Source organism: Nonomuraea turkmeniaca (assembly GCF_005889735.1).
GTDB lineage: Bacteria > Actinomycetota > Actinomycetes > Streptosporangiales > Streptosporangiaceae > Nonomuraea > Nonomuraea turkmeniaca.
In genome coordinates, this window is sequence record NZ_VCKY01000058.1 from 1 (window position 1) to 46,972 (window position 46,972).

Annotated in this window: 49 protein-coding genes and 2 pseudogenes; 19 read left to right on the forward strand and 32 right to left on the reverse strand. The window is 69.4% G+C overall.

Annotation, left to right across the window (positions count from 1 at the left end; translation table 11 throughout):
* Together ETD86_RS18795 and ETD86_RS18800 are read left to right on the forward strand one after the other, a co-directional pair.
* A partial coding sequence (locus ETD86_RS18795) for an aldo/keto reductase (protein ID WP_211370147.1) occupies positions 1-199 on the forward strand: 199 nt, incomplete at its 5' end.
* Positions 200-368: 169 nt separating this feature from the next.
* Positions 369-797, forward strand: coding sequence for a recombinase family protein (locus ETD86_RS18800; protein ID WP_138667460.1), 429 nt, complete (start codon positions 369-371; stop codon positions 795-797).
* Here the strand turns inward: ETD86_RS18800 and ETD86_RS55210 are convergent.
* Together ETD86_RS55210 and ETD86_RS18805 are read right to left on the reverse strand one after the other, a co-directional pair.
* Positions 779-955 (reverse strand): hypothetical protein, encoded by a 177-nt coding sequence (locus ETD86_RS55210; protein WP_170223146.1) that lies wholly within the window; start codon positions 953-955, stop codon positions 779-781. The two genes, ETD86_RS18800 and ETD86_RS55210, sit on opposite strands and share 19 nt — an antisense overlap.
* A 182-nt stretch (positions 956-1,137) precedes the next feature.
* Positions 1,138-1,479 carry a hypothetical protein gene (locus tag ETD86_RS18805; protein ID WP_211370148.1) on the reverse strand — a complete coding sequence of 114 codons (342 nt, stop codon included), beginning with the start codon at positions 1,477-1,479 and terminating at the stop codon, positions 1,138-1,140.
* A 218-nt stretch (positions 1,480-1,697) separates the two neighbouring features.
* On the opposite strand from ETD86_RS18805, the gene ETD86_RS18810 reads away from it, so the two are divergent.
* The gene (locus ETD86_RS18810) at positions 1,698-2,234 is read left to right on the forward strand and encodes an RICIN domain-containing protein (RefSeq protein WP_211370149.1); all 537 of its coding nucleotides are present in this window, start codon (positions 1,698-1,700) and stop codon (positions 2,232-2,234) included.
* 103 nt (positions 2,235-2,337) lie between these two features.
* On the opposite strand, the gene ETD86_RS60105 is transcribed toward ETD86_RS18810, so the two are convergent.
* Positions 2,338-2,481 carry a helix-turn-helix domain-containing protein gene (locus ETD86_RS60105; RefSeq protein ID WP_138667492.1) on the reverse strand — a complete coding sequence of 48 codons (144 nt, stop codon included), beginning with the start codon at positions 2,479-2,481 and terminating at the stop codon, positions 2,338-2,340.
* Between the two features lie 40 nt (positions 2,482-2,521).
* Here ETD86_RS60105 and ETD86_RS18820 point away from each other — a divergent pair, with 40 nt between their 5' ends.
* From ETD86_RS18820 to ETD86_RS18830, 3 genes are all read left to right on the forward strand, one after another.
* Entirely contained in the window at positions 2,522-2,728 is a 207-nt protein-coding gene (locus ETD86_RS18820; protein WP_138667462.1) for a hypothetical protein, read from the forward strand.
* A gap of 63 nt (positions 2,729-2,791) precedes the next feature.
* On the forward strand, positions 2,792-3,709 hold the full coding sequence (locus ETD86_RS18825; RefSeq protein ID WP_138667463.1) for an SAM-dependent methyltransferase: 918 nt from the start codon (positions 2,792-2,794) through the stop codon (positions 3,707-3,709).
* A gap of 29 nt (positions 3,710-3,738) precedes the next feature.
* Positions 3,739-6,333, forward strand: a complete 2,595-nt coding sequence (locus ETD86_RS18830; RefSeq protein WP_138667464.1) for a helix-turn-helix transcriptional regulator — start codon at positions 3,739-3,741, stop codon at positions 6,331-6,333.
* A 109-nt stretch (positions 6,334-6,442) separates the two neighbouring features.
* On the opposite strand, the gene ETD86_RS18835 is transcribed toward ETD86_RS18830, so the two are convergent.
* Positions 6,443-6,700: a hypothetical protein gene (locus ETD86_RS18835; protein WP_138667465.1), complete on the reverse strand. Its 258-nt coding sequence runs from the start codon at positions 6,698-6,700 to the stop codon at positions 6,443-6,445.
* A 265-nt stretch (positions 6,701-6,965) separates the two neighbouring features.
* Between ETD86_RS18835 and ETD86_RS18840 the strand changes: the two genes are divergently transcribed.
* Positions 6,966-7,841, forward strand: coding sequence for a recombinase family protein (locus tag ETD86_RS18840; protein ID WP_246147992.1), 876 nt, complete (start codon positions 6,966-6,968; stop codon positions 7,839-7,841).
* 18 nt (positions 7,842-7,859) lie between these two features.
* Here ETD86_RS18840 and ETD86_RS58225 read toward each other — a convergent pair whose 3' ends face one another.
* The 3 genes and pseudogenes from ETD86_RS58225 to ETD86_RS60110 form a co-directional block, all read right to left on the reverse strand.
* Positions 7,860-8,837 carry a TniQ family protein gene (locus ETD86_RS58225; protein WP_246147993.1) on the reverse strand — a complete coding sequence of 326 codons (978 nt, stop codon included), beginning with the start codon at positions 8,835-8,837 and terminating at the stop codon, positions 7,860-7,862.
* Complete coding sequence (locus ETD86_RS58230; RefSeq protein WP_425465644.1) at positions 8,834-9,463, reverse strand: TniB family NTP-binding protein; 630 nt, start codon at positions 9,461-9,463, stop codon at positions 8,834-8,836. Before ETD86_RS58230 ends, ETD86_RS58225 begins: the two co-directional genes overlap by 4 nt.
* Positions 9,464-9,470: 7 nt before the next feature.
* Positions 9,471-10,010 (reverse strand): annotated as a pseudogene (locus ETD86_RS60110) (phospholipase D-like domain-containing protein); the annotation flags it as partial.
* A gap of 345 nt (positions 10,011-10,355) precedes the next feature.
* Between ETD86_RS60110 and ETD86_RS18850 the strand changes: the two are divergent.
* A complete protein-coding gene (locus ETD86_RS18850; protein ID WP_138667467.1) occupies positions 10,356-11,237 on the forward strand; it encodes a phosphorothioated DNA-binding restriction endonuclease in 882 nt (293 codons plus the stop codon).
* A 284-nt stretch (positions 11,238-11,521) separates the two neighbouring features.
* Here the strand turns inward: ETD86_RS18850 and ETD86_RS18855 are convergent, their stop codons facing one another.
* Positions 11,522-11,956: an ester cyclase gene (locus ETD86_RS18855; protein ID WP_138667468.1), complete on the reverse strand. Its 435-nt coding sequence runs from the start codon at positions 11,954-11,956 to the stop codon at positions 11,522-11,524.
* Positions 11,957-11,987: 31 nt separating this feature from the next.
* Here ETD86_RS18855 and ETD86_RS18860 point away from each other — a divergent pair.
* A pseudogene (locus ETD86_RS18860) lies at positions 11,988-12,371 on the forward strand (SUMF1/EgtB/PvdO family nonheme iron enzyme); the annotation flags it as partial.
* 113 nt (positions 12,372-12,484) lie between these two features.
* Positions 12,485-14,002, forward strand: coding sequence for a peptidoglycan-binding protein (locus ETD86_RS18865; protein WP_138667469.1), 1,518 nt, complete (start codon positions 12,485-12,487; stop codon positions 14,000-14,002).
* 568 nt (positions 14,003-14,570) lie between these two features.
* On the opposite strand, the gene ETD86_RS18870 is transcribed toward ETD86_RS18865, so the two are convergent.
* The 9 genes from ETD86_RS18870 to ETD86_RS18905 form a co-directional block, all read right to left on the reverse strand.
* The gene (locus ETD86_RS18870; protein WP_246147995.1) at positions 14,571-15,845 is read right to left on the reverse strand and encodes a M28 family metallopeptidase; all 1,275 of its coding nucleotides are present in this window, start codon (positions 15,843-15,845) and stop codon (positions 14,571-14,573) included.
* Positions 15,842-16,135, reverse strand: coding sequence for a hypothetical protein (locus tag ETD86_RS55215; RefSeq protein WP_170223147.1), 294 nt, complete (start codon positions 16,133-16,135; stop codon positions 15,842-15,844). Before ETD86_RS55215 ends, ETD86_RS18870 begins: the two co-directional genes overlap by 4 nt.
* A gap of 155 nt (positions 16,136-16,290) precedes the next feature.
* Complete coding sequence (locus ETD86_RS18880; RefSeq protein WP_138667471.1) at positions 16,291-17,349, reverse strand: ArsO family NAD(P)H-dependent flavin-containing monooxygenase; 1,059 nt, start codon at positions 17,347-17,349, stop codon at positions 16,291-16,293.
* Entirely contained in the window at positions 17,346-17,723 is a 378-nt protein-coding gene (locus tag ETD86_RS18885; RefSeq protein WP_138667472.1) for an ArsR/SmtB family transcription factor, read from the reverse strand. Before ETD86_RS18885 ends, ETD86_RS18880 begins: the two co-directional genes overlap by 4 nt.
* A gap of 31 nt (positions 17,724-17,754) precedes the next feature.
* The gene (locus ETD86_RS18890; protein ID WP_138667473.1) at positions 17,755-18,993 is read right to left on the reverse strand and encodes an MFS transporter; all 1,239 of its coding nucleotides are present in this window, start codon (positions 18,991-18,993) and stop codon (positions 17,755-17,757) included.
* Positions 18,990-19,259, reverse strand: coding sequence for a hypothetical protein (locus tag ETD86_RS18895; protein ID WP_138667474.1), 270 nt, complete (start codon positions 19,257-19,259; stop codon positions 18,990-18,992). Before ETD86_RS18895 ends, ETD86_RS18890 begins: the two co-directional genes overlap by 4 nt.
* A gap of 14 nt (positions 19,260-19,273) precedes the next feature.
* Positions 19,274-20,680, reverse strand: coding sequence for an FAD-dependent oxidoreductase (locus tag ETD86_RS18900; RefSeq protein ID WP_211370150.1), 1,407 nt, complete (start codon positions 20,678-20,680; stop codon positions 19,274-19,276).
* A gap of 29 nt (positions 20,681-20,709) precedes the next feature.
* Positions 20,710-20,847, reverse strand: coding sequence for a hypothetical protein (locus tag ETD86_RS55220; RefSeq protein WP_170223148.1), 138 nt, complete (start codon positions 20,845-20,847; stop codon positions 20,710-20,712).
* Positions 20,848-20,988: 141 nt separating this feature from the next.
* Positions 20,989-21,324: an ArsR/SmtB family transcription factor gene (locus tag ETD86_RS18905; RefSeq protein ID WP_138667495.1), complete on the reverse strand. Its 336-nt coding sequence runs from the start codon at positions 21,322-21,324 to the stop codon at positions 20,989-20,991.
* A 61-nt stretch (positions 21,325-21,385) separates the two neighbouring features.
* On the opposite strand from ETD86_RS18905, the gene ETD86_RS57035 reads away from it, so the two are divergent.
* Complete coding sequence (locus tag ETD86_RS57035; protein WP_211370151.1) at positions 21,386-21,535, forward strand: hypothetical protein; 150 nt, start codon at positions 21,386-21,388, stop codon at positions 21,533-21,535.
* Between the two features lie 69 nt (positions 21,536-21,604).
* On the opposite strand, the gene ETD86_RS18915 is transcribed toward ETD86_RS57035, so the two are convergent.
* On the reverse strand, positions 21,605-22,501 hold the full coding sequence (locus tag ETD86_RS18915; protein ID WP_138667475.1) for a LysR family transcriptional regulator: 897 nt from the start codon (positions 22,499-22,501) through the stop codon (positions 21,605-21,607).
* Between the two features lie 70 nt (positions 22,502-22,571).
* On the opposite strand from ETD86_RS18915, the gene ETD86_RS18920 reads away from it, so the two are divergent.
* The gene (locus ETD86_RS18920) at positions 22,572-23,048 is read left to right on the forward strand and encodes a DoxX family protein (RefSeq protein ID WP_138667476.1); all 477 of its coding nucleotides are present in this window, start codon (positions 22,572-22,574) and stop codon (positions 23,046-23,048) included.
* 236 nt (positions 23,049-23,284) lie between these two features.
* Entirely contained in the window at positions 23,285-24,307 is a 1,023-nt protein-coding gene (locus ETD86_RS18925) for a trypsin-like peptidase domain-containing protein (RefSeq protein ID WP_170223149.1), read from the forward strand.
* 481 nt (positions 24,308-24,788) lie between these two features.
* Here ETD86_RS18925 and ETD86_RS18930 read toward each other — a convergent pair whose 3' ends face one another.
* From ETD86_RS18930 to ETD86_RS59155, 6 genes are all read right to left on the reverse strand, one after another.
* The gene (locus ETD86_RS18930) at positions 24,789-25,391 is read right to left on the reverse strand and encodes an MFS transporter (protein WP_138667478.1); all 603 of its coding nucleotides are present in this window, start codon (positions 25,389-25,391) and stop codon (positions 24,789-24,791) included.
* Between the two features lie 93 nt (positions 25,392-25,484).
* Positions 25,485-25,847, reverse strand: coding sequence for a hypothetical protein (locus ETD86_RS18935; RefSeq protein WP_138667479.1), 363 nt, complete (start codon positions 25,845-25,847; stop codon positions 25,485-25,487).
* 768 nt (positions 25,848-26,615) lie between these two features.
* The gene (locus ETD86_RS55225) at positions 26,616-26,762 is read right to left on the reverse strand and encodes a hypothetical protein (protein ID WP_170223150.1); all 147 of its coding nucleotides are present in this window, start codon (positions 26,760-26,762) and stop codon (positions 26,616-26,618) included.
* 56 nt (positions 26,763-26,818) lie between these two features.
* A complete protein-coding gene (locus ETD86_RS18945; RefSeq protein WP_138667480.1) occupies positions 26,819-27,763 on the reverse strand; it encodes a hypothetical protein in 945 nt (314 codons plus the stop codon).
* Positions 27,764-27,860: 97 nt separating this feature from the next.
* On the reverse strand, positions 27,861-28,268 hold the full coding sequence (locus tag ETD86_RS18950; protein WP_170223151.1) for a DUF3592 domain-containing protein: 408 nt from the start codon (positions 28,266-28,268) through the stop codon (positions 27,861-27,863).
* 461 nt (positions 28,269-28,729) lie between these two features.
* Complete coding sequence (locus ETD86_RS59155) at positions 28,730-28,864, reverse strand: hypothetical protein (RefSeq protein ID WP_281286931.1); 135 nt, start codon at positions 28,862-28,864, stop codon at positions 28,730-28,732.
* 164 nt (positions 28,865-29,028) lie between these two features.
* Here ETD86_RS59155 and ETD86_RS18955 point away from each other — a divergent pair, with 164 nt between their 5' ends.
* Positions 29,029-32,577: a serine/threonine-protein kinase gene (locus tag ETD86_RS18955; protein WP_138667482.1), complete on the forward strand. Its 3,549-nt coding sequence runs from the start codon at positions 29,029-29,031 to the stop codon at positions 32,575-32,577.
* Here ETD86_RS18955 and ETD86_RS55230 read toward each other — a convergent pair.
* On the reverse strand, positions 32,572-32,727 hold the full coding sequence (locus tag ETD86_RS55230; protein WP_170223145.1) for a hypothetical protein: 156 nt from the start codon (positions 32,725-32,727) through the stop codon (positions 32,572-32,574). The genes ETD86_RS18955 and ETD86_RS55230 overlap by 6 nt on opposite strands.
* On the opposite strand from ETD86_RS55230, the gene ETD86_RS18960 reads away from it, so the two are divergent.
* Complete coding sequence (locus ETD86_RS18960) at positions 32,650-33,075, forward strand: aldo/keto reductase (protein WP_211370152.1); 426 nt, start codon at positions 32,650-32,652, stop codon at positions 33,073-33,075. The genes ETD86_RS55230 and ETD86_RS18960 overlap by 78 nt on opposite strands.
* A gap of 24 nt (positions 33,076-33,099) precedes the next feature.
* Here the strand turns inward: ETD86_RS18960 and ETD86_RS18965 are convergent, their stop codons facing one another.
* A complete protein-coding gene (locus tag ETD86_RS18965) occupies positions 33,100-34,236 on the reverse strand; it encodes a serine hydrolase domain-containing protein (RefSeq protein WP_246147996.1) in 1,137 nt (378 codons plus the stop codon).
* A gap of 117 nt (positions 34,237-34,353) precedes the next feature.
* On the reverse strand, positions 34,354-34,755 hold the full coding sequence (locus ETD86_RS18970) for a hypothetical protein (RefSeq protein WP_138667483.1): 402 nt from the start codon (positions 34,753-34,755) through the stop codon (positions 34,354-34,356).
* 786 nt (positions 34,756-35,541) lie between these two features.
* On the opposite strand from ETD86_RS18970, the gene ETD86_RS18975 reads away from it, so the two are divergent.
* The gene (locus ETD86_RS18975; protein WP_138667484.1) at positions 35,542-35,871 is read left to right on the forward strand and encodes a hypothetical protein; all 330 of its coding nucleotides are present in this window, start codon (positions 35,542-35,544) and stop codon (positions 35,869-35,871) included.
* A gap of 54 nt (positions 35,872-35,925) precedes the next feature.
* On the opposite strand, the gene ETD86_RS55235 is transcribed toward ETD86_RS18975, so the two are convergent.
* A complete protein-coding gene (locus ETD86_RS55235; protein ID WP_170223152.1) occupies positions 35,926-36,087 on the reverse strand; it encodes a hypothetical protein in 162 nt (53 codons plus the stop codon).
* A 230-nt stretch (positions 36,088-36,317) separates the two neighbouring features.
* The gene (locus tag ETD86_RS18980; RefSeq protein ID WP_246147998.1) at positions 36,318-37,118 is read right to left on the reverse strand and encodes a hypothetical protein; all 801 of its coding nucleotides are present in this window, start codon (positions 37,116-37,118) and stop codon (positions 36,318-36,320) included.
* A gap of 154 nt (positions 37,119-37,272) precedes the next feature.
* On the opposite strand from ETD86_RS18980, the gene ETD86_RS18985 reads away from it, so the two are divergent.
* Positions 37,273-38,061 (forward strand): helix-turn-helix domain-containing protein, encoded by a 789-nt coding sequence (locus tag ETD86_RS18985; protein WP_342779286.1) that lies wholly within the window; start codon positions 37,273-37,275, stop codon positions 38,059-38,061.
* 376 nt (positions 38,062-38,437) lie between these two features.
* On the opposite strand, the gene ETD86_RS18990 is transcribed toward ETD86_RS18985, so the two are convergent.
* The gene (locus ETD86_RS18990) at positions 38,438-40,315 is read right to left on the reverse strand and encodes an alpha/beta fold hydrolase (protein WP_138667487.1); all 1,878 of its coding nucleotides are present in this window, start codon (positions 40,313-40,315) and stop codon (positions 38,438-38,440) included.
* A gap of 2,000 nt (positions 40,316-42,315) precedes the next feature.
* On the opposite strand from ETD86_RS18990, the gene ETD86_RS19000 reads away from it, so the two are divergent.
* On the forward strand, positions 42,316-44,313 hold the full coding sequence (locus ETD86_RS19000) for a hypothetical protein (RefSeq protein ID WP_138667488.1): 1,998 nt from the start codon (positions 42,316-42,318) through the stop codon (positions 44,311-44,313).
* Between the two features lie 639 nt (positions 44,314-44,952).
* Here the strand turns inward: ETD86_RS19000 and ETD86_RS19005 are convergent.
* Positions 44,953-45,204, reverse strand: coding sequence for a hypothetical protein (locus ETD86_RS19005; protein ID WP_138667489.1), 252 nt, complete (start codon positions 45,202-45,204; stop codon positions 44,953-44,955).
* A 13-nt stretch (positions 45,205-45,217) separates the two neighbouring features.
* Here ETD86_RS19005 and ETD86_RS58235 point away from each other — a divergent pair, with 13 nt between their 5' ends.
* Positions 45,218-45,349: a hypothetical protein gene (locus ETD86_RS58235; RefSeq protein ID WP_342779285.1), complete on the forward strand. Its 132-nt coding sequence runs from the start codon at positions 45,218-45,220 to the stop codon at positions 45,347-45,349.
* A 284-nt stretch (positions 45,350-45,633) separates the two neighbouring features.
* On the opposite strand, the gene ETD86_RS19015 is transcribed toward ETD86_RS58235, so the two are convergent.
* On the reverse strand, positions 45,634-46,972 hold a 1,339-nt coding region (locus tag ETD86_RS19015; protein WP_138667490.1), incomplete at its 5' end, for a PepSY-associated TM helix domain-containing protein.

Consider the following 46,972-nt stretch of genomic DNA (forward strand, 5'->3'; position numbering starts at 1 on the left):
CTCGGCGCTCTCGGCGGTCGCCGCTCGATTGGAGGCGACACCGATGTCCGTCGCACTGGCCTGGCTGCTGCGGCGCTCACCGAACATCCTGCTCATCCCCGGCACGTCATCGACGGCACACCTGCGCGAGAACATCGCCGGCGCGGGACTCTCCCTCTCTCATGAGGACTTGACCGAGCTGGACGACATCAGCCGCTGAATCTGTTCCGGGCCGGACTAGCTGAACACGGGCTCGAAGGCCGGTGGACCGTCATCATCAAGTCGGTGTCCGTGGCGAGAGTCCCTGTCGATGTCCGAAGTCGTCTGCACGGATGTCCGAACTCCCGTGCACGAGGCGTCCTGACACAACGGATCTTGAACGGAGCATCATGACCGAGACGGCGGAGCGCCGGGGGCTGGCGAACGCGATCCGCGTCGGCTACGCCCGGATCTCCACCCGGGCCCAGGACCACGGGGCGCAGCTGGAGTTGCTGGGCGGCGCCGACTGCCGCGAGATCGTCGAGGAGACCATCTCCACCCGCCGCGCCGAACGGCCCAAGCTCACCAAGACCTTGGCCAGCATGAAGGCGGGCGACACGCTGGTCATCACCAAGCCCGACCGGGTGGCCCGCAGCGTGAAGGAGCTGCTGGTCTTCCTGGAAGACGAGCTCGCCCCACGCGGCATCAACCTGCACATCCTGACCGGCATCTGCGCCGGCATCCACCGCCCCGCCGGGCGGAGCGTTGCCGACAAGATGCTGTTCCTGGTCGCGGCCATGGTGCTGCACCGGATCGGGGCTCAAGCAGCGCCCGGCTGATGGTCCACGCCGCTGCCGTCCTTGACAGGCCTGGCGTCGTCGGCGGGGTCGGGCGGCCGCAGCAACCACAGCATCATGGCGAACACCACTGGCCTAATGATGATCTCGCCCCAAGAGACGCCGATCTGCCACTGCACGATGGCCGCAACAGCGATCATCGCCCATGCGCGTCATGAGCCAAACGAGCGGCTCTATCCAGGTCACTGGAGATCGGGGTTAAGGAACAGCGGCACAGCCATTTAGCGCTGAGAATGATCTCGGCGTTGAGATGGGCGTTAGCGAGTATGGCGACGGGTGGCAGGGCCGGCCTCAGCGGTGACGCGAGGGAGCGCCGACTGAATCAGGTCCAGAACGATCCGCCGGTAGTGCAGAGGATCTCGACGCTGGCGTAGGGAGTGGGCGGGATCAGGACATCGCTCCAGGTGGCGTTGAGCAGCCCAGATTCATAGTAGAAGGGCGGGCCACCGGAGAAGTACCGGAGCTTGAAGGAGGAGGTGCCCTCGGCATAGACCCGAGGCGCGACCGGCCAGAACGGGTTAACAGTGCTGAGGACAAAGGTCCACTGGCCGGCGGAGCACGGCTTGCCGCCGATCGTGGTGGCCGAAACCTGGGCTGGGGCGAGGGTGAGAGCTGCGGCCGTGGTCAGGGCCGCGATGGCTGTCTTTAATGGGCTGTTTCGCATGGTCACCATTAAGAAACCGGATCAGGGGAAGCCGCATGAGTAGCTCATTACTTATTCCTTTCGCTTGTCGGGACCCGCCCAGCTGAGGTCAGTGTTTTCCGGTTAGAACAAGCTGAGTAACGGCGCCGACGGGAATGAGCAACGTCTTACTCATCCGCGCCGGAGGCTCCCGGCCGATGCTGTGCGGGACGAGACCGACCACGACCTCGGGAGAATCTGTGTTTTTCCGCTTATTGCTGCCGATCCTGGCCACGCTTGCCATGCTCACCGCCACCGCGCCATCCGCCTCCGCGGCTCCGGCGATCCCGGACAGCTTCACCATCCGCCCCAAGGCCGCGACCAGCCTGTGCGTGAAGGCGCCTGCCCATCCTGCTTCCGGCAGTGGCGAGGCCAACGGCAGCGTGGTGCTCCTGGAGTTCTGCGGCAGCAGCTGGATGCCGACCACCAAGACCTGGACCGCCAACCGCGTCTCCGGGACCACCGACCTCTATCGGATCAGACGGCAATGGACAAACCTCTGCCTGGAGATCGGCGGCTGGGCCAACCACGACGCCGCCACCGCGCTCACCTGGACCTGCCATTCCGGCGCCAACCAGACCTGGCGGCTGCGCTGGGACGGTGGCGGCTGGTGGGAGTTCCGCAACGAGGCCAGCCTTCGCTGCCTGGACGTCCGCGTCCACCGGGCCTGGACCAGCCTCAACCAGTGGGGCTGCCACGGGGGCGGCGAGCAGCAGTGGGTTCTGATCGCCGCCTGAAAGGGGGTGACCGGCACCGGCCCCTGCCAGGGCGGTGCCGGTTCCTAATCAGTAGGCCGGCGTTTCCGGCGTGTGCCTCCTGCTAACGCCCTACCCATGATCGTCAGTCGAGGTGGTCAGGCAGTTCGGTTCGGCCGGTTGCGCCGAGCTTGATGTAGGCGCTGCGTAGATGGTTGTCGACGGTGCGGATCGATAGGTAGAGGCGGTCGGCGATCTCGCGGCTGGTCAGGCCCGAGCGAGACCTCAGTGATCGGACATCACATCACGCCACACTCCAAGGAGGAACAATGAGATCGGATTATGTGCCGCAAAGCGATGGAAGCTACTGCCTCGGGTGGGTGGACACGAACCAGCCTCCGCCAGGACTGCTGCACTCCACACCCGGCCGATACGAGCCGCCGTCCCCCATTTTGGGCGCCATCATCGTCGTGATGATCCTCGGCTTCGTGGCATGGTTCGGCTTCATCGCCCTCAAGATCACTGGACTGCTTTGAGCGCTGCCCCTGAGTAACGCTTTACTCAGGCGTGGGGCCGGATCGGCTGACACGCTCGCCGTTATGGACCACTTGACACAAGCCACCGTCACGACCGCCTCCGCCGCGGTTGCCCGCATCCACTACCTGGTCAATGCCGCGTGGTCGCTGGCGGCGGTGGCCGCCGTGGACCCCTCGGCCACGTTGGGAGCTGATCGGGGCCGCGTGCTGGCCGCATGGGGGCTGGCCACGATCAAGGACGGCGGATACGTCCTGGCCCCCGGGCTCGCCGAGCTACTCGCCGATGCCGAGCAGGCCAGGTTCCTCAACCTGGTCGGCCACCTCCGGCAGACCGTCACAGCTGCGACCGGCGTCACCGGCTGGCACCACCATGACGACGACACCCTGCTGGAGCAGGGCCGTGCTTCGGTGGCTGGGATCCGGCTGGGCATGCGCCAGACGCTGAGGCTGCTGGATGGGCTGGGTGAGCGGCTGGCCGAGCCGGGAGCCGAGGTGCTGGATGTGGGGGTCGGCACCGGCGGCATGCTCGCGGCGCTGTGCGCCGACCTGCCGGAGCTCCACGGAACCGGCATCGACGTGCTGCCCCGCGCGCTGGACCTGGCCAAACGGATGGTCGCGGACCACGGCGTCGCCGAACGGGTCGAGCTGCGGCTCCAGGACGTGGCTACCCTGGCGGACCGCGATCGTTACGACATGGTCTGGCTGCCGACGATGTTCATCCCGCAGGCCGCCGTGTACGCGTCCTTGCCGCGGTTGCTGGAGGCGTTGCGGCCAGGCGGCTGGCTGGTCCTGGCGGGTGTGTCCTATCACGGCGACAGGCTGTCCGATGCGGTGACCGCGTGGCGGGCCGGCCGCGACGGAGGCACCGCCGCACCGGTGGACGAAATGGTCGAGCGGCTGGTCGCGACCGGATACGCCGAGGTGCTCCGGCTGCCCGTGCCGCCCGGTGCCCCAGCCGTCGTCGGCGCTCGCCGTAGGTGAGCTTCCCCGGATCTGCCTACAATCCGGCTATGCCGCCGTCGTGGCCGTTCACCGGTCGTACTTCCGAGCTGGACCACATAGGCGCAACACTGGCGGGCCACGGAAGCGTGGTGGTCACCGGCGCCGCAGGCATCGGGAAGAGCCGGCTGGCGGCGGAAGTCGCGGCGGCCTTCGACCAGAGCCGAGCCGTCATGCGCGTGCACGCCACGCAGGCGGCCCGGCAGCTGCCGCTGGGCGCCCTGGCGCCGCTGCTCCCGGCGGACTCGCCCGGGTCCAACCTGCTGGGCTGGGCCGCCGAGCAGCTGCTCGTGCGCGCCGCCGGCCGTGCCGTCCTGCTGGTAGTCGACGACGGGCACCTGCTCGACCCCGCCTCGGCGGCGCTGCTGCATCAGCTCATCCCTGGGGCGCAGGCGCTGGTCACCGTACGCTCGGGCGAGCCCTGTCCCGACGCGGTGACCGCACTGTGGAAGGAGGAACTCGCCGAGCGGATCGTCTTACAGCCCTTCGGCCGCTCCGATACGGAAACGACGCTGCGGGCCGTCCTGGGAGACGCGCTCCACCCCGCGACGGTCGGTCGGCTGTACGAGCTCAGCAACGGCAACCTTCTCTACCTCAAAGAGATCATCACCGACGCCCTTGCGTCCGGGACTCTCACGCGATCGCACGGCCATTGGCGGTGGGACGGTGGCCCGCGCATGACCGAGCGGCTCGCCGAGCTCATCTCCGCGCGTCTCGGCACGCTGAGCCCTGCCGAAACCAAGGCCCTGGAACTTCTCGCCTTAGGCGAGCCGCTCGGGCTAGCCGAGCTTGTAGCGCTCACCTCCGCGGAAACCGTCGAGACGCTGGAGGAGCGTCAACTCCTCCAGGTGAACAGCGACGCCCGCCGCACGACAGTGCGATTCAGCCACCCCCTGTACGGCGAGGCCACCCGAGCCCGATGCCCGACCAGCCGGGCCCGGCGCCGCCACCGTGAACTGGCCGAGTCCCTGGAGGCGACCGGCGCGCGACGCAGGGAAGACCGGCTCAGGCTGGCACTGTGGCGGCTCGAAAGCGGCACCGCCCACGATCCGCGAATCATGCTGGCCGCCTGCAAACTGGCGTGGGCAGCGCACGACTACCCGCTGGCCCAGCGCTTCGGATGGGCCGCGCACGAGTCGGGAGGCGGGATCGAGGCCGCGCTCATCCTGGCAAACGTGCTCAACTACGCCGAACGGGCATCCGAGGCCGAACGCGTCATGGCCTCAGTGTGGGAGCAGGAGTGCGACGAGCGTACCCGTACACTGCTCACCCTCACCCGCGCGCACACCCTGGCCTGGGGCGGGCTTGGCCGCCAAGATGAGGCGGACGACCTGCTGGCCACGGTCGAGCCGACACTGACCACCGCGGAGAACAAACAGGAGATCCTGGTGCTGCGCGCCGTCATGGCGACAGCAGGAGGCGAGTTCGGGCGCGCCGAGCGGCTGATCGAGCCGGTGCTGACCGAGCCGGCCTCCTCACCGCTGTGGGCCCAGGCGATGCTCGTCAAGAGCTGGGCGCAGGTCTATACCGGCCGTTGCCACGACGCGCTGGCCACCGCGGCCGAGGCACTCGTCCGCAGGTCCGAGTGGCAGGAGGCGGTGCCGCCGATCGTCGGATCGTTCAACGCCGGGGTGATCGACGCCTACCGCTTCGCTGGCGAGCTTGACGCCATGGACGCCGCCATCGAGGAGTCGTACGCCGCCACCGCGGAAACGGGCACCTGGGAGCGTGGCGTCTACCACGACCGGATGATCAGAGGCGTCGCGCTCCGCCTGCGTGGGCAACTGCAGCCCGCCGTACAAGCAACGCGAGAAGCAATCGGGTCCAGCGACGTCAGCGGTCACGGCACGGTCTCCCCGGCGGAGTTGGCGATCGCCGCCGCACAGACCGGAGACGCTGCGCTCGCCGCTGACGCGTTCGCCCGGCTGGAGTCCTCCCTCACGGCCAGCTCGCGGATCTTCACCTTCGTCCCCGACATGGCGCGACACTGGGTGACCGCTGCCTCTGGACGGATCAGCCAGGCGATTAACGAGGCCGTGGCCGCTGCGGTCCGGCTCGGCGAGCTGGGCGCGCATGCGGCCGAGCTGGTCGTGCTTCACGATGCGGTACGGCTGGGCGCCGCCTCCCGCATCGCCGACCGGCTGGCCGAGATCGCGTCATGGTTCCAGGGACCGCTGGCCCAGGTATGCGCTGGCCACGCCCGGGCCGCGGCCGACGGCGACGGTCGCGCGCTGTTGTCGACGGGCCAGAGCTTCGAACGGCTCGGCCTGCTGCTGCACGCCGCCGAGGCGTACGCACACGCCGCCCAAGCCTTCGATGCCACTGGCCACAAGCCGTCCGCCAGAGCGGCGGCCGCCAGGGCATGGAACCTCGCTACCCGTTGCCCGGGCGCCCGCACCCCAGCGCTGGCCCGGCTACGGGCGCCTGACCTGACCACACGCGAGCTGGAGATCGCCACCCTGGCCGCCGCAGGACTGTCGAGCAAGCAGATCGCCGACCGCCTGGTCGTGTCGGTCAGAACAGTCGACAATCACCTGAGCGCCGTCTACACCAAGCTCGGCATCACCAGGAGGGCCGAACTCCAGGGCATGATCGGCCATCATTGACGATCCCATGCTCGCATGAAGTCAGCTTTCTACCGCTTACAGCGCCAGCATCGACGGCCTTCACCAGCACGTCGACCTTGCTGAGCCCTCAGCCCATATGGCACGGGGTTCAGCGTTCCTCGGTCCCAGATTGGTCTACCTCCGGGCCAGTGCCGGAGAAGGGAGGAAGCGGTCCCGCCAGATGCTGGCGTTCCCCGCTGAGGTCGATGACGGCGACCCAGTCGTGCACGGCACACGTCTCCAGATCGTCTGCGACGGCGTCGAGGTCGACCGCGGCTATGCGCTGCACCCCGGCATCCGTCAGCAGGCCGTCGTACCGGGTGCCCTGCGGCTCGCCGCGAAAGGCCTTCGCATACCTGCGCAACATTTCGATGTGAAGACCGATCCCGCTGCGGCTCGCTCGTGCTGACTCGTGCCACTGGAACGAGGTTGTCGGTGTGCGCGGCGGCTTCGGCATCGGATTCCAGGGCAGACTGCCAGGATTGGGGACAGACAAGGTGCGGATGTTCGGTGTTTCACAGGTGACCACCTATGAAACACCGCCTGCAGCCAGACCCGTCCAGGGCGAACACTGTTTCATAGGTCGGTGTAACGGATAGCAGCACGAAACACTCCTATGAAACACTTCCGGGGTGAGCGACGACGACTACCTCCGCGTGGAGGCCCGCGCCTGCCCGATGACCTCCTGCGCTGCCCCGGCCGGCTCACCCTGCCGGACCGGCAAGGGCAAGGTGGCCGTCCAGTATCACACCGCCCGCTTCCGGCTCGAGCCCGCGCTCGCCAAGGCGCTCACCGTGGCGACCCCACCGGTCCGCAAGCCGGGCACGCTCTGGATCGAGCTGCCCCGCCCGGCCGCGGCCGGTACCGAACCGGCCGGGCACGTGCGCATCGGCTACGCCCGCGCCTCCACTGTCCGCCAGTCCCTGGACACTCAGCTCGACGCGCTCCAGGCCGCCGGCGTCACCCGCGTCTTCTCCGAGAAGATCTCTACCCGCGCCACCACCCGGCCCGAGCTCGACAAGGCCGTCACTCTCGCCCGCGAGCTCCGCTCCGCGGGTGTCGCGGTCACCTTCGTGGTGCACGAGCACAAGCGGCTCGGCCGCGGTCTCGACCTGGCCGCCCTGGCCGAGCAGCTGCGCGCCGCCGGCATCGGCCTGGAGTTCCTCACCGGCGAGCTGCAGGGCTCCCACGACCCGTCCGGCGTGGTGTTCACCGTGCTGGCCGCCCTGTCGGGGATGGAACGCGAGTACATCCGCGACCGCACCCTGGAAGGCCACGAATCCGCCCGCAGGCGAGGCAAGACCATCGGCGGCGCCGCCGTCACCGACCACGCCATGCTCTCCATGGCCTTGCACCTGCGCGAGCAGAACCTCAGCCTGCGCGACATCGCCGCCCGCCTCGTCATCACCAAAGGCAAGAAGAAGGGCAGGCACCCGTCCCCGGCCACCGTGCTGCGGATGCTGCGCGAACACGACGCGGGCGCGGCAGCGGCGCCTGCCACGAGCTGAACGGCCTCACCCGCTGCCTTACCACCGTTGTGGAGCGGGCTGCAGCGCTGAGCCGAGCGTGCCGCCGGGAATGATCCTCCCGTTCGCGGCCAGTTGCACCGCGGTGGCCGCCGCCTGCAGCATCGCTTCCTGACGGGGCGGGCTCAGCCGCTCGTACGGCCGCCAGAAGGACAGGCCTGCCCGGAACGGCAAGTTCGCGGCGTCCCAGATCTGGTGCAGGAGGGCGGCCAAGCCGGGGCCGGCCCGGGAGTCGACCATGCTGACCTCGTCCAGAAGCGTCCGCAACAGCCGCAGCCAAACCCCGACGTGCACCGTGCGCGAGGGCAGTGTGACGGCCGCGGTGGCGATCCCCTCGAAGGTGAGCCGGTCCAGCGCGGCGACGGCGTCCGGGACCGGGCGAGGGGTCATCGACTCACCGTAGCGGTGGGCTCGGCGAACCTCGTGGATGCTTTCCAGGCGGCATCCGTGTTCCGCGCAGCTGAGCATGAGGGGGAGCGCGGCGAGCAGGACGACGCCGCGGCTGGGGTCGATCGAGCAGGTGGGGCAGACCCGTCGTGCCGTTCGCCATGGCCGGCTCCGCGCCGGCAGCCAGGGCACCCAGCGGTTGACGACGTGATATCCGGCCTGGCCCGGTGGCAACAGCACCGAGTCCTGCCGGACATAGGCAGAGAAGGCCTTCTGGCCGTCGACGGGATTCAGGGTGGCGGCCAGCCACGGCACGCACCCGGTGATCGTCATCGGGCGCAGCCGGTTCACCGTGACGCCGGTCCGTGCGGCGAGCGCGTGCACGATGATCGTGGGCGTCTGGTAGTCCAGGTCTGCGCCGCGGTCGAACTGTGCCGACGCCGCGCCAAGGTTGTGGGTCAGCAGCTGCTCGACCGACAGGCGGTACAGCCCGGCGAGACGGCCGAGCCAGGAGGTGAGTGCCTCGCCGGGGCCGGGCTCGGGGTGGACGGGCCAGCGGCGCAGACCGTCCGGCAGGTCCGTGTGTGTCATACCAGCTCGCGTTCGAACTTGCGGCGCCGCTCGGTCGGGCCGGCGTAGGAGGCCAGGAGCAGGGTGCGCTGGTTGATGGCCTCCTCGCCGGGCTCGATCGCCGCGACGGCGGCCTCGGTGAGCAGCGCGGCCAGCTCCCCGATGGTGCCCTCGCTGCGGGTCAGCAGGTACTCGGTCATCTCCGGGGTGGCCAGGTGGGAGGGGCGGCGAAGCGGGAAGGCGGCGGCGAAGCTGGCCAGCAGCGTGTTCGCCTCTTGGTCGGGCTGCCAGCGCGGCAGGACGAAGGGGGCGAACCGGTTCTCCAGCTGGTCGTCGGAGCGGATCGCCAGGTAGGCGTCCCGGGTGCCGACTCCGACCAGCGGGATCTTCAGATCGTTGCCCAGGAAACGCAGCAGGTTGAGGAACTCGCGGCGCGCCTCCCCGCGCCCGGCCAGCACGTTGTGCAGTTCGTCGATCACCAGCGAGTTCGTCGAGGATTTCGCGCTGGTAGGAGTACGGGCGGACGTCCACGTGGGCGAAGTCGAGCACGACCGCCCGGCTGCCGGTTCGCTCGGCGGACAGGGCGCGGTCGAGCCGCTCGGCGTCCTGCGCCGGGTCGTAGGTCTCGAAGGACGGATCGCTCCAATAGTCGTCGAACGTGGCGGAGAACGTGTCGATCAGGTGCGGCTGTTCGGCCTGGGCGAGGCGAACATTCCACTCCAGCCCATGGCTGAGGGCGGTGCGCGACAGGTTGGAGGAGCCCACGTAGGCAGTGGACAGGCCGTTGTTCCGGTGGAACAGCCACGCCTTCGCGTGCAGCCTGGTCATCCGGGTGTCGTACGAGACGCGGATCTCGGCGCCCATGGTCGCCAGACGATCGAGCGCGAGGCGGTCCGTGGCGCCGATGTAGGTGGTGGTGACCACGCGCAGCCGGCCGCCGCGAGCCAGGAACCCCTCGATCGCCTCCGCCAGGACGCGTACGCCGTTCCATTTCACGAACGCGCACAGCAGATCGACGTGGTGGGCGGAGGCCAGCTCGCGCTTGAGCTCGTGGCCTATCTCCGGCTGCCCGCGGCCGTTGACCAGCAACGCGCTCCCGGTGAGGGGAACGACGGGCCGTGCGGGGAACCGTGCCTGACTGGCCGTGTCACGGCTCCTGGCGATGCCCAGCAGCTCCTCCGCGGCCTCCACCATCTCCTCCGGCGCGGCGGCCTCCGGGACCAGGTCACCGATGAGGTCGGTGACCCGGTTGACGATCTGCACCTGGCGTGCCAGCCGTACCGCGTCGTTCTCACCCCGCACAGAGCGCAGCGCCCTGCGGGTAAGCGCGGCCAGGTGCCGAGCGAGGGTCTCGTGGGAGTCGGCGATGTCCAGGGAACGCCGGTCGATCAGACCCCATCGGACACCGTACGCAGCAGGCCGTCCAGCTCACGGGTGATCAGATGCTGGTAGACGCCCGGCTGAAGGTCGCTCACCCGGCGACTATAGGGCGTGGCCGGCCACCGCGACAGACGGAGAATCGCCTTACACTGGCCGATCGTGGACTGGATCGAACGGGTTGCCGAGGTCCGGCGCTGGACCAGGGGCGGCGAGCGCGCACCGCACAAGCCGCTCCTCCTCCTGTACGTCCTGGGCCGTTTCCAGCGGCACGGCAACCGTCCCATCCCGTTCAGCGCCGCCGAGGCCGAGCTCAGGAAGCTGCTCAAGGAGTACGGCCCGCCCCGCGACACCAGCCCCGGCTACCCGTTCCACCATCTGACGAACGACGGCCTCTGGCTGGTCGACACCCGTCACGGGCCGGGCAGCCCGGGCCCGGAGCTGGGCCGCCTGCGTGACAGCGAGGCCGCCGGGCGCCTCCACCCTGACCTGGCCCGCGCGCTGTCGGAGGAGCCCGGCCTGCTGGGGCGGATCGCCCGCTACCTCCTGGATGCCAACTTCGCCCCGTCCCTGCACACGGACCTGTGCCTGCTGGCCGGCCTGGATCTGGAGACGGTCGAGACGGCCGCCGTGATCAAGAAGGTCGTACGCCGTGACCCGGGCTTCCGTGACCGGGTGCTCATGGCGTACGAGTACTGCTGCGCGTTCTGCTCCTACGACGGCTGGCTGGACGGCACGGCAGTAGGGCTGGACGCGGCGCACGTGCGCTGGTGGGCCTTCGACGGGCCCGACGACGTGGCGAACGGCCTATGCCTGTGCGCGATCCACCACAAACTGTTCGACAAGGGCGTCCTCGGGCTGACCGCGGAGCGCACCATCGCCGTCTCGGCCAGGTTCGTCGGCCGCTCGCAGTCTTCCCGGGACATGGTGCTCTCCCTGGCCGGTCGTCCCGCCCGAAAACCTCAGCCCGGCCTGGACGAAGTCGAACAGGACCACATCGACTGGCACGGCTGCCAGGTGTTTCGTATGCCCGCCCGCGGCTGAGGTCATCGGCCGACCAGCCCGCCGGGACCGAGTGTGACCATGGTGACAGCGGTGGCCCGGCCTTCATGGGAGGCCGTCAGCAGGCTTCACCGCATATGGCATCGACGTTCCAGCTGCAAGGCAACGAGATTGCTCGCGACGAGTCTTATAGTCGTGTTCGTCAAGGGCGTCTCCGCTGTCTGCGTGGGCCTGGCCGCCACCGCAAGCGGCCGGGAAGGCCTCCTGTAGCTGCCTACTTTTCCTAAAGACCGACAATGGTCACCGTGGCGCGGTGCGCCTGAGGCTCAGAATGCATTCTCGGGAATGAGCCGGAGGCCGAGGGAAGCGAACACCTGCAGCTGGTCGAAGTAGATGTGATGGCTGACGATGAGGCCACCGTCCAGATCCGCCGTGCTGCATCCCCGCACTGCTACGCGACGTCCGGTCGGCTCGAGTATCTCACCGCCGGGTATGAGGAAGGGGCCGCGGTGAGTGCCAGTCAGCGTCCATTCGAGCACTGTCACGCTCGCGGTGGTGATCTTTCTCCAGAGCGTGGCACTGACGTCCGGGAAGCCGTCGAACCAGGACGCGTAGAAGGAGGCAATCTGCTCGTGCCCCTCCGCCATGCCTCCCGGAGCCACAAAGACCGCCCCCGGGCCGTAGAGGCGCAACACCCTTTCCAGTGCGTGATCGTTCACGGCATCGGCCAGCGCATCGCTGACCTGGTGGTCCTCTGGCATCTTTCCTCCTTGATGCAACGCCGCCGCCTACGCAACCTGGGTCGGCGCCACGCTACCCACCGAGGCGCAGTGGGAGTACGCCGCCCGCGGGGGTCTCGAGGGTGCGGCGTTCACCTGGGGCGACGAGCCGCGTCCGGAGGGTCGCATCATGGCCAACACCTGGGACGGAGATGACTTTCCCTGGCGTTCGACGGGCGAGTCCGGCTGGTCCCGGACCGCGCCGGTCGGCTCCTTCCCATCGAACCCCTACGGGTTGTTCGACATGGCGGGCAACGTGTGGAAGTGGACCTCCGACTGGTGGAGCGAAAGGCACCCCAAGCAGTCAAGTCTTCGAAGCGGCGGGGTGGCCAACGCCTTCGACATATCGCTGCTATGTATGCCACATACCGACTTTCGTTACTCTCATGCTCATTAATCCCTCTAGCCTGCGGAGATGTCATCGTGCACCAAGCTTTGTCCCGACGCAGCCTGCTGAGATTTGGGGGCAGCGCAGCGATCGCAGGGGCCGCCGCGTCCCTGGCCAACGGTGTGCTGACGCCCGACGCCGCGCACGCGGCCACGTGGCATTCCCAGCTCGTCTACCCGGGTGGCGACGGCCGGCTCGTCTACAAGGCGGATTCGCGCGGCAAGATGATCCCGGATTTCAGCTGGGCCGGCTACCGCAACGGCCAGGCGGCAATCCCCTTTGTTCCCGTCGTCAAGGAGATCGGCCCGGTCAGCGGTGACAACACCGCGCACATCCAGGCCGCGCTCGACGAGGTCGGCGCGATGCCGCTCAACTCCAACGGCTTCCGGGGGGCGCTGCTACTCAAGGCCGGTCATTACAACGTCGGCGGCGTGATCAAGATGAAGCGCGACGGGGTCGTGCTGCGGGGCGTCGGCAGGTGGGCCGACCCGTCGACCAACACGGTCATCACCGGCACCGCCGGTGGGAGCACGAGCACGGTTCTCTGGGTCGGCGGTACCTCCGGAGAATGGGACACGCGGGTGCCCGGCACCACAACCGGCGTGACCTCCAGCCTGATTGAGACGGGTCAGCGCCGGCTCACCTTGGCCTCAACGACCAACCTCAAGGTGGGCAACAACATCATCATCTGCCATCCGCACACCCAGGAGTGGACCGACGCGGTCAACGGCGGGGGCGTCAAGGACGATGCCCGGTGGAGCCCCGGCACGTTGCCCATCATGTACAACAGGTACGTCAAGGAGATCGTCGGCAACGACATCATCATCGATGCGCCCGTCTTCAACGATCTGCGGCGGTCCCTGTCGCAATCCTACGTCTACGTCTGGGACCGGGCAGGGCTGGTCCGCAACGTCGGCGTCGAGAACCTCCGCATCGACATGGGAAACCCGTCGACCTACAGCGAGGATCATCCGCAGAGCTGCATCATCGTCAGCCGGGCCGAGGACGCCTGGGTTAAGGCATGCAAGCTGGTGCAGTTCTCCATATCGGGCGTCTATGTGCAGCGCAGCACCCGGGTAACGGTCCAATCGGTAGAGGCCAGCTACCCGTGCTCGCAGATCATCGGGGGAAAGCGCACCAATTTCTGCGCCGATTACCGGGCCCAGCAGGTCCTCTTCCGCGACCTCGTATCCACCCACGCACGGCACGCCTTCGGCGCCTCGGGAGCAAGCACCTGCTCGGGAAACGTATGGCTCAACGGGACCAACGAGAACGGCTACGCCGAGTCCGGCGGCCACCACAAGTGGAGCCAGGGCCTGCTGTATGACAACGTCAAGGAACTGTCGAGCCAGAGCGACAAGACCTGGGTCATGGGCCTGTTCAACCGCGGCGACCAGGGTGAGTCGCACGGCTGGTCCTCGGTGAATAGCGTGGCCTGGAACTGCACGGTCGACAACGGCAAGGAGGTGTGTGTGCAGACCCCGCCGACCGCCCAGAACTATGCCATCGGCACCACGGGTGCTGTCACCGGGAAGAACTGGTACACCAACCACCAGACCGGCTACGTGGAGGGAACCAACAAGTCAGGCTTGGCGCCGAGCTCCCTTTACCTCGCACAACTCGCCGATCGACTCAGCTGAGGCTTCTGTTGAGTGGTCTCGCCCGGGACTTGATCACCTTAGGGGCGAAGGGCGCCGATGTTCCGTCTCCTGGCCGTACTGGCGGCTGCGGCAGCGGTCTTGTCGGTGCTGATCCCCAGCGAGAGCTGTGGTTTCTTCGGTTACCGGCTGCCGGAGCCTGGCTTGCTGGAGATGGTGGTCTGGGGGAGCGCCTCCTGGGGTGTGACGCTGCTGCCCGTGGCGCTGACGCTGCTGGCCCGCCCTGTGGGTGTCGTGGTGGTTTCCGGTGCTCGGCGCATTCGTCGCGGTCGCGGTGTTCGTGCTCACCGCGTTGACCATCGCTGTTCCGTACACCGCCGGACGTACATGACTTCCAGAACACCGCGTCTTCCCGGCCAGGGGTGTTGACGTTCTTACAGGCCACGAGTGGACCGCCCGCCTGTGACCAGCCGTCAGCATTGAAGATCTGAGCCATGCCCGCGATGAGAGAGGCGCATTGACCGCTCAGCCTTCGATGACAAGAGCTCAAGGTCCGATGTCGCGGGACAGGCGGGGCCAAACCCGACGCGTGGGTGGGGCCCACTCACACTCATAGAGCCAGGTCAGGCCGCGCACGGCCGGACAGCAGCCACACGGTGGCCACCAGCAGACGGGCCGCTGCCACAAGGGTGTCCGGCTGGACGCGATCGGGGGTTTCGGCTGGGGTCTGGTAGCCGGGCATGCCCATGCCGATGCCGATCGCGGCCAGTCCGGCGGCGGCGTAGCGGCGGTTGTCGGAGGCCATGGCGCCTGCCCGCAGCGGCACACCGGTCCGGCGGGCGGCCTGGTCCAGGACGGCCAGCAGGGCGTGGGCGGGCCCGCCCGCCTCGACGGAAGCGGCCTGGTGCAGCTGGGCGGCACCATCGAGGTTGATCAACAGGGTGTCCGGCGGCAGGGCCGGGGCGTGGTGGGCCGACCCCCATGCGCCTGCTTCCTCGGCGTCCAGGAAGCCCACCGTAAGCTCCCGCACCGCAGGTGCCGGTGCGGCCGACAGGACGCGGGCGGCCTCCAGGACCGCGGCCACGCCTGACGCATTGTCGGCGGCCGCGGGCAGCCGCCGGTCGGGGTCGTCGCCGACACCGTCGTAGTGCGCGGTCAGCAACACCCGCGACCCGCCCTCCCGGTCATCGCCGCCCTCGGGGTGGGGGGTGTGCGGGAAGCGGGCGTAGACGTTGTGGCCGCGGGTGGCGATCCGCCGCAGCGGCATCGACCCGGTCACCTGGACCGGGCCGCCTGCCAGGGCTTCGGCCATGCGCGCGTGCACCTCGGTGTGCAGGGCGATGACGGGCACCTGGCGGGCCGGCGGGCCGGCGATCATCTTGGGCATCCAGCCGTCGGCGTCGGCGCCGCGTGCGGTCAGCACTCCGGCCGCACCCTGCGCCTCGGCCCGCTCACACACCCGCGCCCAGTCTCCGGCCTGGGCCAGTACCCACCGGCCGCGCAGGCTGGTCTCGGAGGGCCCGGCCAGCGGGGCGGAGCGCGGGTGGGGCAGCTCGGCGGAGGCCAGGTGCTCGACGAAGTCGCGGCGGTGCTCCAGGCGCCGCGCCCGCCTGTCAGCGCTCCATTCGAGGACGGGGGTCTCGTACAGCTCGCGCACGTCCGCCACGTCGAAGCCCGACAGCCGCACCTCGGCGCCCAACTCGCCGAGCCGCTCGGCGAGCCAGGTGGCGGCGGCGTGGCCGCCAGGCGTGCCCACGCGCCGCCCGGCGTAGCGATCGCCGGCCAGCTCGTACACCGTGGCCCGCATCCGCGCCACTGACACCCGCTCCACGAGGGCCGCCAGGTCCGCCTCAGCCCGGTCCACGTTCGGGGCCGCGGAGGTCATCCGCAGCATCCGGTGGAGGCGGCGCCGGTGGCCGAAGCGGTGGAGGTCGAAGCGCCGGCGGTCGAAGCGGTGGCGGACGCCGGCGCCTGGCCGCAGCAACCGGCCTGGGCGGCTTGCTGCGCCGCGGCCGGGCTGCCGCAGCAGCTCGTGGCAGCCTCATCAGCGTCACTCGCGCCGGAGGCGCCGGCGGTGGCGATGGCGGTGGGGGCCCCGCAGCAGCCTCCGGCCGCAGGCGGGGCGAACGCCTCGCGTACGTCGCCGATGAAGCCGCCGCTGCTCTGGTTCGTCATGGTGATCCCCTTCACGGGGCGGCGGAGGCCGCCACCCCGAAAGACTTAGATGGATGTCTAATCAGAAGCCACAATCTCATGCTGATTAGATGTTCGTCAAGATAGACAGCGGTCGAATTATTTGGATGCTGTCGGGTTCAGCGGGCGCGTGGCGGCTACAGCTGGGCGGCGATCTCGGCGGCGAGTTGCCGGGCGGTGCGGGCGGCGCCGATGAGGGTGGCGGAGGCGGGGCCGGTCCAGTCGCCGTAGCCGAGCAGGTGCAGACGTGGCTCGCCAACGGCTCGGGTGCCTTGAGTCGGGATGAGCCCGTCAGGGCCGCGCAGTCGCAGCGGCGCCAGATGGCCCAGGGCAGGGCGGAAGCCGGTGCACCAGATGATGGCGTCGGCATCCAGCGTGGTGCCGTCGCTCCAGGCGATCCCTGTGGGTGTGAGGCGGGCGAACATCGGTTCGGCCTTGAGCGCTCCCCGGTCGCGAGCCTCCCGGACGGGCGGGACGGCGACGATGTCGCCCAGGTCACCGATGCCGGGTGCGGTTTCACCGGTCTGGGCTGCTCTGTGGCGGCGGGTGGCCAGGTCGAACAAGGCGCGGCCGTCTACCTCGTCAGGGAGTAGGCGGGGCGGGCGCAGAGTGGTCCAGGTGGTGTGCGCGACGGTGAAAAGATCGGTGAGGATCTGGGCGGCGGAGTTGCCGCCGCCCACCACGACCACGCGCTGACCATGGAAGGTCTCCGGGCCTCGGTAGCCGGCGGTGTGGAGCTGTCGGCCGCGGAAGTCGCCGATGCCCGGATAGTGCGGGATATGGGGCCGCCACCAGGTTCCCGTCGCGCTGATGACGATCTTGGCCTGCCAGACGCCCCTGTCGGTCTCCACGACGAGATGCCCGTCGCCGCGCCGTACGGCGCGCACCGTCGTGGGCCGGATGATCGGGAGCTGGTAGCGCTGCTCGTAGTCGGTCAGGTAGGAGACGGTGTCCTCGGCACTCGGGTAGCCGCCGCCGGGAGGCGAGGGCATCATGCGGCCGGGCAGCGAGCTGTACTGGGCGGGCGAGAACAGCCGCAGCGAGGGCCAGGCATGCCGCCACGCTCCGCCCGGTCGGTCTTGGGCGTCGAGGATGACGAAGTCGGCCTTGGCGCGGCGCAGGTAGTAGCCGGCGGCTAAGCCCGCCTGGCCACCGCCGATGACCAGGACATCGACCGTGGGGAGTTCATCGGTCATGCAGGGGTGAGCTCCAGCTCACCGGGCCGGCTGGACGCGGGCTCGGTGAGCGGCGCGAACAGGGCGCCCAGCTTGTTCACCGCTTCGGGGATGATCCGGTAGTAGACCCAGGTGCCGCGGCGTTCGCCGTCGATCAAGCCCGCGGTACGCAAGACCTTGAGGTGGTGCGAGATCGTGGGCGCCGTCAGGTCGAAGGCGTCAGTGAGGTCGCATACGCAGGCCTCGCCTCCGGCGTGGGAGCCGATCATCGACAGCAGGCGCAGCCGTACCGGATCGGCGACGGCCTTGAGCATGACCGCCAGCTCGGCGGCGTCGGTCTCCGACAGCGGCTCGCGCGCGATCGGCGCGCAGCACTGGATCGTGACGGCGGTCATCCGGCACCCCTTACTTCGAAAGCTATCGAAATCATACGCGATGGTAGGCGACCAAGGCCAACGCGGCGACCACACAGGCGGCGGCGACCGCGCCCATCACCCAGACGTAGCCCACCGCTTGCGCGAGCGCGACCGCTCCCAGCGGAGCGAGGGCCTTGTCGGTGACGGAGAAGGCGGCGATACGGCCGGACAACGAGGCGTAGGCGGCGGTGCCGTACCGGCCGACCAGCAGGTGCGGCAGGGTGATGGAGGCGATGCCGAAGCCCAGCCCGAATCCCAGCACGCAGCCGATGGCGCCCGGCACCCTGTGCCCGACCAGCGGCAGTAGCAGGACGGAGACGCCCTGCAGGGCGAAGATCGCGGCGGCGATGAGTGCGGCGGGCAGGCGGCGTTGCAGGCCGGTGGTGAGCAGGCGTCCGGTCACCGACAGCACCCCCAGAAGTCCGGCCAGCGTGGCGGCCAGGACGGGGGAGTGCCCGAGGTGGATGAGGTAGGTGATGAGCAGCACCGCCATCACCGCCGCCGCGCCGCCGTTGGCGGTGAAGGCGAGCACCAGCAGCCAGAACGGCCGCCGGCGGGTGGCGGCCTTGACGAGGCCGGCACGCTCTTCTGCAGTGGCGAGCTCCCGCTTGGCGTGGGTACGGCGGCGCAGGACGAGCGCGTGCAAGGGGATCGCGGCCAGGCCGTAGATCAGCGCCAGGACGACCAGGGCCTGGCGCCACCCGTACCACTGCACCAGCAGCCCGGTGAGCGGCAGGAAGATCGAGGAGGCGAAGCCGGCCACGACAGTGAGCGCGAGCAGGGCGTTGGCCCGGCCGCCTTCCCGGGTCGGGCCGTCGAACCAGCTGACGATGACGGCGAAGGCCGACTCATAGAGCACCATGGCGCAGGCGATGCCCATCGCGGCGAACACCGCGTACAGCTGCCACAGGCTCTCCACCCGCGACCAGGCCAGCACGGCAACCGTGCCGAGAATCGATCCGGCGGTCATGAGGCCACGGCCGCCGCGGGCATCGAGCCGGCGGCCGACCAGCGGGGCGCACAGCGCGGCGATGAGGATCGACAGGGTGAGCGCGGCGGCGATCTGGGCGTTGGTGGCGTGCAGGTCGCGGGCCATCGGCGCGAGGAAGACGGAGAAGGCGTAGTAGAGCACGCCGTACCCGATGGTCTGGGTGACGGCCAGCGCGGCGACGATCCGCCAGCCGTAGCTGGAACGCGGCTGACCGCCGCCCCTGGTCTCGGGGGCGGCGGTCTCGGTGGTGGAGCTCACTCCGGCTCGCTGGAGCACGAGATCAGGCGGCGGCCGTCCGCGGTCGTCGTCCACTCGTCTCCCGTTTCGGCGATGAAGCCCTGGGCCTCCAGCCGCCAGGCCAGGGTGCCGGCCATGCGGGCGATGGCCGGTGCGAAGCCCGGGTTGGTGCTGGATCGCCGGGCGCTGATCAAATGGCGGCCCAGCTCTCCGGTGCGCAACCGGCCGTGGTCGCAGATGAGGCGCAAGGCCTCCTTCTGGGCGGCGGTGGGGTATCCGTCTGACATGTCGATCCCTGTTTTCAGCCGCAGCAGCCGCCGCCGTCGTTGGAGGCGCCGACGGTGGCCAGCGGCAGCGGGGTGGCCAGCAGGCCGCCACTGATACCGGTGGCCAGGCCGACACGCTGCTCCTGCGCCTCGGCGAGGTTGGAGGAGCACACGCCGGTCTCCGGCAGGTCGAGCTGCACGTCACGCGCCGCCTCCCAGTCGCCCGCGACCGCGGCGACGACCGAGCGGACCTGCTCGTATCCGGTGGCCATCAGGAACGTCGGGGCACGGCCGTAGCTCTTGACGCCGACGGCGTAGTAGCCCGGTTCGGGGTGGGACAGCTCATCGACGCCGTGCGCGGGCACGGTGCCGCAGGAGTGCTGGTTGGGGTCGATCAGCGGGGCCAGCTGCCGGGTGGAGCCGAGGATCGGGTCCAGGTCCAGACGCAGCTCGGAGGCGATCGAGTGGTCCGGTCGGTAGCCCGTCGCGGCCACGATGCGGTCCACCGTGACGGACTGCTCGGCGCCGGACGGGTCACGGCTGACCACGCTCACCTGGTCGCCGCTCCGGGTGACGAAGTGGGCGAAGAAGCCGGTCAGCAGCTGGATGCGGCCCGACTCGACGTGGGCGCGCAGGCGGGTGCCGAGCGCGCCGCGGGCGGGCAGCGCGTCGGCCGCGCCGCCGCCATAGGTGCGGCTGGCGCTGCCCGCGCGGATCGCCCAGGTGATCTGAGTGTCGTCGAGCTGCGCGAGGGCGAGCAGGGTGGTGGCCGCCGAGTGACCGGCGCCCACGACCAGCGTGTGCCTGCCCTCGTAGGTTTCACGGTCGGCGCCGAGCACGTCGGGCAGGGCGTGGTCGACCAGCTCGCCCGCCTCCGCCTCGCCGTACGCGGGCAGGCCGCTGGCACCCAGGACGTTCGGCGTGAAGTAGGTGCCGGAGGCGTCGATGATCGCGCGGGCCGGCAACTCCTCGCCGCCGTCGAGACGGATCAGGAACGGGACGTCTTCGCGGCCGTTGGTCCGGACCCGGTCATAGCCGAGGCGGCTGATCGCCGTCACCTTGGTGCTGAGCCGCACCTTGTCGCCGAACAGCTTGGCCAGCGGGGCGAGATAGTCGGCGATCAGCTCGGCGCCGGTGGGCAGCCACTCGGGGTCCGGCTCGCTCCAGCCGGCGGCCTCCAGCAGGCGCTTGGCGGCGGCGTCGACGTTGAACCTCCACGGGCTGAACACCCGGACGTGGCCCCATTGGGCGACGGAGGCGGCCACCTGCTCGCCGGCCTCCAGGACCAGGAAGTCCTGACCGCGCTCGGCCAGGTGCGCGGCGGCGGCCAGACCGACCGGGCCCGCGCCGATGACCACCACCGGCAGCTCGCCGGCCTCGATCCTGCTCATGGGCTGCTCTGCCTCCAGGGGCGCGGTGGTGCCGCAGCATCCGTCACTCATGATGATCCTCTTTCGTGTCGTCAAGATGGCTAACGGAGCATCAGGCTCGTGGTGCGGGCACGATCGATCACCGCGCCGGTCCTGCAGGCGGCGTCGCAGACCTCGCCGCGGATCTCGTCGAACGTGACGGTGGTGTCACGGCGCAACCGGCGCAGTAGAGCACGCATCGCACCTCTCCTGTTTAGACGTTTTTCGAAGTAGTACGCAGCATGGCCGACTGATTAGAGATCTGTCAAATTAGATGCTGGCCTAAGTTGCTGGAACCCTCGATCGGCGCGAGCCCGATCGAGGGATGGCCTGGTCCGGGCCTATCCGCACCCACCGGCGAACGGGCCGTCCCCGGGAGGGCAACACGCCTGCAGGGCAGCCTGCAGATCCGTCAGAGCGCGTCGCACGCCGTCGGGATCGGCGCGGTAGTGGACGGTCTTCCATTCGCGCCGCGCGGTGAGCACCCCGCCGTCGCGGAGCGTCGCCAGATGGGTGGAGGCGGCCGACTGGGCCAGGGAAAGCCGCTCGGCCACCTCGTTGACCGTCAGCTCCACCCCGCCCTCGAACAGGAAGAGGATCTGCTGGCGGGTGTCGCTGGCCAGCGCCTTGAGGAAGCCCCGGGCCGCGTCCGTGAGCTGGATCCCGTTGGTCGCCATCTCCATAGGATGACTCTACATTGTCGTATTGTCATTTCAGAATTTGACGATATGACGGCGCATGGACACGATCGTCATCGGCGCGGGCCAGTCCGGCCTCGCTGCCGCCCTCGCGCTGCGCGAACTCGGTCGCTTCCTTGAACGGCCCATGCAGCGCCTGGGCCGCCGCCTGGCCGATCGGCACTCCGCCACCGCACACATTGACGTGTGATCGAGTTCGCCTGCTCACTCCCCGGCCCTTGAGCCCGTCCAAGACAGCGCGCCCAGCTACTGATCCGGGTCAGCTCACCAGCGTCCGGTCCAGGTATAGGTCTGTCGCCGCGAAGACGAACCGGGCGATCGCGGGTGAGCGCCTGCCTGCGGGCCAGGCGATCGCGATCACGTACGGCGCGGCGTCGGCGACCGGCCGGTAGGTCACGTCCGACCGCGGATTGCGCTCGGCCACCGATCTCGGGACGAGCGCGACGGCCTGACCCAGGCCCACCACTTCGAGGAGCTGTGACGGATCCCCGACCACCGGTCCCGGCGGAAGGTCGTTGCCGGGCTCCCTTCCGCACCAGTAGGCGTGCTCGGCCTCGCTCGCGCCCGCCCACCGTGGGATCGGCTCACCGTACAGGTCTGCGCGGCGAAGCTCGGACCGCCTGGTCAGCGGATGGTCCGCCGGCAGCGCCGCGACTCTCGGCTCGCTCGCGAGCGGTTCGCTGTCCAGGCCGCGCCGCTCGTACGGCAGGCTTAGCAGGGCGACGTCTGCGCGGCCGTCCCGCACCATGTCCGCCTGCTCCCGGTAGCCGCTCACCGCGATCTCCACCCGGCAGGCGCCGGGCAACGCGCGGAAGGTTTCCGCCACGCGCCGGAGCATGCCCGAGGCGATCCCCGGCTTGGCCGTCGCCACCAGAGTGGGCGTGACCTGCGCGGCCCGCCGCGCCCTGCGGTCCACCGCGGTGAGCACCTCCAGCGCGTGCCGCGCCTCCTCCAGGAACGTCGCGCCGAAGTCCGTCAGCACCACCTGCCGGGTGTCCCGGGTGAACAGGTCCGCGCCCAGCCGCCGCTCCAACTGGCGGATGGCCCGCGACAGGGGCGGCTGCGCCATGCCGAGCCGCTCGGCCGCCCGGGAGAAATTGAGCTCCTCTGCCACCGCTACGAAATATCGCAGCTCACGCGCTTCCAGGCCGCTCATACCTGTGGAGTATAAGTCTGGATCGAAGAGGTCTTTCCGGTACGCGGGCCGCCGGTGCTGAAGTGGGGCCATGACCCAGCGACAGCTCGAACATCCTTCTCGTACCGTGCTTCTCGACAACGCATCTGACGCCGGATTGCTGGTCCTGCGCCTGGCGGTTGCGGCCGTTTTCATCGCCCACGGCTGGGGCGACGTCAGCCAGGACGGCGGGGTCGGCGCCAACGTCGTCAATTACCGCGACGCCGGCATTCCCCTGCCGGAGATCAGCGCCCCGTTCACCGCGTACGTCCAGCTCCTCGGCGGCGCCGTGGTCGCCTTCGGCGCATTGACCCGGGTGATCAGCGCCGGCTTCGTCGTCGTCATGGCGGGCGCGCTGATCTTCGTGCATCGAGGCGAATCCCTGGTCATGGGGCAGGAAGGCAGCGGCTCCGGCTTCGCCTTCAGCATGTGCGCCGCCTCGATCACGCTGCTGCTGACGGGCGCCGGCCGCTTCAGCCTCGACCGGCTGTACGCCCAGCGCCGCACCCGCACCGCACCCGTCACCTAAGCCAGAACCTCATGGCCTCCGCCCCGTCCCCTGAGCCCGCCCGGCTCTCCAGAGGAGCCCCGGCTCTCAGACCGGCCGCGCTCATGGCCGCCGTCCTGATCGCCGTAAGCGCCTGCAGCGCCCCGCCGCCGCCCGACACCGCCCGAACTGCCGCCTCCAGCACCGTCGCTCCTGTCCGTTCCGGGACCGCGACCGCTTCCACCTCTCCAGGGCTCGCCCGTCTTCCTGATGACGGCATGACGATCGTGATCCGGCACGCGGCCACTGACCACAGCAAGCCGGATGCCGAGCCCGTGGATCTGGACGACTGTGCGACCCAGCGCAATCTGTCCGCTCAGGGCCGTGCCGACGCCCGAACGATTGGCCATGCCTTTCGCCGGTCGGGCATGCGCGTCGGCGCGGTCTGGACCAGCCCGTACTGCCGCAGCCGGGACACGGCCGAGCTGGCCTTCGGCCGCGCCGAGGTGGTCCATGGCCTGGAACGGCTGTATCCACAGCCCGACCAGCAGGCCCAGCAACGTCTGAACGAGCTGATCCGCCGCCAGGCCCCGCAGACCGGCGAGCCGAACCTGGTGATCGTCAGCCACGGCGTCTACCCGAGCATCTTGTCCCCCGCCGCCCCCATCGCGGAAGGCGAGGCCGCCCTCTACACCCGTCGCGGAGACCGCTTCGCCCTGCTGGCGCGCGTCACTCCCGCCCAATGGGCGGCCTACCGGTCACCGGCCATCCCGGCGGCCCGCAGCGTCGTGACCCTGCCCGCGGGGGCGGCGTTTCGCGTCGCCGTGCCCGGCATCCTGGTCACCAACGCACACCTGGTGGCCGGCGTCGACCAGATCGCCGTCGTGTTGCCCGACGGAACCCGCCGCACCGCCCAAGTACTGGGCCGCCGCCAAGACGTCGACATCGCCGCGCTCAAACTCGACGGGACCGCCCTGCCGCCCCTGCACTCCGGCCTCGGCCTCGGCCGCGCACGCGTCGGCGATCCGGTGCTCGCCATCGGGGCGGCGGGAGCCGTCACCCAGGGCACCATCCAGGACCTCGATCACCCAGTGACCCTGCCGGGCGGCACGCGGATTCCCGCCATCCGCACCGACGCCCTGCTCCCGCCCGGCGGCCCCGGCGGGCCGCTGCTCGACGCGCGCGGCACCGTGCTCGGCGTCCTCACCACCATCCCGGCCGTCCCCGAAGCCGTCGCGATTCCCGTGGACGTGGCCCGGGCAGCCGCCCTGGACATCGTGGACAACCCCGGACCGCAGTGATGCTCGACCAGCACCTCCACGGTAAGCACCAGCCGCTGTTGAACGGCCCGTCCACCGCCAACCCCCGAGACGGCCTTTCAAATCCCTAAGTGGGTATCAGCTCGGGGCGGGCAGGCCCGTGGGCACTCGGGTGCGCGATGGCAGCGTTCAGGGCGTTCCTGCCGGTCTCCCCGGTCACGGAGGTGTATCCAGTGCCGGCTGGGGATCCGTGGCCTCAACGTTGAGTCGAACCCTGACTTCGTGCGCGCGTCGCTTCATCCTCGGCTGATGGACGACCGTGGGGTGTGGGCGCGGCGGGCGATGGGTCGAGAGGCAGGAAGACGCGGGGGAGGTGGTCCGGGCCTGCGGTGATGTCCGGCTGAGCCGGCACGGTTCGATCCTGATTCGGCTCGGCGGGCGCTCGCGGGAGCGCGCACGCCGAGGACACCCCTCGAAGGGGTGTGAAAGGTGGGAAAGGTCCGCCGCGACGCGTGAAGTACGGTCAGGCGGACGTGAAGATGGCGCAGCCGCGGGGAGGGCCGCGCCGGCCCATCTCATGTCCGAGCAGGATCGAGCGCAGGATCACCGGCCGCCGGGCCGGTGGGGCGATGACCGCGTGAGGCGCCGGAACGGCGAAGATCGCGATGAGCAGGCGGACGGCCAGGCGGCGCAGCACCGCCCAGACGGCCGCCTCGCCGCGGGAAAGCCAGACCGCCGTCAGCACGACCGCCCAGGCGTGCATGGTCAGCATGCCGATGTCCGGCACCAACCCGGAGTGGGCGTGCGCATGCCCGGCCGCGGCCTCCACGGCATGCACCGAGGAGAACAACAGGTGCAGCGCGACCTGCGCGACGGTCAACGTCGCGACGATGACCGCAAGTGACCGCTCCCGCCCAGCCAGCAGGTGCGCCGGCACGAACGAGACGCCCCACGCGACCAGGAGGCATGCCACCGAGACCGAACCGCCCGCCAGCAGGTGGGCCACCAGGCCGAGCACGACCGACACCGCCGCGAAGGCGGCGGCCCGCAGCGCGCGCAGCGAGGCGCCGGCGGACCCGGCGACCGGCGCGGCGGCCGGCGCGATGGCTAATGCGGTGGCTGACATGGCGCCGCCATCATCGCATGGCGTGCCGCCGGTTTCCCGAATGGGCCGGAAGGCTGCTGGCCTGGGCATGTACCCCCTTCCTGGCAAGCTGTCCTAAAGCGGTGGACTCGTGCGTAGCCGCGCCAGTGCCGTCTGCCTGAGCCAGAGCATGCGCTCGGCCAGCACGGCCGCCGCCGGCAGCGGCAGGAGCATGAGCACGGCCCCGGCCAGTCGCTGGTCGGCCAGCACGTCGGCGACGCCGGGCGGCGCCGCCAGGGAGAACCACGTGAACGCGACCGGGGACCGAGCAGCAGAAAGGCACCGAGGGCGAGATGGGCCAGGGCCACCGCCGCCAGCAGCCTGGCTCGGGTGGCCCACGCGTGGCACAGGGTCGACGCCCGCCATGCTGGCGATCCACCTCGCCGTGGCGATGTGCTCAAGCTGGTGGCTGGCCCGCGGCGAGGTGGCGTTGGCCATGTTGCTGCACCTCAACCAGGCCTACGTGGAAGAGGTAAGGGGCCTGCTCGCTGCTGCTATCACCCTCCTGGCAGCTCTGCCGGTCCCCAGTTGGTTCGCGTTCACTCCGATCCGGCGGGAGACGCCCCGCCGAGCTGTCGCCCTGCTGGCGCAGGTGGTTGTGGATCGACGGCGGCCGCCACATCATGACTTCGTTCACGTCGGCAACCTCGCTGACGCCGTCGTGCTGGCGCTCACCCGCGGTCGCCACGGCGCGCGCCGTACTACGTCACTGACGACACCCCCATGCCGATCCGCGACTTCTTCACCGCCCTGATGGCAACCCAGGGTGTTGACGTCACCGCCAGCCGGAGCATCCCGCGGGCCATCGCCGCGCCGATCGTAGCCCTGGTGGACGGCAGCGCACGCCTGCTCCGCAGGCGCACCCGCCCCCGGTCACCAACTGGCTGGTCGCCAACATGGGCCGCGACCGCTCCTACGACAGCAGCGCCGCCCGCACCGACCTCGGCTACCGACCGCGCGTCAGCGTCGATGCCGGCCTACGGGAAATGCACCCCAGCCCGCCGGCCGTGATGCCGATTCGGCGTAGTGGGTCAACAGTCGCAAGATCTGTGGCTGTGATGCGGCTGCGGCAGGCTCGCCGCTGGGCTCGATCAACGCAACGCCCATCGCTCATCGGATTAGTCGCTCACGTACGGCCTGCGCTCACTCACCCGGCCATCTCAGCATATCCACGCCCATCAGCCAGGAATAACGCTAAGGGTTCACTCAGTCGCACAGTGACATCAGAGCCATGAAGTCGCGAACCGCTCTCTCGGGCGGCAGTAGCGGCGGCGTGATTCTGCTGAGCTTGTGCGGATCGGCGTCCTCGAAGTGGGACTCCAGCCACAAGAGGGCGTTCAGGTCTTGCGTCATAACATGATCTTGAACAGCCTCTGCTCACGCCTGATCACCGGCCCAGGCCATAGGATCTATTCGTGCAGCCGGATAGGCGTGCCGGCAATGGGCGGCGCGGTCGCCGGTCCTGCGGTTCCGATCTCGACCTCCACGTCGGCCGTCCGGCTGTCCGAATCCGTGGCCGCTGGTTCCGGTCCGTTGCGGAATCGGTAACCGGTCGACCGGAGGTGCCGGTATTCGAATATGGCCAGCACCAGCGCCGTGGCCGCGCCGCAAAGGTTCAGCATGAGCCACAGCCAGTCGGGCACGCCATTGGTGTCGCGTGCGATGATCTCCTGGCCGCTGATCAGCAGCATGAGACTCGTTGTGCCGATCGGTGCGAGCAGCGGATGGATATCGCCCATCCAGAATCCGGTGCGCGCTGCCCAGTAGATCGTGCAATACCAGAAGCACAAGAACCAGGGAACGAGGACGAACGCCAAGCCTATCGCGGCGAGCAGCCAGAGTGCTGCTGCCCCCGAGGCGTTGACGTCGATGTCACGCTGAAATTGGGCGTCACCGTTGGCGAGGGAGTCGATGCTGAGCTCACCGGCTGCGGCGAAGATTAACACGATCGGCAGGTAGAAGAAGGTCAGTGCGAGCGCCGCACGTCCTATCAGAAGCAGTACGCCGGGCAGGAGTTGGATGCGGTGGCCGGAGCGGGTCACGATGAATATCACGAGGATCGGTAGCGGCAGCAAAACCAAGGCAAGCCGCCCGGTTTCCATCGCCTTTCGGATGATGTTGGCCCAAACGTCCTGATAGCGGGAGGTCGCTATCAGGATCACGCCGAGGCCGACCACCGATCGCCAGAACGCGAGCCGGTTCAGCATCCGGTCTTTGCGCAATGGGCCGACCCGGGGTTTGAACAGGAACTTGGCGGTCATCCATGGAAAGAGCACGGTGGCGATGACGCGCCTGGCCGCGTGGCCATCATCGGGGTCGGGCCTGCGGCCGTGCTGCGGTTGTACTGCGGACATCTGGCTCCTTTGCGATATCAACTCGGCACCGCGGACGCTCTGGTTTTGGACGGAGAAGCCAGTGCTCGCAGGAGTTCGGAGCGCGGCCCCATCGGAGTCAGACGATATTGAGAGTGATGAGCACGCTGAGGGTCACCAAAAGCAGGCCGAAGCCCGTCAAGATCCGCCCCATGGCGGAGCCGCGCTGACCGCCGGTGTCGATGCGGGCATGTCGCAGTTTTTGAGGGTCGTAGAGGATGGAGACGCGATCTCCTGGTTGAGGAGGGCTGGCCTCACCGAACTTCGAGGTGACCTCGACCTCGTGGCCTTCGAGGGTCGTGAAACGGAAGATCGGCTTGCATGTAGAGCTATCAGGGTCCCGACTCTGCACCAGACCGGTGATGACGCCGGGTACCCGAACCCCGCGGGCACGGAGCCGTCGTGCGCTGATCAGCAGCCAGGTACCGTACGCCAGGTATACCAACCCAAAGAAACAGATCAGCCCGGGTGAAGATGTCGATTCCAATAAGGGTCGCCTTTCGCTAAAGTGAGAATCAGCCGTGGCAAGGATTGGTTTCCCGCGTGCCATAAGGCTCGGTAAGGTGGTCTGCCCCTACTGCGGTTCTCCTTCATGTACGTGGTGTTCAGATGTGGAATAACTTCTTTAGGCGTTTGACTAAGTTGCCGACGGGTTGGTTCATGCGTGTGATCGGAGTGTGAGCGGAGTCACATTCACGTTTTTTGCGGGCCGATCAATACGGACAACAAGGCATTCATGGCTGCAAACGATCCGATCTGGGAGGTGCTGTCCGGCGCTGATGACCATGTCAATCTCCATGGCCATAGAATGTATGTGCTAATTACAGTCGTGTTCACGAGAGTGAACGAGTGCCGAAATCGTCAGTGCGGGATGAAGGTGGTGGCCCCACACGTGGCGCCGGACCCTGGCCCTGGCCTGAGGGTAAGTCTGGCGCGCAGTAACTCATCTCATGTTGTGAGACCGAGTAGCTGAGGGTCGTCGTCGGGGCGGCGGTAGTCGTTGGTGGCTGCGGGGATGTTGGTCCAGCCGATCAGGCGGGCCAAGCCAACGGCCAGGCAGAGCATCACGATCTTCTGCTCCACCTACGGTTATTGTGTGGCCGTGATGCCCACTGAGCCCTTTCATTCTGGGTAACCGGCGGTCTCCTCGCGCCTCGCAGTCGTCCTGAACCAAAGGCGTGCCAGTGGCGTCGAACTCTCCTGAAGGCGCGGCAATCACGCGCTCGCTCGGCGGGGTGGAGAGTGCGATGGCGGCGGGTGATCCTGATCGGCTGGGTGGATACTGGGTGGCGCGGCAGCTGGGCGAGGGCGGCCAGGGCGTCGTTTACGAGGCCTACGACGACGCGGGAGGCCGAGTAGCGGTCAAGGTGCTCCGGCGCGGATCCCGGGGCAAGGACTTCGCCCGGGAGGTGGCTGCGGCGCAGCGGGTGGCCTCGTTCTGCACCGCGCGGCTGATCGCGGCGGACGGCTCGGGCGACCAGCCGTACCTGGTGAGCGAGTACGTCGAGGGACCGAGCCTGCGCCGGGCCGTGGAGGAGGGCGGGGCGTTCTCCGGTGACCGGCTGCACGCCTTGGCGATCGGCATGATGACCGCGCTGGTGGCGATCCATGAGGCGGGCGTGGTGCACCGGGATCTGAAGCCGGACAACGTGCTGCTGAGCCCCGAGGGCCCGCGGGTGATCGATTTCGGGATCGCCCGTACCCAGGAGATGTCGCATTCGGCGTCCAACCAGGTGCGGGGCACTCCGCCGTACATGTCCCCGGAGGTGCTGAGCGGCGAACGGGCGGGGCCCGCCTCGGATGTGTTCGCGTGGGCGGCGGTGGTGCTGTTCGCGGCCACAGGACGCAGCCCGTTCGAGGCGACGACGATGGGCGCGATCATGCATCGGGTGCTGACGCTGGAGCCGGACTGCGAGATGCTGCCACCGGTACTGCGTTCCGCGGTGAGTCGCGCCCTGGCCAAACCGGCGCGGGACCGCCCTCCGGCTCGGGATCTGCTGCTGGATCTGCTGAGCGGCCGAGGCGGGCGCGGGCCCGGCGGAGCGCTGCTGGATCGCGGGTTCAGCGCCGCGGCGCGGGCGCGGCCGGCGGTGATGGTGGCCTCGCCGCCGTTGGGGGCGGTGGCGGAGAGGATGTACGACGCCCTGCCCTCTGCCGAGCGGGCGGTGGTGCCGGACGTGTTGCTGCGGTTGATCCAGACGGGCGACGGCGGCGAGGACGTGCTGCGGACCGCCGATCCGACGGAGGTGTGCGGGGGCCGGCCCGGCCACGAGACGGTCCTTACGGCCTTGCTGGGGGCCGGCCTGGTCGTCAGGCAGGACGCCGGAGTGCGGCTGGCGAACGCGGCGCTGCCCCGGGCATGGCCGCGATTACGAGAGTGGCTGGAGGCTGAGCGGCCAGGGCTGGCGATCCACCGGCGGCTGAGCGAGGCGGCGCGATTGTGGGACCTCCACGAACGCCGTCCGAGCGACCTGTACCAGGGCAGCGCCTTGGAGGTCGCGCGTACGTGGGCGACCGGCGGGCGGCGCTATCTGACCCTGAGCCCGCTGGAGGACCGGTTTCTGACCGAGGGGCTGACGGCGGCGGCGCGCCGGTCACGGCGGCGCCGCCAGGTGACGGCCGCGCTGGCGGCGCTGACACTGGTCGCGTCGGGCGCGGGCGTGTACGCCGAGGCGCGGCGGCGCGAGGCGGTGACGGAGAGGGCGGCGGTGGCGGCGCACCTGGAACGGGCGGTGGCCCGGTCCCTGGTGATCCGCGCGCAGGGGATGCGGCCGGCCGATCCGCGCACGGCGATGCTGCTGAACGTGGCGGCGTGGCGGATCGGCCCACAGGAACCGGAGACGCTGGCGGGATTGCGCGAGGCGCTGACGCATCCGGCCCGGGACGTGTTCTCCCCTCCGGACGCGGCCCCCGGAACGGTGTACGCGCTGAACACCACGGGCACGATGCTGGTCGGGGTGCGCGAGGGCGTGGCGACGGTGTGGGACGTGGCCGGGCACAAGCGGGCCGGTCGGCTGACGGGCGTGGGCGCGGGTGTACGGCAGGCGGCCCTGAACCACGACGGTTCGCTGCTGGCGGTGCGAGACGAACGGTCGGTGCGGCTGTGGGATGTACGGTCGGGGCGGCCGGTGGGCACCGGGTTCGGCGGCGGATACACGTTCCTGGTGCAGGAGTCCATGCGGTTCAGCTCCGACGGCAGGTTCCTCCGGCTGCCCTCGGGGATGGAGGTGCCGAACACGGTGTGGGTGGATGTGCGCACCCGCCGGGCACTCCGCGCGCCGGGGGGCGCCCTGGTGGACGAGCTCGGCCCGGACGGCAGGTACGCGGTGACGGGCCTGAACTCCGTTGGCACCTCGCGGGTGCGGGTGTGGGATCTGGTGTCGGGCAAGGAGCGCGCGCTGGAGTACCTGGAGGACAGGAGGGACGTCACGGATGCGTTGTTCAGCGCGGATGGCAAGGTCTTCGCCACGGTGCGCGATGGCGCGGTGAGCTTCTGGGATCTCGCCACGGGCACCGCGCTGGACTGGACGTTCGCCGACGGTGCGGGCACGCGCCATGTGGCGCTGTCGCCGGACGGGGCGCTGCTGGTGACCGATGACGACGACGAGATCGCGGTGTACCGGACCGCGGACGGCAGCGAGCTGTCGCGGGTGCCGTTCGCGACGTCGGGGGTGGAGGCGCCCTCGGCGTTCGGCGCCGACGGCAGAACGCTACGGCTGCTGGGCGAGAACGGGACGGTGCTGACGTTGCGGACGGCCGAGCCGGGCGGTGCGCGGGCCGCCGAACCGGTGAGCGGCGCGCTGGGCGGGACCACGGCGGCGGCGGTCATAGAGGGCCGGCTGGAGGTGCGGAACGCGGAGACCGGCGGGTCGCCGCGATCGTTGCGGGTCGCCGCCGAAGGGGCCGGCGCGGACGGCCCCCCCTGTTGCGAGGTGGCGGTCAGCCCTGACGGCTCGCTGGTCGCGGTGGGCGGATTCCTGAGCCTGGCGGGGGCCGACCCCAAGAGAGCGTCGGTGGCGGTGCTGGACGCGGCCGATCTCACGGTCAAGGCGGTGTTCGCGATCAAGCAGCAGATGGAGGGGGTGTCGACGCTGGAGTTCGGCCCGGACGGCTCCTCGCTGGCCGTCTCTCCCACCCAGGTGGGCGATCTGGACGAGGGCAGCGAGGCGCCGACGGAGCTGTGGCGATGGCGTACGAAGAAGGCAACGCTGCTGCGGGAGGCGCACGCGAACCAGCCGGTGGCGTTCGGCCCGGACGGCCGGACCTTGGTCACCGGGACCGGAGCGGTGATGGAGATCCCGTCCGGGCGCGTGGTACGGCGGCTGGACGCGGGCATCCCGGTCTTCGGCCCCGGCGGCAGATCACTGGCGATGGCGGGACCGGCGGGAATCACCGTGTGGGACACCCGCACTTGGCGGCCGTCGGCGGTGCGGCTGGCGGCGAAGTCCGCGTCGGCGCCCGCCTTCTCCCACGACGGCCGCACGCTGGCGGCGTCCACACCGGCCGGGGTCCGCCTGTGGGATGTGGCGACGGGACGTTCCATGGGGGCGTTCGCCGCTGGAGAGGAGGCGGTGGACCTGTCGTTCGCGCCCTCGGACGGGCTGCTGTACACGGTCGGGGTGCGGGGTGAGGTGCGGGCGGAGAAAATGGATCCGGCACTGACGGCGACGGCGGTGTGCGCGCTCGCGGGACATGAGCTGTCGCCGGGGGAGTGGCACCGCTTCGTCCCCGAGCTGCCCTACCGCCGGGTCTGTGCCCCCTCGACCCAGCCGGGACAAGCACGATCGTGGTCATGACCAGGGGATGGCGGCACCACTCGCTCGCCGCGCACGCAGGCGCCCGCTCACCGCGGCCTCCTCCGCGGCGAGGTGGAAGCCCTCCGGCGCCCCGGGGCCGAGCAGCCGCAGCACGCCGGCCAGCCTCCCCACGCCGTACTCGTCGACCAACGCGGCATAGTCCTCGGGCCCGGCGACATGCGCGGCTTCAGCCCGAGGTTCTCCGGCGGGAACCTGGAGCACGACCTCGCCCTCGTGGACGCGCTGCGCCGGGTCGCCGAGGCGAAGGGCTGCACTGCCGCCCAGCTGGCCATCGCCTGGCTGGCCGCGCAGGCCGAGGACATCGTGCCGCTGGCCGGCGCCCGTACCCGCGAGCGGCTGGCCGAGGCGCAGCCCGCGATGGACCTGAGCCTCACCGCGGACGACCTCGCCGACATCGAGAAGGCAGTGCCGCCGGGCGCGGCCCGCGGCGACCGGTACCCGTCCGCGTTCATGTGCGACCTCGGCGTGGGCAACTGAGCCTTCCGGGGTGTTCGGCACTGTCTACTGGGTCGGCTCGGTCTGGCCGCTGCCGAACACCTCCTGGACGAGCTGCTGAGTGGCCTGCTGGAAGGCCGCTCCCATGGACAGCGCGGAGTCGTCGATGTAGTTGAGTGCGGCGGTCAGGGTCTTGCTGCCGTCGGGGGTGCTGTACATCAGTGCGGCGTGACCCGCCATGCCGCCGTTGTGGGTGATGACGGTGCCGCCGCCGGGCACGTTCTGGACGAACACGCCCAGGCCGTAGCCGGCCTTCGACTCCGGCGTGCACATCTCGGTCAGCAGCTCGGCCGGCAGCAGCTTGCCGCCCAGCAGCGCGGAGATGAACGTGGCCAGGTCCTGGGTGGTGGAGATCATGTCGCCGCCACTGGAGACCCAGGACGGGTTGTGGCGCGTGACATCGACCGTCCGCTGCTCGCCGTCTTCCTCGTAGCGGTAGTAGGCGTGGGGGTGCGGCTCGGGGATGTCGGTCTGGGTGGTCGGCTGGACGGTGCCTGAAAGGCCGAGCGGTCCGAGGACGAGCCGCTGCATCTCCTCGGCGACCGGGCGGCCGGTGACCTTCTCGATCAGCAGCCGGGCCAGCACGTAGTTGGTGTTGGCGTAGCTCCAGTCGGTGCCCGGCTCGAACCGCGCCGGCTTCGACAGTGCCAGCCTGACCAGCTCCTCGGGCTGGTAGGTGTGGAAGCGGTTGTCCACCCACTCCTTGCCCGAAGGGGTGGCGGGGATGCCGGGCACGAAGGTCCCGTCGGGGTCGAAGTCGCCGGTGAAGTTGAACACGCCACTGGTGTGCTGCAGCAGCATCCGCACCGTGATCCGCCGGTCCAGCCCGAACTCCGGCAGATAGTCATCCACCGGCGTGTCCAGTCCGATCCGGCCCTCGGCCACCAGCTGCAGCACCACGGTGGCGGTGAAAGTCTTGGTGTTGCTGCCGATGCGGACATGCCCGTCGGCCGGCGGCGTCTCGGTGCCGCCCAGCTCGCTCACTCCGGCGCTGCCGACCCACTCGCCCCGCTCGTCGCGTACGCGCAGCGACACCCCGACGAAGCCGGAATCGACCATTTCCTGGATGACCTGCTGCAGCTCGGGGCGGTCCTGCCCGGTCTGCGGGGGGAACTCGTCCTGGCCGGTACGGATGGTGGACACGATGGTGTGCTCCTTCAGATCTGTTACGAAAAAGGCAATTGACTGGGCGGTTGGAGTGTCACGGGGGCCGGAGCGGGCCCCGTGACGTGCTGGGGTTGCGCAGGGCCGGCGTGGCCGTCAGGAGGCGCCGAGGGCTTCGGTGATCTGGCGGGCCATCTCGGTCATGGAGGGGCTGGGCTCGCCCTTCTGGGACTGGACGGCGGCGTCGATGGCGACGGTGACGGTGCGGCGGAAGTTCTCGGCCTCGTCGGGGGCGTGCTGCTTGAGCAGGGTGGTGGAGGCGGTCAGGGCGGGCAGCACCTGGTCGGCGAGCGCGGCGACGGTCTTGCCGGTCAGGCCCTTGGGGGCCTTGGCCAGGACGTGCCCGACCAGGCCGGTGGCGGAGGTCAGGGCGATGGAGCCGTTGGTGGCGGCCTTGTGGGCCGAGCCGGCGGCGCCGGCGGCCGACATGAGCGAGACGGCGCCCCAGGCGGCGGTGCGGAGGGTGAGCTGGTCCTGGTCGGAGAGTGTGATCGACATGATGGTGCTCCTTGGAGTTTCGGTTGAACGGGCAGGCGCTGCACCGTTCATGGCGTTTACGATCGCCGACCGCTCTGACACGGGACTGTTGCCGTGCTGGCGCGACCGCTGACACCGACGACACCGCCGTGGGGGTCGGTGAGACGCCGACGTCTCCATCCGAGATCGCCCAATGACACTCGACATCGCGCGGGGATTACCGGGCCGCGGTCGGCCGGTCTTCGATGAGGCGGTGGCCATGGAGGCGAATTTCGGTGAGCCGCGCGGCGCGGCATGACGGCCCAGGGGGAGGTCGGCTTCGTCGACACCCAGATCACGCTCGGCCTGAACTTCGAGGGCGCCGTGCCCGCCGATCCAAGTGGCGTGAGGAGATCCACCCGCAGCCGCGCGAGCAACTCGCCGCCTCCCATGTCGCCGAGGGGCGGCACGACGAGGCCCGTGCCGTCCTGTACGCGAAGAAGCGGCGGTAGCAGCGCGCTCGGGCGCTGCTCGATCAGGGTGCGGAGCTCCCTGCAGGATCCCGGTCGGCTTCGGCTACAAGCCGTGGCGGGCGGCACGCACTACGGCTGCTGGATGCGATGTACCAGACCGTCATGGACGGCACCAACCTGGAGATCGAGGGGCGCACCCTGCCACTGACCAACCTCGCCGGCACCCGGGAGGAGCACCACAAGCTACGCGAATGGGTCTGGCTGCAATACCTCGCGGACGGCATCCGCGCCCTGGCGCTCGCCGGACGCTGGGACGAGGCCGTCACGCACGCCACGGCGCACAGGGCAGCACCTCATGGAGGGACGACAGGCGGCAATCATCGTCCACTGCTTGCGCGGCGCATCGCAAGCAGCGCGCGCTGTGCTGGAGGAGAGCACGCCTACGGAACCGTGGGAACAACAGGTCGCCGCCTGCCTACGCGTGATGTGCGCGAATGCGGACGAAGAAGCGGCCCTGGGCGTCACGACGATGGTCGAACACTTCCTCAAGCACAAGCCGATACCCGGGTACGCGGTCCTCCGCGCCCGGCTCGGCCTCACCGTGGCCATCCTCTGGACTCGGTGCCGGCGAACTGCCGGCACCGCTGCTCAACACGCTGACCTGCTCGGCGAAGACCGCAAGTGAGGTGTTGAGCGCAGCCCTGCGACTACAACGACCGCGTCCATGAGATGCGGGCCTCTAACGTGCGGTCGCCACCTCCTGAAAGGCGAGCTCGGCCTGCCCCGCCGGCCGCGACCACGAACGCGACCGCCCCATCAGGCAGGCGATCAGCAAGAGCCAGCGCATGCTCTGCACCCACTTCGAGACGATCAGGATGACGACGGCCCCCACGCCGATCACGCCCGCACAACCTGCGTCCCGTGAAGGTGGTTTCGGAGCCGGCTGATCTGGCCGATCCGGCCGCCGGTTGGGCGCCAGGGCCGGCCGCCGGTTGGGCGGCAGGGCCGGCCGGTCGCCCGGGTTCAGGCCGTAGGGACCGTAGCCGGCGTTCTTCTGGTCCCATTTGTAGCCGTCCCAGTGACAGCGGTTCCCTGCCCATCCCGGTACCAGCCGGGTTCTTGTCCCATTGGTCAGCCGACCCAGACCGAGGCGTACACGCCGTCCTCGACGTTCACCTGGACCGGGCGCAGGCCGCGCGCCACCAGGCTGTCGAACCTGCGCTGGTAGGCGGAGCCGGAGGTGTCAATGTAGTGGTACCAGGGGCGGACACCGTCCTTGCGGTAGATCGCGGCGAACCGCGCCCCTCCCGGGGCTACCGCGACCGCCGTCGGGCGGAACCCCTCGGCGGTGCGCTCGTCGAAGAACTTCTTGTGCGCGGCGAACGGCTTTCCGTGCGAGAAGTACCATCCGCCACCCTGGCTCTGCCGCCAGACCGCGACGTACCGGGGATCCGACGGCGTGCCGTACACGTCAATTGAGACCGGTACGTACCCGTCTGCGTACGCCTTCCGGTTGTAGGCGTCGAACTGTTCCCCGGTGAGCCCCATACGGGAGAAGAACCGTTCAGAGCGCTTCTCCCACAGCGCGGCGAACGTCGCACGGCCGGCCGGACCCGTCGCGGACACCGATATCGGCTGGTATCCCTGCGCCAGGTAGTCCTCGAACCGCGCTCTGAAGCCCGCCTCGGACATCCCGCTCCGCGAGATCCAGGCTCCGCCCCCGCTCTTGACCCAGACGGCCGCATAGCTCGGCCCTTCCGACACGCTCACCGTGATGGGCCGGTAGCCCTGGCGGCGCAGACTCTCGAACTGGGTCTGGTGCGCGCTCTCGCTCGCGCCGGAATACGCGCGGAAGGCCACCCCTATGGCGGCCTGTGCCGGTGCCGCGACACCACAGGCCCCCATCGCCAGCGCAGCCACCACCGCGAACATTCTCTTCACCCGTGCCTCCTTAGACGGCGGACTCGACTTGCCCGATACGGCTCATCCTTGTCACGCTTTGATTGATCACCACTGATCGGATACCTGATCAACGAGGCAGGGTGAATTGGGCAGGCCAGAACGCGAACTCGATCCCGACAGCGGGTTGATCGAACGCTTCGCGCATGACCTACGCCACTTGCGCGTGGCGGCGGGGAGACCGACTTACCGGATCATGGGCTCTCGGGTCGGGTGCTCGCCGAGCAGGCTCTCCGAAGCCGCGAAGGGACTCCGGCTGCCCAGCCTGGCGGCGACCCTTGATTACGTACGCGCCTGCGGCGTGACGGACACGGCCGAGTGGGAGCAGCGCTGGCACGAGATCAACGGCCAGATCCCGCAGAATACCCAGACCACCCGCGAACCCGAGCCCAGCGAGTCGGCCATAGCGGACAAAGTACATGGCCAGGAGCAGAGGCTAAGCGCTCTCCTGAAGGTCGCGGCGGTCATCGGTACGGTGCTGGCACTCGTCACGGCCACCGCGGTGTTCATCTGGGACCCGGTCGATGCCGTCCCGGACGTACCCACGCGGTGCCGCTCGCCCCACGTCACGGTGCGCGTGCCGATATCGATCCAACCGTGTGTCGCGGTGGCCGACGGCGCCGTGGTCACCTCCCTCGACCTGCGCGCGGTCCAGGCGGTCGACGGCGCGGTCGCCTACGTCTGGTTGCACGACATCGAATCCCGCGCACCGCTGGCGAAGACCCTCCGGACGTGCGAACTCGGTGCCTTGGCAGCAGGTCAGGCGAGCACCTGCGGGCCGTTCCCACAGGAGGTGCCGCCCGGACGCTACACCACTGCGGCCACGGTAGAGCCGGGCCCGCGGCAGAGCGCACCGCCGCACTGGCGCAGCGGCGCCACCGGAACGCAGAGCCAGCAGGTCAACACCGAGCCGTGAAATCGCCAGGCGGAGCCATCCCGCCCATGGCCCGCCGGCTCATCTTCACGGTCCAGCAGGAGGGGCGCGTACGCGAGGTGGGCCGCCGGCAGGCGTTGGCCAGCCCCAGCTCCCGATCCACCACCGAGTCGTACCAGCAGCCAAGGGTTCGCGCCGGCAGAGCCGACCGTCTGCGTCACCGTGGCTCGGGGGAGTCGGCTGGGGCTCGAAGGACGGAAGCATGTGGCCGATTCTTGTAGATATCGGCATATTACGGTTGTAGGCGCCTGCTTCCGATCGGCTTCAAAGGCCGCCGGCGAAAACGACTACGCCCCCGCCCCGGCGAGGTGTCGGGACGGGGGCGCGTAGTCAGACGCCGGCTAAAGCCCGTTCAGGCTCAGCCGGACGTCCTGGACGTGCCGGTGAAAGCCAGGGCCGGGAAGCGGGGCAGGCCCGCCCCTGGACCGGCCCACTTCAGGCCGTCCGTCCGCCACAGCTCACGCTGATCCTTCTTGAGCTTGGTCTCGACCCTGCCGCCCACGGGGCAGCGGAAGCCGTGCGGAGGCACGGTCAGCGAGATCAGGTAGTTGTCGATCGGCACCGTGCTGCACTCGTCCTTGCCGTAGATGCGGTGGCCCCAGCCTTCGTAGGTGAGCAGCACGGCCTTCGGGCCGAGTTGCTTGGCCACGTTGGCCGACCAGCTGTACGGGGTGGAGGGGTCGTGCAGCGAGTTGCCCAGCAGGATCGGAGCGCTGCCCGTGTAACGCAGCCGGTGCTGCGGGTTGTTGGTGGGGTGGTTGAGGCAGACCGGCAGGTCCTCGATCGGCATCGGGTTGAAGCGCATATCAGGAGCGCGGCGGTTGGAGCTGCGCAGCAGGAAGGCGTATTCCTTGTAGCTACGCACCTTCAGGTTGTAGTCCTCGCACAGGATCGTGGTGGCCAGCTGGGCCGTCTCTCCGGACACGGGTTGACGGCCGGGCAGCGGAGGCACCCACGACGGCGGCTCGCCGCCGTCCAGCGCGCGAAGCACCTCGGCCAGCAGCGCCCAGGCGGGACCTTCGGTGCCCAGCACGCCGTTCCACAGGACCTGGAGCTCGGTCACCGGCTTGCCGGGGACGCCCGGCCAGTACAGCTTGCCGTCACGCGCCTTGGCCAGGATCCTCTCCCACACCGCGCGGACGTCTTTCCCGTGCAGCACGCAACTGGGCTCCTGGTCGCACCAGCCGACGAACTGGTCGAAGGCGTCCTCGACGGCGGCGGCCTCGCTGTCGAGGAACGCCTTGACGCCGAGGCTGTGGTCCATGTTGCTGTCCAGGGCCATGGCCCGGATCTTGTTGGGGAACAGCTCGGCGTACATCTGGCCGAGCAGCGTGCCGTACGAGACCCCGTAGAAGGTCAGCTTCTCCTCGCCGAGCGCGGCGCGCAGGGCGTCCAGGTCACGCGCGACGTTGACCGAGTCGACGTGATCGTACAGCGGGCCGGTACGGGCCCGGCAGTCCGCACGCAGCTTCTTGGCGAAAGCGACCCATTTGACGTAGTCGGCCTGGCTCTTCATGACGGCGTACGGCGCCTGGTTGTACACCGACGCCGAGCAGGTGATCGGGTGACTGCGGCCCACGCCCCGCGGGTCGAAACCGACGATGTCGAACCGCTTCTGGATCTCCGGGGTGAAGAAGCCGGGGGAGCTGTAGGCGAACTCCACACCGGATCCGCCCGGGCCACCCGCGCCGAGCACCAGAGACCCGACCCGGGCTGCCGGGTCGGTGGCCTTGCGGCGTGCGACGGCCAGCTCGACCTTGGCGCCGTTCGGGCGGGACCAGTTGATCGGCACCGCCAGCTTGCCGCACTCGGCGGAGGGCTCCTCCTCGCAAGGCGCCCAGGTGATACTGCTCTTCCCCGGAGCCGGGGTCTTGGAGGCCGTCGGGCTCGGCGACGCCGTCGGGGTTCCCGAGGCATTGGGAGTGCTCGAGGCCTTCGGAGTGCCCGACGCCGTCGGGGTCGCGGCGGCTCCGCCAGGGGCCTCCGCCACGGCGGCCGAAACAGGTAACAACGTCGCCACCGCCATGAAGGCGGCGGCGAGCAGAGAAGATCGTGTTCGCACAGTGCTCCCATCATTGGTCGGCCGGCCCACGCGCAGCATGCGACCGACCTGTGACCACCGGTCGACGGCCGCGGCGGCCTGGAAGCCGGCGGCAGCGACGGTGAGCGCGGCCGACGTGGTCAGCCTGCGCCCCAGCCGTCCAATCCTGAAAATTTGCTGCGTACGTCCTATCATGATTTTTACGGCCGCATGACGCATATGTTCGAAACACTTGTCCGGCCAGCCCGGAACGCGTTCGCCGTTCGTTCCCGCGGAAACCCCTAATGGTGGGGTGGACGTCCGACAGGCGAGCTGTGGGTCACGGCCTAAGGCCACCGAGCCAGGCTCGCGGAAGACGCATCAGTTCTTCGGCGTCCAAGGAAGAAGGACGGCCGCTGTGTGTCCGGCCCGCCTCGGTTCCTTGGCCAGGGGCAGTCAGTAGCGGCCGCTGTCCACCTTCCCTATTGGATTGGCATGTTGTTCCCTGTTCAGTAGAGGAGCGGATGTGGCCGACCGGCGCGTGTTCTCGGTACCCGGAGATGCCGTCCGGGGCGGTGTTCGGCGGTCGGGTTCAGGCGGGTGGGAAGGACCTCTCCGAGCGGGAGCGTGAGGTCGGTGTCCGGGCCGGGGACGCGATCTTCTTGTCGCCGGACTACCGGGTGGATCCGCGCCTGAGCACGTATGCCCGGTCGAGGGAGTCCCGGTCCTGTACGCAGGAGACCCGGCGGAACGACGCCCCGGACATCCGCCTGCTCCTGGACTTTCCTGTGGAGCCGTGGCCGCGCCTGGACGAAGGCTCGAGAGCAGGACCTGGAGGGCGTCGAGCACTGGCGGCGGCAGGAGGAGTCCCACCCGGGGCAGGATCGGCGGCGCCAAGTGGGATCGGGAACTGGCTGCGTTCATGCACCTGTTCATGCGACCTATCAAGGGCCTGACAAGCAAAAGACCTGCGGCCGAGAAACCGCAGGTAAGAGGCCGAAATGCCTGGTCGAGATGAGTGCCCGCGGCAGGATTCGAACCTAATGACTTCGTACGACCCCGAGCTCGCCGACTCGAGTCCTCGCCCTGAAGCCTAGATTCGAATCGGAGCATGACTCCTGACCGCAGGCCGTGCGTGATGGGGCGAGACCTGATGGGTGGCGATCGACAGGGACCGAGTGAACGCCTGAGTTGATACCGGGCCTGGAGCCCTTTGCTAAGGCAGCGCACGTCGGTCCCGCTCGATCGCCACCCATCAGTACTTTTCGCCAAGATCGTGGCGTGAGGCAGCCGCAGGAGACGCCGCTGTTGTTCACCCGGGCCGCCGAGCCCTTGCGCAGAACGCGGCCTGCGGCCTGCGGCCGCCTGGGGCCACGAACTGCTGATCGGATGTCGAGCCGTCGAGCTCTCTCATGAGGGCGTGGCGTGTCCCTGCACGGCTCACCTGCCGCTACGACCAACGAAGGAGGACCTGTTGCCGCTGACATGCGGGATCGACTGGGCGGAAAAGCACCACGACGTCGCCCTGGTCGACCAGGCTGGAAAACTGGTGGCCAACGACGCATCAGCGACGACGCGCATGGATGGCGGGCGCTGGTCGAGTTGCTGGCTTGACAACTTAGGCAGATCGGATGTCTGCGGCACCGCTTTAGGAGGCTCGCGTCGTGCGAAGTCAAGTATGTCTATTAATGGGCTATATGCGGCGGGCCGGTTGACGTACACCGGTTCCTGAACGACGACTTCCTATCGCCCGTCACCTGACTACTGTTTGGCCTGGTCAGAGCAACAACCGTGGTGGAAGCCCCGCACGGCGTTCCCGCTCTTCAGATGCGGGTCCTCTCGCTGTCCGTGTCGCTGCAGAGGCCTCAACCTCGAGATTGTGCCCAGGCGCACGTGGAGACGTCCGCTGGCGATGGTGAGGATTTCGACTCCGCCGAGGCCACGGAGTCGGCTCGTGCGTGCCCTGCGCCGGATCGGCCGGCAGCTCATCGAGGCCCATCCATGCGTGGCAGGCCGCGCAGCGCAGGCAAGAGCATCAGCGACCTGACCGATTGAGCATGCGCGGCCGATAAGGCACTGACTGAGCTCGTCGGCCAACAGGCGATAAAGGCTGCTCGCCCGGCGAGAGCCTGTACAGCCATCTCATCGCCTGGGCCGCCGAGAACTCCCGTCTGACGGGCGAGACGGTGACCCTGGAGGGATGGGAGGCTTGGATTGTGCGTACCTGGTTCGAGCCCGAAGAGGCCGAGGAGTTCGAGGCCGTCAAGGACCTGCTGATCCGGCGGTGTGTCACCTGGGCGGAGGAGCACGGGCATCCGGTCGATGACCTGCTGCTCTCCGCCGCCGTCGACGCGCGGCACGAGAGCCGTGACGGCCGGCTGGCGTACTGGGACGAGGCGGGCATCAGGTTCTTCCTGCTGCGGTACGTGCCGTACAAGGTGACGGCCCCGCGGGAGGAGCTCGACCTCGCCCCGGAGGTGCTGCGCACGTACCTGCGCTATCTCGACGTCACGGGCCTTCGCGACCCGCGCGGCGCCACGCTCGCGGAGGCGGAGGAGATCATCGCCGGGGCGCGGGCGGAGTACGCGGCCGCGCTCGACGATCCCACGCTGCGGGGGCTGGCGACGTTCTGGGCGCACACGGCTCTCGACCAGGGCGTCGATCTCACCGTCCCGGGGGCGTTCGAGCGGTTCAAGCGCGATCTCGACGCCGGACGCGTTCCGTACGACGAGCAGGTGCTCGACAAGATCATGCAGAACCGCTTCGTGAACGGCGGCATCGACGAGGAACGCGCCTTTCCCCAGCCGCCTGTCTCCCTACCTCCCGCGTCCGAGCTGACGGAGGCCGCCGCGCGCAGCCGGACCGTCCAGCGTCTGATCACCCTGGCCGATTGGGTGGGCAAGGACGGCCGCGCCCTCACCGACGCGGGCAACCTCCGCATCGCCGACGCCCTGGAGGTGTCGGCCCTGCTGGGCACCGGCGAGGACCGGTTGCGCGTGCGCAGCGCCACCGAACTACCGCAGCTCAACCTGCTGCTCGCCTGGGCCAAGAAGCTGCGCCTGACCCGCACCAGCAAGGGCCGGCTCTTGCGGGTGGCCAAGGCCGCACCTCTGCTGCGCGACCCGGAGGCGTTGTGGCGGCGCGCGCTCGAGGTGCTGCCGGAGCTGGGCCGGGTGGTCACCGTGCCCGTCGAGACATGGCGGCCCGACCCCATCCTGGCCGAGGTCTTCGGCGAGATCCTGCCGGACGTGCTCAACTCCATGTACGGGCTGGGCGAGATGCCGGTGGTCCGGCTCGAAGAGACGGTGTGGCTGGCCTGCCAGGAGTACTTCGTTCTCGACCACGAGGAAGAGCGCCTGCTCGATCTCTGGCGCCGCGAGGCCGCCCGGGACCTGGGGCGCATGTTCGAGGTCCTGTCCGACCTCGGAGCCGTGGAGCTCACCCGCGGCCCCGCCGACCCCCTCTACGCCAGCGACCTCGACCACGACGATCAGCCCTTGCCGCCCGACGCGGTCGAACGCCTGCGCACCGCCCTGGCCGAGCCCGACCTCCCGCTGGTCCGCCTAACCCCGCTCGGCGTGCGCGGCGTCCGCGACCGCCTCCTCGCCGAGGGCCGCGACGCTCCCCTCATCGGCGAACTGGCCACCGCCCCGCCGGCCGAGCTGCTCGGGGTGCTCGCCCAGCACTATCCGCCGGAGGACGCCGTCGCGGAGCTCCAGGGATGGCTGGCCTGGCCGGGGCAGGACGTCGAGATGTTGCTGCAGGCCGTGCGGGATTGCCCGTTCCGTACGCGGGTGGGGGCGATGCTGCGTGTTCTGGCCGACGCCCTTCCCGAAAGGCGGCTTCTGCATGACCTACGTCACGACCCGAGCCTCGGGCCGGCCGTGTGGACGCAGCTCATCGATGCCGGGGAGATGAAGCCCGGGTCGTTGAGTGAGCGGGAGAACTTGCTGATGGGGGCGGAGAACTTCTTGTCGGTGCTGGAGCTCGCGGGGCCTGAGGGGCTTGTCGAGCAGCTCAAGAGGATGGGGGGCGGGGACGCGTACGAGTTCGTGGAGGCGATCCTGGCGTCGGGGCACCCCGATGTCGTGGGATTGCGGGAGCTACGCGAGCTGGTGGCCGAGCCGCTCCGCAAGACCGCCCGTCACCCCCTCCGCCTCGTCCCCACCCGGCCGCCGGGAGCTCGAGGCCGCCGGAAGAAGCGCAAGCACTGATCTTGATCCATGACCTGCGCGCCAGCACTTCCGGGAAAACCGCGAGGGCATCGAGCGGGAACTCACCGGCCGCTCATCCAACCTGCGCCAGAGCCTCCGCTGGCTCGCCAGAGGCACGCCAGCCGAAGTCGCCGTGTAACCACAAGTCGCACCCCGCCTCGCCTGCGAGATCAAGTGCACACCGGTTGCAGCCATCGGCCTGAGGTTCCGATGCTTTGGGGTGTCTGACCTCGGGAAATGCCATCAAGATCATCCCCCATATGTCCCCTGATCAAGGTCCTGTGGCTGCATAAGGGTGCCCTCGGCGGCCTACCAAGAGCCTCGGAAGCAAAGACCTGCGGCAGAGAAACCGCAGGTCAGAGGCCAAAATGCCTGGCCGAAGACGGTGCCCCCGGCAGGATTCGAACTTGCGGCACCCGCTGTCCGATGAGCTACAGAGCCTTATCATGCTCTCTACCTGCGGTTTTCTGGAAGCCGTTGAGCCGAGAAGACCCGACTGGGACCGCATTTGGGAAATGATCATGGTTTCGTGTGTCCCTCAGTGTTCGGCCGCGCGCTGACCAAGCAGGCGCTGCGACGCTACGGCACGGGTCCAAGGCCAAGGCCTTGGCCCATGCTCGCCACGCAGGCATGCCAATCTCAGCATGACCTCATCGTGTCTCGCGGGTTCTCGGCAGCGACCTGGGCGGCCATGCAGGTCATACGGAACTCGCGGATGTCCCGCAGCGTCTCGAACCCCGGCCACGAGGTGACGTCGTGCCCGTACGTCCTGGCGAAGGTGTCGTAGTCCTCGGCGGTGATGCCGGCCAAGGTGAACGCCTTCACGGCTGTGGAGGTCAGGTCCCATTCGGGCGGGCCGACCGAGCAGCGCTCCAGGTCGAGCAGCACCACCTCGCCATCGTCGGTGCTCGCCCGGGTATCGTCGCTGGACTTCCTCGTCTCCTACGGCCTGGTGCATGTCGGTCTGGCCTTCCTCGCGCCTGCCATCGACGCCTTCGGCTGGGAGCCGGTGCTGGCCGTCTGCGCGCTGGTGTGATTCCTGGCCCCGGCCGCGGCTGCCGTGGTTCCCAGTAGCCGTGGCTTCTCCCGCGGCGAGCGGAGCTGAGATGTCCTTCAGCGTCGTTCCCACCCGCGTCGACGGCCATAGCCCGGGATCGTGCCCGTCACCTGCTCGCCGAGGCAGGCGCGGTCATCCTCACCGGGCTCGCGCCCACTCCTGACGCACTCGTCGTGCCCGCCATCAGCTTGGTCGCCACGGCCGGGCGGGCGCCGAAATCCATCTTTTCAGGAGCAGTGGCCCTGATAGGAGCCCCGAAGGGCTCAGGTCCGGCCGCTCGCGCGGGAGCGAAGCCCGAGCAGGACGTCGATCAGCAGGAACGCGGCCAGCGAGATGCCCATGAGCGGCAGGAACACTCCGACGGCGACGGCGAGCAGGCCGAGCGGCACCAACACGGCCCACGGCACGTTCCGCCAGCCGCCCCGGGCGTACGGCTTGCCGAAGCCGCGCGTGGGTCGCCGGCGCCACCACATCCGGTAGCCCAGCACGATCAGCGAGATCAACCCGACGGCCAGCAGAACGAGAAGGATCTGGTTGGCCAGGCCGAACAGCAGTCCCATGTGGCCGTCGATGCCCCACCGGGCCAGCTTGGCCGCTAGCGGATAGTCGGCGAAACGCAGCTCGGCGCTCACCTGGCCTGAGGCCGCGTCGACTGCAACCTGGTCCAGGCGGGTCGGCGCGGTCTTGTCGATCTCTTTGACGAGGTAGGGTTCGCCGGGTTCGGCGGGCCAGGTGATCTCCAGAGGGCCGGACAGCCTCTTGCCGGCGGCCACCTGAGCGACGCGGTCCACCCCGACGTCGGTCGCGGCGCCATGATGTCCTGTAGGGGAGGCGTGACCGCCGTGGTCACCGCCGGAGACGCTGATCGACGGCGTCGTCCAGTCGAAGGTCGCGCGCAACTCGTCGACGTTGGCTCCGGCGTACTTGGACCAGGTCAAGCCCGTGGCGGACAGGAACAGCAGACCGAGGACCGCCCACAGACCGACGGAGCCGTGCCAGGACAGCGTGCGGTGGGCTCCGCGTGCGGTCCGGTCTGGGACGAGGAGATGGCGCCGGCTGCGGCGGCGCCGGGTGATCCACAGCACCAGGCCGCCGAGCGCGACCACCCACAGCCAGCTCGCGGCCAGCTCGCTGTAGATCCGCCCCGGCTCACCCAGGTGCAGGTGGCGGTGGAGCATCGAGATCCAGGCGCGGACGGGCAGCGCTCCCGAGCTGCCGTAGCTCTCCAGGGTGCCGCGCACCTGCCCGGTGTGCGGATCGACGAAGACCGCCAGCTGGGTGCTCTCGGCCAGCCCCGGGCGGTTCAGCAGCACCCGCGTCGTCTGCCCTGGCTCGGCGGCGGGCCGCACGGCCGTGACGCTGCCTTGCGGCTGCGCCGCGCGGGCGGCTGCGACCTGCTGGCTGAGGGCCAGGCGCGTCTGGCCGGCGGGGGTGGTCAGCTCGTGCTGGTAGACGACCTGCTCGATCTGGAAGGAGGCGGCGTACAGCAGGCCGGTGCTGGCGGCCACGAGCAGGAAGGGGGCGATGAGGATGCCCGCGTAGAAGTGCAGCCGCAACACCAGGAGCTGCAACGCGGCCCAGGACGACGGGCGTTCGGGGGAG

Coding starts and splice junctions, on each gene's coding strand:
- ETD86_RS18830 (WP_138667464.1), top strand. CDS start 3,739: ATGCCGCCGTCGTGGCCGTTCACCGGTCGTACTTCCGAGCTGGACCAC.
- ETD86_RS18975 (WP_138667484.1), top strand. CDS start 35,542: ATGGAGGGACGACAGGCGGCAATCATCGTCCACTGCTTGCGCGGCGCA.
- ETD86_RS18955 (WP_138667482.1), top strand. CDS start 29,029: ATGGCGGCGGGTGATCCTGATCGGCTGGGTGGATACTGGGTGGCGCGG.
- ETD86_RS18970 (WP_138667483.1), bottom strand. CDS start 34,755: ATGTCGATCACACTCTCCGACCAGGACCAGCTCACCCTCCGCACCGCC.
- ETD86_RS18820 (WP_138667462.1), top strand. CDS start 2,522: ATGAGATCGGATTATGTGCCGCAAAGCGATGGAAGCTACTGCCTCGGG.
- ETD86_RS18900 (WP_211370150.1), bottom strand. CDS start 20,680: ATGAGTGACGGATGCTGCGGCACCACCGCGCCCCTGGAGGCAGAGCAG.
- ETD86_RS55210 (WP_170223146.1), bottom strand. CDS start 955: ATGATCGCTGTTGCGGCCATCGTGCAGTGGCAGATCGGCGTCTCTTGG.
- ETD86_RS18930 (WP_138667478.1), bottom strand. CDS start 25,391: ATGTCAGCCACCGCATTAGCCATCGCGCCGGCCGCCGCGCCGGTCGCC.
- ETD86_RS18885 (WP_138667472.1), bottom strand. CDS start 17,723: ATGACCGCCGTCACGATCCAGTGCTGCGCGCCGATCGCGCGCGAGCCG.
- ETD86_RS57035 (WP_211370151.1), top strand. CDS start 21,386: ATGGACACGATCGTCATCGGCGCGGGCCAGTCCGGCCTCGCTGCCGCC.
- ETD86_RS18805 (WP_211370148.1), bottom strand. CDS start 1,479: ATGCGAAACAGCCCATTAAAGACAGCCATCGCGGCCCTGACCACGGCC.
- ETD86_RS18825 (WP_138667463.1), top strand. CDS start 2,792: ATGGACCACTTGACACAAGCCACCGTCACGACCGCCTCCGCCGCGGTT.
- ETD86_RS18835 (WP_138667465.1), bottom strand. CDS start 6,700: ATGTTGCGCAGGTATGCGAAGGCCTTTCGCGGCGAGCCGCAGGGCACC.
- ETD86_RS18915 (WP_138667475.1), bottom strand. CDS start 22,501: ATGAGCGGCCTGGAAGCGCGTGAGCTGCGATATTTCGTAGCGGTGGCA.
- ETD86_RS18855 (WP_138667468.1), bottom strand. CDS start 11,956: ATGCCAGAGGACCACCAGGTCAGCGATGCGCTGGCCGATGCCGTGAAC.
- ETD86_RS18990 (WP_138667487.1), bottom strand. CDS start 40,315: ATGATAGGACGTACGCAGCAAATTTTCAGGATTGGACGGCTGGGGCGC.
- ETD86_RS18920 (WP_138667476.1), top strand. CDS start 22,572: ATGACCCAGCGACAGCTCGAACATCCTTCTCGTACCGTGCTTCTCGAC.
- ETD86_RS18905 (WP_138667495.1), bottom strand. CDS start 21,324: ATGGCGACCAACGGGATCCAGCTCACGGACGCGGCCCGGGGCTTCCTC.
- ETD86_RS18935 (WP_138667479.1), bottom strand. CDS start 25,847: ATGGCCAACGCCACCTCGCCGCGGGCCAGCCACCAGCTTGAGCACATC.
- ETD86_RS18945 (WP_138667480.1), bottom strand. CDS start 27,763: ATGTCCGCAGTACAACCGCAGCACGGCCGCAGGCCCGACCCCGATGAT.
- ETD86_RS58225 (WP_246147993.1), bottom strand. CDS start 8,837: ATGACACACACGGACCTGCCGGACGGTCTGCGCCGCTGGCCCGTCCAC.
- ETD86_RS18870 (WP_246147995.1), bottom strand. CDS start 15,845: ATGACCTCCGCGGCCCCGAACGTGGACCGGGCTGAGGCGGACCTGGCG.
- ETD86_RS18895 (WP_138667474.1), bottom strand. CDS start 19,259: ATGTCAGACGGATACCCCACCGCCGCCCAGAAGGAGGCCTTGCGCCTC.
- ETD86_RS18880 (WP_138667471.1), bottom strand. CDS start 17,349: ATGACCGATGAACTCCCCACGGTCGATGTCCTGGTCATCGGCGGTGGC.
- ETD86_RS55215 (WP_170223147.1), bottom strand. CDS start 16,135: ATGACGAACCAGAGCAGCGGCGGCTTCATCGGCGACGTACGCGAGGCG.
- ETD86_RS55220 (WP_170223148.1), bottom strand. CDS start 20,847: ATGCGTGCTCTACTGCGCCGGTTGCGCCGTGACACCACCGTCACGTTC.
- ETD86_RS18925 (WP_170223149.1), top strand. CDS start 23,285: ATGACGATCGTGATCCGGCACGCGGCCACTGACCACAGCAAGCCGGAT.
- ETD86_RS55225 (WP_170223150.1), bottom strand. CDS start 26,762: ATGACGCAAGACCTGAACGCCCTCTTGTGGCTGGAGTCCCACTTCGAG.
- ETD86_RS18980 (WP_246147998.1), bottom strand. CDS start 37,118: ATGTTCGCGGTGGTGGCTGCGCTGGCGATGGGGGCCTGTGGTGTCGCG.
- ETD86_RS18800 (WP_138667460.1), top strand. CDS start 369: ATGACCGAGACGGCGGAGCGCCGGGGGCTGGCGAACGCGATCCGCGTC.